We start from the raw sequence: 55,783 nt of genomic DNA on the forward strand, positions 1-55,783 counted from the left end.
GCCGCCGCCTGGCGTGGCGCTTTCGGCTTCGTGCTTGGTCATGACGTCAGGTGCTTTCATGGCCTTGGCGCATTCCTGCTGCAGCCGTGTGATGATCGCCTGCGGGGTGCCGGCGCGGGCGTGGATGCCATACCACTGCTCGGTTTCGAAACCCGGATAGAACTCGCTGACGGAGGGGACATCCGGCAGCACGGAGATGCGCTTGGGCGAGCCCACGCCGATGCAGCGGATCGCGCCGCTCTTGATGTGCGGCAGCAGCGCGGGCGTACCCGCCGAGAAGAAATCAACCCGGCCGGCCAGAAAGTCCGTCAGTGCCGGGCCGGTGCCGCGGTAAGGGATGTGGGTCATGAAGATCCCGGTTTTCAGCTTCAGTGCCTCGACAGCCAGGTGACCTGCACTGGCGTTGCCGGCCGACGCGTAGTTGAGCTGGCCCGGCTTGGATTTGGCGTAGGCCACAAAGGACTTCAGGTCGGTGACCGGCACGTCCTTGTGCACGCAGAACAGGCTGGGGATGCGGTTGAGCAGGGTGACCGGCACGAAGTCCTTGTTCACGTCGTAGCCGGCATCAGGGTAGATCAGCGGGTTGACCGCCATCAGGCCGATATGGCTCATGACGATGGTGTAGCCATCGGCCGGGGCGCGCATGAGTTCCTGCATGGCCGGCACACCGCCGCCGCCGCCCTTGTTGTCGATGACGAAGTTGGCGCCCATCTGCTTGGTGAGTTCCGCAGCGATGCTGCGCGCCACGATGCTGGAGGTGCCGCCGGGTGCGAAGGGCACGATCCAGCGGATGGGCTTGCTGGGCCAGGCGCTCTGGGCATGTGTTGTCACGCCGGTGGCGGCCAGTCCGGTCGCACCCATCAGCTTCAGGTAGTCGCGTCGGCTCAGGCCTGTATCTCGGTTCATGGGTCTCTCTCTTTGATTCGGAAACCTGTTTTATGTCGCAAATCCGCTTGCAGCGCAATCTGTATTAGTACCAATACGCCCGGCGCATGAGGCTTGCAACGAGCCCCCGGAGCCATTCCCCGCGGCACCTGCTGTTTTGACTGATGCCGGTATCACGGACAATGAGAGCTGTGCCCGGCATGCCTGCCGGGCCGGAATGAAGCTGAAAGGGGATGATCATGGCCAAAATTTCGTGGTGTGCGGGCGCGATCTCGCTGCTGTTGCTGACCGGTTGTACGGTGGACTGGCAGAACCGGCACGCCGCACAGGAGGTTGCCCAGCTGTCCGCTGCGCCCGGCTCGGTCTACCTGGGCTGGCGCGTGTTCCAGGACAAATGCGCCGCCTGCCATGGGGCGGCTGCCACCGGCACGGCCAACGCCCCCGATCTCTTGCCCCGCGTACGCGCCATGGGCGAGCGCCAGTTCGTGAGCCTGGTGCTGCAGCGTTATGACCTGAACCAGCCGGCCACGCAGGTCCGCAGCGGGACGGCAGCGGGCGAGGCACAGGTCGAAGTCGTCATGCAGCGCAAGGACGCACCCCTCAGCATGCCGGCCTGGCAGAGCGAGCCGCGTGTGAACGCGCACATCCTGGACCTGCACGCCTACCTGTCGGCACGCGCCCAGGGGCGTCAGGGGGCGGAGCGCCCCACGCCCTGAGTCAGGCCTGTGCCGCCAGGTGCGCGCCCAGCAGCGCGGCGCAATCCTGCGGGTGTGTGCTGATCAGGAAGTGGCTGGCGCCGGCTACCACGGCGGGCTGGACCTGGGGCAACTGCGCCGCCAGCACCTCCGTGGCCGCCACCATGGCCGGGTTGGCGTATTCGCCACGCACCAGCAGCACGGGCAGGTCCAGTCGGGCCAGGTCAGCGCCATGCACGTCGTAGCCGAAGGCCGTGTGCCAGTCCAGCACATTGGCGGGGGCCGTCTGGCGGCAGTAGTCCTGCACCGGTGCGGGCATGGCGGCGAAGGAGCCGGCGCCACCCCAGAAGTCGATGATGCGCGCGGGCGCATCATGCTCGCCCCCGGCCACGGCCTGCTCGAAGGCCTCACTCATGCGACGTGTGGCCTGGTGCAGGTCGACGTGCCCATGGTGGTGCAGCAGGGCCAGGGGATTGGCTTCGAACAGGGCCAGGCTGGCCAACTGGACCCTGCCGCTCAGCGCCGTCGCCAGCGCCACCATGCCGCCGAAAGAGTGGCCGACCAGGTGAATGGGCCCCGGCACGCGCTGTGCCACCGCCTCCAGCACGCGCAGTTCGTGCGCCATGTCCGCATCACCCGCGCGGCGCGTCTCCGCCGTCTGGCCATAACCGCACAGGCTGGTGGCCACGAAGCGCCACTGCGGCGGCAGCAGCCGCTGGATGGGTTTCCACGCGGCCGGCGTGCTGTAGGAGCCGGGCACGAAGAGCACGGTGGGGCCGTGGCCAGATTCGCTGTAGTCGATGCCCGGGGCCGGTGTGCTGCTTGAGGTCATGGCGGCGCTTCCAGAAGGTGACGCAGCCATTGTGCGGGGGCGGGGCCTGGGTGCCAAGTCCTGTGTGGGCTTGTGGGTTCAAGGGGGTTGCTTGCGGCCCTCAGCAGCCAATCGAGCCCGCGCCATGAACGGCCGGAATGCAGCGAATGCGGAAGTTCACGAACGGCCGCTTTGCGGCTCCATCTCTTCAAGGTACAGCTCGCGCCGAGCGAGCTTCTTCATCAACGCGTACTTGGTGCTGGCAAAGCTGCATTGGCCGTGTTGGACCTCGATGCCGCCGCTCTTCTTCAATTATTGTCTATGGTTGCGTGCGGTGTTGCCATCCCGACCCCCGTCACCATCCGTGCCGCACCGCAGTGGTGAACGCACGGCAGCGTTAAGACGAACTGCGGGAGGTTAAGTGGGCATCCAACTCCGGGGGCGGTGCCAAGTCTTGTGCATAGTGCGATCTGCAGATCCAAGTCAAGCCGAAAATCGCTGTCAGACTTGGGCAGGGCATACCAATAAGACAGGGAGAACGTCAGCATGATCAAGACAGAGATGAGGTCGACACTTGGCGAAGGCGCCGTGCGGCCTTCGGACGAGGTGAATCGGCTGACGCGCCAGCGGATCCAGCGCTATCTAGACTCGCGCGACGACCCAAGCCTCTACCAGAGCACGCGCAACATGTCGCAGATCGTCGCGGACGACTATGGCAACCGTTTCCTGGTCGAACTTATCCAGAATGCCCACGACGCGCACGATGCCTCGCGTACGGATGGTGAGATTTCGATCGTGCTGGATGCCAGCGACGGGCTTGGCTGCCTGTATGTCGCCAACCGCGGGGCCGGCTTCATTGGCGAGAACCTCAAGGCGATCACCAGCGTCGCGCTCAGCAGCAAGCCGGTGAACGCCGGCGCCGGCAACAAAGGCCTGGGTTTCAGGAGCGTCCTGCAGATTTGCCACTGGCCAGAGATTTACTCGGTACAGGGCACAGGGAACGGCACGTTCGACGGCTACTGCTTTCGGTTCGCTCAGCTCGACGACCTGCGCGCCGCGCTGCCGGACGAGTCCCCCGAGTTCGTCGAGGAGATGGCGCACAACCTGCCGTTCTGGCACTTGCCGATCCCCGTAGAGCCCAGCGCGCGGGTTCAGGCGTTCGCCGAGCAGGGCTTCGCGACGGTCATCCGGCTGCCCCTCAAGTCGGCCGATGCCCTGGAGGCCGTGCGGACGCAGTTCCAGGCGTTGCGCGACCTTCGCGTGCCGCTGCAGCTGTTCCTGGACCGGGTCGGGTCCATAACCCTGGACGACGGGGTGGCTGAGTGGGTCATCTTGGACCGCGCCGTGCAGGACACCTGGTCGCTGCAGCCGCAAGGGCCCCAGGTCGACGCCCCGATCACGGTCACTAGGCTGCGCCTGGGGACCGAGGAATTCGTGGTCGGCCACTGGGACGTGGACGAGTCGCCGTTCAGGGCCGCGCTGAAAGCCAGCCTCGACAAGAGCGAGGTGCCGGAGAGCTGGGGGGCGTGGCACGGCGCTGCGCGGATCAGCGTGGCGGTGCCGCTGAGTGCACCGCTGGAAGCCGGGCGGCTGTACTGCTTTCTGCCCCTCGGGTCGGACGGCAAGGCGCCGGTCGGCGCCTACATCAACGCCAACTTCTATACCAAGATGGATCGGCGCACAGTCGACGCGTCGATCCGGCTCAACGACTTCTTCATGCGCCGCTCGGTCTGGCTGAGCTGCCAGTTGATCCACTTCCTCGTCGGCAGCGGCTGGCCGCAGGCGCCTGCGGCGGTGGTGAGCCTGCTGTGCTGGGGTGACGGCTATCTAGACACGCTGAAGCAGGCGATGCTCGAAGGGGGCAAGTCGGTCCTGGAGGGCAGCTTCCTGCCGGTGCGAGGACCGGCCGAAACGGTCGGCTGGGCATCGCCGCAGCACACCTACAGTTGGACCGCGTCCGCTGAGGCATGCCTGTCGCCCAAGGCCATTGCCGACGTGGCGGGCGGGCAAGTCCTGGTCGACTCCCTGGCGGCGCATCAGCGCCTGTCGCTGGATGTGCTGTATCAGCGGCTGCGCTTTCGTGATTTCGCGCCGCCGCCCGCAGTGATCGCCGGCTGGGTGGAAAAGGTCGCTGAGCAGCTTCACGCAGTCAGCGCGCCGCCGGAACGGTGGGCGGCGTTCTACGACGAGGTCGCCGCGGCCCTGGCGCGCCATCCGGACACGCTGTTTGGGAAGAAGTTCCTGCTCAGCGTCGGGGGCGAGCTCATCGTCAGCGAGTTGCCCCTGCCCAGCGGCACCAGCGGCCGCGCCCGGCGTGCGGCGGATGTGTACTTCGCACCGGTGCTGGCGGTGGATGCCGAGGTCGATGACGACGACAGCAGGAGGGCGCTGCCGCTGGAGCAGATGCCGGCCGACCTGGCCAAGGGCTTCGCCTTGCTCAGCCGCGACGTGCCCTGGCTCAAAGATGACGGCGGCCACCGGCCGGGGCGCTCGTTCTTGCTCGCCGGCAAGTTGGCGCGGGAATACGACACACGCGACGTGCTGCGAACGCTTGCCGGGGTGACGCGGTCGGCTCAGAACCTGGCGGTGCGCGTGCAGGCCCTGGAGTGGGCGTTTCGGCTGTGGAGCAGCGGTCGATCGCTGTCGCCCAACGAGACCCGCCTGGCCGCGTTTCACGTGCCCACCACCGTCGGGTGGATGGGTGCCGACGCCGCGATGTTCGGTGCGGGTTGGGACACGCCGAACGCTAAGAAGCTGCACGCGCTGCTGCGGACGGGGTCGACAACCTCTGACGACCTGCGGCGTTCGCTGTCGCACTTGTTGCCTGACTTCGCCGAATGGCCGGTGGCCAATGGCATCCAGGCCGACTGGATTGAATTCCTGACCGCGGCCGGTGTGGTGGACTGCTTGCGGCCCCTCATTGACGACGCCCCAGCGGTCGCCAGCGGCTTCAGGGCGGGCATGCCCGCGGCTGTCGCGCAGCTGGTGCCTAAGTTCTCCGAGGGCATGCGCGCGCACTGGCGGGCGTTGCTGACGCAGGACTGCGAGCGCATGTACGTCAGCTATGCCTACCGCGCTGATCTGAAGGCTTGGCGGCTGCCAGGTCAGTTCGATCACGAGCAGTTTCCGGTCGACTTCCGCCGGGACTACGCCGTGCAGGTGGCTTTGGCGATGCGGGCATTGACGGAAGAGCAACTGACGTTCCGCGCTGCGCGCAGCGATGCGCCCGGCAGCACGGATCGGCATGGCCTGTCGACGCCGCTGCTGGCCTTTCTGACCGGAGCGCCGTGGCTGCCCGTCTCAAGACAGCAATCAGTCATGCGGTTCGTGAAGCCTTCCGAGGCGTGGTACTTCCGGCATGAAGAAGAGCGCCCCCCGCGATTCGCGGACTTCCTGATACTGCCAGTGGTCGAGGCGCTGGACCCCACGTCGATCGAGCGGCTGCGGGCGCGTGGCGACCTGGGGCTTTTCAACGATAAGCGCCATGCCGGTCGTGCCCTTGCGTATCTCTGCGAGGCGGCCACATCCGGGCTTTCGGAGATTCGCGACACCCGCAGGTTCTATGACCTGTTTTCGCGCCTTTGGCAGGTCGCGCGGGCGGAAAACACCCTGGTCACGGGATCGGTGGTGCCGGTGATCTCGGGCGGCGTGATCGCCACATTGTCCAGCAAGGATGAGGGTGACGACGAGGGCTTGGGCACTGCTTACTTCGACGACGAGCCAGACGGGCTGAAGAAGCAGCTGCTGAAGGAGGTAGGCAAGCAGGTCTTCGACTTTGTGCGCGGCGACGCGGATGCAGCCTGGGACTGGGTCAACGCCACCGCGCCCGGCCGGTTCAGTCGAATCTCTGACGAGCCGGCCGATGTCTATGTCGACGGCATCCAGTTCGATGACCAGACGCCCAAGCAGTTGTTGACCGAGGCCATTGGTCCGTGGATCGTCGATTTCCTGGTGTGCGTCGCGGAACACAAGGGTGGCGCGTTTTTTCTGACCACGCAGAACACACTGAACGCGGTGCGCCGCGCCGCGAGCACGTTGTCGGTCGTCATCGGCAGGGAGATCCGGATCGCGCACAGTGAGCATCGGATGCCGCTGCCCGCGTCGTTGCAAGGCGCGCTGGTGCTGATGCGGCGCGAGGGGGCGGTACTGATCGTCGAGGCCACAGAGTCGCTCACGCTGGACCTGCTGGCCAAGGGCGCAGGCCAGCTCGCGCTGGCCCTTGGGTCCCGCCCACTGGCCAGCGGCCTGGACGCCGCGCTGCTGCGCCTGGCCGCGACGCTGCGCGCGGGCGATCTACAGACGCCCGACGATGACATCGTGGCTTCGGCGCTGGGCGTGGAGCCAGCGGCCATCGGGCACACCCGGCGGCTGGTCAGTGGCGACCTGATGGGCATGCTCAAGTTCGCAATCCCCTTGTCGGCTTGTTGCGCCTCGGTTGAGACGACAGCGAGCCTGCGGGAGCTGAACTCGGAGGACGAGCCTGCGGATGCTGAACTTCGAGCGGCGCTAGAGGCGCTGGCCACGCGCCTGAATCTCTCCCTGATTCAGCTGGAGGACCAACTGCTCACGGTGCTGGACCTGCCGGACTTGAAAGAAAAGTTTCGCCTGCCAATCCAGCAGCTGAACACTGCGATCGCTGATCTGGGGGAGCCGTACCTGCCGGTGAGCAACGAGTTCAAGCACAGGGCCGCGTGGACACGTTACGTGAACCGGCAACAGCCGGCGATCCTGGCGCGCTTGCGCGCCCGTGCCGTGAGTGTGTTCGACCAGCAGCAGCCGCTGAGCCAATACGTCCAGGCGCGCGACGAGGTGCTGGCGGTCCCGCCGGACGTGGCTTGGTTCACCACGTACGACGAACTGCCCGAGAGCGTGATGGACGCGCAGATCGCGGGTTGGCTTGACGCCTGCATGGCAGACGCGACCAGCGATCTGCCACTGTCGTCGACCTTGGCCGAAACCCGGACGATGAACGGCGAGCGGCTGCGCCTGTTCTGGGACGCATTCTCGCCGCTGATGTCGTCGTGGAGCACGGCGCCAGGCACAGCGACCACGCAGGAAGTGCGTCAATGCTGGATGCGGACGGACGGGGCGCGCGAAGCGCTGCTTGCGCGAGCGCGCAAGGGTGGGTGGCTGGACTTCCGTGCCCTGGACGACGACAGCATCTCGGCTTGGCTAGGCTTGGAAGGGGTCTGGCCGGCCGGGCGGCCCGTGAACCGGGATCCTGCCGCCTGGGGGCTGACCACCACCCACATGACCAGCAACGAGGAGCGAGCCAGGGCAGAGCGCGCGGCGCAGTTGGTTCGTCGCACCCAGGTCGATTTCGCGGGCACAACCATGTCGGCGTTGTCCAATGGGTACGCCGCGATAGCCGCGGCGGTGGCAGGACAGTCCGCTGCCGCGCCAGGACTGGCCAACGCGGCGGCGCATGAGGCGGCGCTGCAGATCGTGGATCCGTCCCGGTCGGGCGGAGGGTCCGGCAGCGGAGGCGGCGGGTTCAACCGCTCCAGCGAGGCGAGCATGTCCGACGAGCAGAAGATGGCCGTGGGGCTCATCGGCGAGCTCTGGGCGCGGGAGTGGCTGCGCCGGCGGCACAAGCTGACCGTCGCGGATGAGAACGTCTGGTTCTCTGGCTACCGTGACACCGTGCTGAACACCGTCGGCGGTTCGGACATCCTGGGCTATGACTTCAAGGTCGAGACCCCAAGCGTCACGTATTACTACGAGGTCAAGGCCAGCCTCGGGGACCCTCGGCGCTTCGAGATGGGCCCGACCGAAATCTTCGCGGCCCAGCGCTACCGCGCCGATGGGGACAACCGCTACCGGATCCTGTACATCGCGCATGCCGGCGATCCGGCCCGCATGACCGCGACGCTGCTGCACAACCCGTATTCCAACAAAGGTTCGGCGAGGTTCCAAACCGTGGGCAGGGGAAGTGTCACTTACGAGTTCAACGTGTCCTGAGATCGTCGGCATGAGCTGCGAAGCCTCCGCCTAATCCGTCGGTGCACGCCGACTCGCGGGCTGTGCTCGCCTCCACGAGCGGGTGAACTCCAACGTTGACGACCGGTTTCTGTCGTCGAGTTCAGCAAAGCGAAGGACCGCAACCAGCCTGAAGCGGAAATCCGGCTAGAAACGCCTAACGGCAACTCCTGGCCGTAAGGAACCGTTCGTTGCGCTATCCCCCCGAAGACGGCGCAGGGGTAGCGTACGAAGTGGCTTTATTCGAGCTGGATGCCCGCGCTCTTGACCACCATGCCCAGGCGCTCGATTTCCGAGGCGATGAACCTGTCGAACTCGGCCGGCGTGGTGGGGGCCGGTGTCACGCCCTGGGCGCCGAGATTCTTGACCACTTCGGGGGAACGCAGGATGCGGCCGACTTCGGCGGAGATCTGCTCCACGACAGGGGTGGGCGTCTTGCCGGGCGCCACCAGGCCGTACCAGTGGTCGTAGACCACGCCGGGCACGAAGTCGGCGATCACCGGCACCTCGGGCATGAGCGGCGCACGTTGTGCCGTGCTCACGGCCAGGGGAACGAGCTTGCCGTCCTTGATGAAGGGCAGGGTCAGGCCCAGCGGTGACCAGTAGTAGGCCGAGCGGCCGGCCGTGGTGTCCACCAGCGCGTCGGTGGTGCCCTTGTAGGGCACGTGCACGATGTCCAGTTTGGCCATGGCCTTGAACATCTCGCCGTTGAAGTGCGTGCCGCTGCCCACACCGGCCGAGGCGAAGTTGAGCTGGCCGGGTTTGGCGCGGACCATGGCCAGCAGCTCGGGCGCGGTCTTCACGCCCAGCGATGGGGCCACCACCAGCACATTGGGCACGCTGGTGCCGAAGCTCACGCCACGGAAATCCTTCAGCGTGTCGTAGGGCAGCTTCTTGTACAGCGTGGGGTTGATGGCGTGCGAGGCCGAGGTGAAGAGCAGGGTGTGGCCGTCAGCGTCGGCCTGGGTGACCAGGCGGCTGCCGATGGTGCCACCCGCGCCCGGGCGGTTGTCGATGATCACGGGCTGGCCCCAGGCCGCCTGCAGGCCGCGGCCGATCTCGCGCGCGACGATGTCCACCTGGCTGCCGCCCACGAAGGGCACGACGATGCGGATGGGTTTGCCGGGGAACTTGTCCTGGGCCTGCGCGGGCAGGCCGGCGGCCAGCAGGGCGAGGGTCAACACTTGCACGATTCGTAGCAGCATCTGAGTCTCCTTGGTATGGTTTTTATCGAGGGGGGAAATGGGTTCAGGGTTCAGGCCAGCGCGGCCAAACCGGCGCGCGCCACCTGGGCGTCCTGACTGGAGAGCACACCCGAGACACCGATGCCGCCGACGATCTGCCCGCCCAGCACCAGGGGGAAGCCGCCTTCGAGCGGGGTGATGCCGGGCACGGCCAGAAAACGCAGGCCTTCGCCGCCGGCGGCGATGCCGTCCTGGAACATCTTGGTGGGGCGGCGGAAGTTCACCGCGGTCAGCGCCTTGCCGGTGGCGATGGACAGGCTGGAGTGCTGGGTCTGGTCGCGCTTGAGCGCGAGCACCACGTCACCACTCGAATCGGCGATGACGATGGCCACGGGCCAGTGGTTGCGTTCCGCCTCGGCTTCGGCGGCCTGCAGGATGGCCTTGGCCTGCTTCAGCGTGAGCGGCGGGCCGTAGGGCAGGGGGGCGTCCAGTGCGGGCTGATCAGCCGGGCTCTGCGGGCCCGTTCCTTGGCTCATGCGGGGTCTCCTTCTTGAGGTGAAGGGCCATGATAGGAACGATGCGCTCTATCGGGTAATACCGATTTGCGAGAGCCGCTATAAGCCTGGCTTATGGGCTGGGCAAGCCATCGCGGCCGTACAGGGCGGCGCTAGAGCCCTCAGCGCTGCGCAGTGGCCTGTGCCAGCACGGCTGCCGCCTGGCTGGTTTCGTGCCCGCGCCAGGCCACGATCTGGTCCGGACGGATCAGCGCCAGCGGTGCTTCATACAGGGCGGCCAGTTCTGCGGCGGCATGTGGCACCACCCGCAGGTCCAGGCCCAGGGTCAACGCGGCCTGCTCGAAGGCGCGGGTGTCCGGCGCATCCTCGCCCAGCACCAGCAGCGTCCATTCGAAGTGGAAGGTGTCGTAGAGCGAGCGCCCGTCCGTCAGCCAGGCATGCGGCGGCCGCCCGCCCGGGCAGGCGCTGGGCACGTAGGTGTTCGGTGCATCGGGTGGCGCAGACGTGCCGTCCGCCACGATGATGGGGCTGCCGTCGTAACGACCGCCGAAGGTCACGCCCGGGATGTTGAACTCGCGGCGCACGTGGCCGTTCAGGTAGTCCGAGGCGGCCGATCGTGCCAACGCGCCTTCGGGACTGGCGTCTTCCAGCTCGGGGGCCGCGTCGAACAGGCCGATCGAGTCGGCGAACTGGCGCGCGTAGCCGGTGTTGCGCACGGCCAGGGGCCGGCGTTCCAGTTCGTAGCTGTCCAGCAAGGCTGCGGGGGCCTGCCGCTTGAGGACGGCGGCCAGTTTCCAGCCCAGGTTGACGGCGTCTTCGACCGCGGTGTTGTAGCCCAGGCCGCCGGTGGGCGTGAACAGGTGCACCGCATCGCCGCCGAGGAAAATGCGGCCACGCTGGAAGGACTCGGCCACCAGGGCATGGCCGGCCAGCCAGGTGGCCATGGACAAAATCTCGATTTCGATGTCCTGCCCGTAGGCCAGCGAGAACAGGCGCCGCGCGTCGGCTTCGGTCAGCGCCTCGGTGGCGGCGTCATCGGCCATCTGGATGTGGAAGGCGAATTCGCTCACACCATCCACCGACATGATGAAGGCGCGCAGCTGCGGGTTGACCACCACGTACATCCAGGCCCGGTCGTTGGCGTTGCGGGCGTAGAAGTCGGGCGCCTTCAGGTACACCGCGAGCATCTTGCCGCCCATGAACTTGCGCTTGAAGCCGGTGTCCCCGCCCCAGGCGATGCCGAGCTGCTTGCGCACGAAGCTGCGCGCGCCGTCGGCGCCCACGAGGTACGTCGCCTGCACGGCGACCGGCTCGCCGTCATCGACGGCCTGCACCACGGCCTCGACGTGAGGTCCGGTGTCGGCGAACGACTTCAGCAAGCAGCCGTAGCGCACGTCCACCGAGGGCAGCCGCTGCACCTGCTCACGCAGCTTCACTTCCACGAATTTCTGCGAGACGCGGTGCGGCAGCTCGGCGGCGCTCCACGAACCGGACATGGCCTTGATGGCCTGCGGCGCAGCCGCTGCGGTGGGCAGCCGCAGGCGGGCCAGCTCGGTGCCGGCAAAACGGGTGAGGTAGGCGATGTCGGTGGGGTGGTCCGGCGGCAGGCCCATGCTGCGGATTTCCTGCGCAAAACCCAGGCGCCGGAAATGTTCCATGGTGCGGGCCTGCGTGGCATTGGCCTGCGGGTTGAAGGCAGTGCCGGGTTTGGGGTCGACCAGCAGGCAGCGGATGTTGCGCCGCCCCAGCTCGTTGGCCAGCATCAGGCCGCAGGGGCCGCCGCCGGCGATGAGCACGTCGGTTTGCAACACGCTGGTCATGCGTTCAATTGACGCCGAAGCGCCCGGTCCATTTCTGCTCGTAGCTCATCTTGATGAAATGCTCGGCCATGAAGTCGATGAAGGTGCGGACCTTGGCCGAGAGGTGCTTGCGGCTGGGATAGGCCAGGTTCACGGTCAGGCGCGGCAGGTCCCACTCGTCCAGCACGGGCACCAGGCGGCCGGCCACCATGTCGTCGTAGACGATGTAGGTGGGCTGCACCAGGATGCCCATGCCGTCGAGCGCGGCGGCGCGCAGGATCTGGCCGTCGTTCGATTCGAGCAGGCCCTTGACGTGCAAGGCCGTGGTCTGGCCATCGCGCGTGAAGCGCAGTTCGCCGGGGTTGTTGGCGTAGGTGTAGATCAGCAGCTTGTGCTGCGCCAGCTCTTCCAGCGTCCTGGGCCGGCCGTGGCGGGCCAGGTAGCGCGGGGCGGCAACCAGGATGCGGCGCGTCTGCGCCAGGCGGCGCACGGTGATGTTGGAGTCGGGTTCGAACTCGCGCGTGCGGATGGCCACGTCGATGTTGTTGTCGATGATGTCCAGGTAGCGGTTGGCGGCCTCCACGTGCACGGTGACGTTGGGGTAGCGCTCGGTGTAGGCGCGCAGCAGCGGCGCGATGTGCTGCATGGAGAAGGACAGCGAGGCGCTGATGCGCAGCATGCCCGTGGGGTTGAGCGTGTGCGCGTTCACCACGTCCTCGGCATCCTTCAGGTCCGCCAGCAGGGTCTTGGCGCGGCTGAAGAACTCCTGGCCGGTATCGGTCAGGAAAAGACGGCGGGTGTTGCGTTCCACCAGGCGCGCGCCCAGCCGGTCTTCCAGCGCCTGCAGGTGGCGGCTGGCGGCGGCGTTCGAGAGGCCCAGCGCCTCGGCGGCACGGCTCAGGCTGCCGGTTTCGGCCACCTGGACGAACAGCTCTATTTCGGCAAAACGGTCCAAACCGGTCTCCAGTTTTTTCGCTGCGCGGAAAAGTCATTTGCGGCAGCGCTCTTTCCCAAATTGTCGCGGACTTTTACATTTGCTCAGCTAGCAAGAACCCGCAGGAGACATCCGGTATGCGCAACCTCAACGAGGACACCATCACCCAGGCCGTGATCGAACGTTTTTCCAGGACGCCCGATCCGCGACTCAAGGAGATCATGACCAGTCTGGTGCAGCACTTGCACGCCTTCGCGCGCGAGGTGCGGCTGACCGAGGAGGAATGGTTCAAGGGCATCCAGTACCTGACCGATACCGGGCACATGTGCAGCGCCACGCGCCAGGAGTTCATCCTCCTGTCCGACACCCTGGGCCTGTCCATGCTGACCGTGGCCATGAACAACGACAAGCCGGCCGGCTGCACCGAGCCCACGGTCTTCGGCCCCTTCTTCCTGGAGCAGGCCCCCGAGTACCAGCTGGGCGATGACGTGGCCAACGGCGCCAAGGGCGAGCCCTGCCTGGTGAGCGGCACGGTCAAGGGCCTGGGCGGCGAGCCGATTCCGAACGCGCTGATCAACGTCTGGCAGGCCGACGCCGACGGCAACTACGACGTGCAGTACGAACACCTGGCGCATCCGCAGGCGCGCGGCATCCTGCATGCCGATGCGCAGGGGCGTTTCCATTTCAAGACCATCCTGGCCGAGGCCTACCCGATTCCCAGCGACGGGCCGGTCGGCGCCATGCTCAAGGCCACCAAGAATCATCCCTGGCGGCCGGCGCACCTGCATTTCATGATCGAGGCGCCGGGCTACGAGCGCCTGATCACCCACGTGTTTCGCGACCATGACCAGTACCTCGACTCCGACGTCGTGTTCGGTGTGCGCTCCACGCTGATCGCGGACTGGGTCAAGGAAGCCGACGGCACCTACAGCCTGAAATACGACTTCGTGCTGAATCCGGAAAAATGAGTTCTGCGAGAGAGAGAAGAACCCGAGAGTGTGAAACCACCCAACCCGAAGGAGACAAGCATGAAGAAGCGATTGATGATCCACGGCGCCTTGTGTGCCACCCTGGCTGCCGCAGTGATGCTGCCGGCCCAGGCCGACCAGACGTTCAAGCTGACGATTGCGTCCAGCCATCCGACGACCCTGCCCTGGGTCGGCTTGATGAGCACATTGTTCGTGCCCGAGGTCAACAAGCGCGTGGCGGCGCTGGGCAAGGGCTACAAGATCGAGTGGCGCGAGGCCTATGGCGGCCAGCTCTACAAGATGAACGCCACGCTCACCAGCGTCGAGCAGGGCGTGGCCGACATCGGCTGGGTTTTCCACAGCCTGGAAGCGGCCAAGATGCCGCTGAGCCAGTTCGGCTCCGTCACACCATTCACTACCGACGATGTCCGCATCATCCTGAATGTGGCCAACGAGATGAACGAAAAAGTCCCGGCGCTGCAGAAGGAGTGGGACAAGAACAACCTGGTGTTCCTTGGCGCCAGCGCGGTCGATACCTACCATCTGTTCACGAAGCACCCGATTGCCACCTATGCCGACCTCAAGGGCAGAAAAATATCAGCCCCCGGTTCCGTGGGCCTGTGGCTCAAGGGGTCGGGCGCGGTGGCCGTGGACGGCTCGCTGACGAGTTACTACACCGACATCCAGAGTGGCGTGAGCGAGGGGACCATTTCGATTTCGACCGGCATCCTGCCCAACAAGATCTACGAGGTGGCGCCCTATATCACCACGGTCAACATCGGTGCCCTGTACAACGGGGGCATGGCGATGAACAAGGACAGCTATGGCAAGCTGCCGCCCGAAGTCCAGAAGATCGTCAAGGAGGTCGGCAAGGAGTATTCCAAGGCCTTGGGTGAGACGCTGATGCAGCGCTACGAAGGGGCGCTCAAGACCATGGTGGAGCGCGGTGCCACACAGAATCCGCCGGTGCGCGTGACCGGTCTGAACGCCGGTGAGCGCGAGAAATGGGTCAAGACCATGCCCAATCTGGCAGCCGAATGGGCCAAGGCCAATGCGTCCAAGGGGCCGGCAGGGGACGTGGTCAAGGCCTATATGGAAGCCTTGCGTAAACAAGGTGTCAAGCCGGTCCGCGACTGGGACAAGGAACTCTGAGCCCTGCCCTTTCTGCCGCTTGTCATATCCGCCACCGCCCGAACCGGGTGGTGGCGTGAAGGAACCATCCCATGAGTTATGAAGCCAACACGGACCTGGAGTCCGGGTCGTCGGCTGGCGCGCCTCACAGCTGGTTCGGCCGGCTGATCGACAGCCTCAATGCCGCCGGCTCGGTGGTGATTGCGGTCGTCATGCTGCTGATGTGCGCCGACGTCCTGCTGCGCAACCTGCTCAATCGACCGCTGGATGGCGTGGCCGAGCTGGTGGCCACCAGCATCATCGTCATCGTGTTCCTGCAATTGCCCTCGACCCTGCGGCACGGCCGCATGTCGCGGGCTGACCTGTTCATCGATCCCTTTGTCCAGACGCGCCCCAGGGCCGGCAAGCGGCTGCGGGCCCTGTTTTCTCTGGCAGGCGTTTTTGCCTGTGCCGTGATCGCGTATGCCAGCTGGCCCATGCTGGCTCGCGCATGGCGTGACAACGAGTTCCTGGGGATTGAAGGCATGTTTTCCTTTCCGATCTGGCCCATGCGGCTGGTGGTCTGCATCGGCGCAGCGCTGGCCGCGATCCAGTACGCGCTGCTGATGTGGCAGGACTTTTCGGAATCGCGGCTTGAGCCGCCGGGCCGCCCCCAGGGCGAACGCCTCGAAGCACAAGGCGGAGGCCCGCATGACTGACCTGCATATCGGCGCGCTGGCCATCGTGCTGATGCTGGCCGGCATCTACTTTGGCATGCACATCGGCGTGGCACTGATCGTCACGTCCTTCCTGAGCGTCTGGCTCGTCAAGAGCCCGGAAGTCGCGGCACGTTTTGTGGCGGCTGCGGCCAACGACGCCATCCGCGACTACCTGTTCGGCGTCATTCCGCTCTTCGTGCTCATGGGCATGCTGGTGAGTGTGAGCGGGGTGGGGCGCGACACCTTCGACGTGTTCCAGTGGCTGACACGGCGCATCCGCGGCGGTTTGGGCCTGGCCACGGTGGGCGCCAATGCGGTGTTCGCCGCCATCACCGGCATTTCCATCGCCTCGGCCTCGGTCTTCACCAAGGTGGCCGTGCCCGAGATGATCCGCCACGGCTACACGCCGCGCTTTGCCGTGGGTGTGGTGGCGGGGTCCTCGGTGCTGGGCATGCTGATCCCGCCCTCGCTGCTGATGATCATCTACGGCGTGCTGGCCGAGGAATCGGTGGGCCGCATGTTCATCGCCGGTGTGATCCCCGGCATCGTGTTGGCCACGGGTTTTGCCATTCTGATCGTCGGCATGGCCTATCTGCGCCCGGCCATGATCCTGGTACCGGGCCAGACCGCGGCCCAGGTGGACGAGCCGCAGGAAACGCCGGGGAGCGCGGCCATCAAGTTCATCCCCATCCTGCTCCTCATCACTCTGGTGCTGGGCGGCCTGTACGGCGGGCTGTTCACCCCCACCGAGGCCGGGGCCATGGGGGCTGCCGGGGCACTGGTGATCGCCCTGGTGCGCCGCCGCCTGGATTGGCCCAAGCTGTGGAAGGTCCTGACCGAGACGGGTTACGTCTCGGTCTCGGTGCTGTTCCTCATCATCGCCGCTTCGCTCTACAGCCGCATGCTGGCGCTGACCGGCATGCCGGCGGCCGTGACCGAGGGCATCACGCACCTGGGGCTGGGGTCCTGGGGCTTTCTGGCGGCCTATGTGGCCATCGTCATCGCGCTGGGCTGCATCATCGACTCGGTCTCCATCATGCTCATCATGCTGCCCATCGTGCTGCCGATCGCGCGCGCCTTCGGCATGGACATCGTCTGGTTCGGTGTGGTCACCGTGGTGGCGGTGGAGATCGGCCTGCTGACGCCGCCCTTCGGCGTCTCGGTCTACACCGTGAAGTCGGCGCTCAACGACTCACGCATCACGATACGCGACATCTTCGCCGGAGCCTTCCCTTTCGTGCTGATGATGGTTGCCGTGCTGGTGCTGCTGGTGGTGTTCCCCAAGCTGTCCACCTGGCTGGCCTATTTGTAAGGAGAGTCTGAAATGCTGTTTGCCTTCATCCTGATCGACAAGCCCGACCACGGCGACATGCGCCAGCGCGTGCGCCCCGTGCACAAGGACTACCTGGCCGCCGTGGCCGACCGTATGGCCTTTGCCGGACCCTTCACGCACGACGACGGCAAGACCATGCTGGGCAGCCTGCTGGTGATCGATTTCCCCAGCCGCGATGCGGCGCACGCCTGGCTGGCCGAGGAGCCTTTCACGAAAGCCGGGCTCTACGCCAGCACCACCATCCACGCCTTCTTGAACCTGTGGCCGCAGAAGGCCGGTTTCCCGCCCGCCGCATGATCGGAGCCGGTTTGTGATCAAGCACATCGTGATGTGGAACGTGCGCGGCGACACGCCGGCCGAGAAGGCGCAAGGCATCGCCCGCCTGCAGCGCAGCTTCGAGAGCCTGCGCGGCCGCATTCCGGGCCTGCTGCACCTGGAGATCGGCGTGGACAGCAGCCGCATCGACTACGCCTGCGACGTGGTGCTGTACTCGGAGTTCGAGAGCCAGGCCGCGCTCGACGCCTATGGCTCACACCCCGAGCATTTGCGTGTGAAGAACGAGGTGGCCGACTTGCGTATCGCGCGCCACCAGGTGGACTACGTCGCGCCCTGAATTTTTTCTTTTTGATTCCCGAGGAACGACCATGAGCAACTCTTTCAACGATGAACTGCTGATCCGCCAGATGGTGGAGCGCTGGGCCGTGTGGCGCGATGCCGGCGACTGGGAGCGCTTCGCCACCGTCTGGCACCCCGAAGGCGTGATGATGGCCACCTGGTTCCAGGGGCCGTTTGCCGAGTTCATCCGCGTCACGAAGGAGGGCTGGGCCAAGGGTGTGAGCATCCTGCACTTCCTGGGCGGTTCGGCCGTCGAGGTCGCAGGGGACCGTGCCATCGCCCAGACCAAGATGACGATCTCGCAGCGCGGCATGGTCGAGGGCGAGAGCGGTCCCGTCCTCTGCGATGTGGTCTGCACCGGCCGCTTCTACGACTTCGTGACGAAGCACAACGGTGCATGGAAGCTGATCCACCGCCAGCCCATCTACGAGAAGGACCGCATCGACCCGGTGGACTCCACGGCCGTGCTCAAGCTGGACCAGCAGGCCCTGGCCGGTTTCCCCGAAGGCTACCGGCACCTGGCCTACATCCAGACCCGCATCGGCTACACCGTCAAGATGGACATGCCCATGCTCAAGGGGCCGGTGGTCGAGGAGCTTTACAAGCGTGGCGCGCGATGGCTGGCGGGCGGCCCCCTCGAACGTTGAACGATTTTCGATCCGTATCACCCCCAACGAGGAGACAGACATGAGCGAGATCCAGCCCCCCATCCACCTGAAGCGCCGCGATATCGTGCGTGCCCTGCCGGCGGCGGCCCTGCTGGGCCTCACGCCCCTGGCCTGGGCGCAGGGCGCCTACCCGAACCGCGCCTTGCGCGTGATCGTGCCGCAGCCGCCGGGCGGCGGTTTCGACTTCGTGGCGCGCCAGCTGGCCGAACGTCTGTCCAAACAGATCGGGCAGGGCGTCGTGGTGGAGAACAAGACGGGCTCGGGTACGCTGGTGGGCACCGAAGCCGCGGCCCAGGCCGCGCCCGACGGCTACACCCTGCTGATGGGTTCGGTCTCCAACATCGCGCTCAATATGGGCCTGTACGAGAAGCTGTCCTACGACAGCCTGCGCGACTTCGAGCCTGTGGGCCTGGCCGTGAGCTACAGCTACACGCTCACCGCACGCCAGGATCTGCCCCTGAATACGCTCAAGGACGTGGTGGCCTATGCCAAGGCCAACCCGGGCAAGCTCACCTATGCCTCGGCCGGCAACGGCTCGGGCCAGCACGTGCTGGCCGCCGCACTCTGGCACCTGGCCGGCGTGAACGTGGTGCACGTCCCTTACCGCGGCGCCCAGGCGGCCTATATGGACATGCTGGGTGGTCGCGTGGACCTGTTCTTTGACCTGTCGTCCACCGCACGCGCGCAGATCGAGGGCGGCAAGATCAAGCCGCTGGCGCTGTCCGGGGCGGAGCGCAACCCCATGCACCCGGACGTGCCCACCATCACCGAGAGCGGCGTGGCCCAGCTCGACCTGGAGTCCTGGTTCGGTTACTTCGTGCCAAGCAAGACACCCGCCGACGTGCAGGAGCGCCTGCGCAGCGAACTCGCCAAGGTGATCGCGCAGCCCGAACTGCAGGAGACCTTCCGCAAGGCCGGTGGCAAGCCGCTGGCCCTGAACACCGAGCAGACGCGTGCGCTGGTGAAGCGCGACGTGGAGCGCTGGACCAGGCTGGTGCGCGAGATCGGCATCAAGGCTGGTTAGGTTTGCACTTGAAAAATGAGTGCAAGCAGGCTCTAAACCCCCAACCCGGCGTCGTTTGCAGCGACGCCGGATAATTCTTTTTTCCGACTGAAACACCCTCACCATGAAAATCGACCAAGCCGCCCTCGACCAGCTCTTCTTCAATGCCCGCACGGCCAACGGCTTTCTCGACAAGCCGGTGCCGCTGGCCCTGCTGCAGGAAGCCTATGACATCGCCAGGATGGCGCCGACCTCCATGAACACCCAGCCCACGCGTTATGTGTTCCTGAACTCGCCCGAAGCCCGCGCACGCCTCAAGCCGGCGCTGAGCCCCGGCAACCTGGACAAGACCATGGCCGCCCCGGTGACCGTGATCGTGGCCACCGACACCAGGTTCTACGAGCACATGCCGCAGGTCTGGCACGGTGCCGGTGCCAAGGAGAACTTCGAGGGCAATGCCACCCTGGCCACCAACACGGCTACCCGCAACGGCACGCTGGGGGGCGCCTACTTCATCATCGCCGCGCGCGCCGTGGGCCTGGACTGCGGTCCCATGAGCGGCTTCGACATCGCCAAGGTGAACGCCGAGTTCTTCCCCGATGGTCGCTACGCCACCAACTTCCTGATCAACCTGGGTTTTGCCGACCACAGCAAGGAATTCAAGCGCAATCCGCGTCTGTCCTTCGAGCAAGCTTGTACCGTGCTCTGAGCACGGTACAAGCCTTAGGGCTGCACTGACGCTCACCCCTCCCCTTCCAGGGGAGGGGGCGGCTACACTTGGGACATGCTGTTTGACCCTCCCTGCCAGGGAGGGTTTTCATTTCTGCTGGCCGCACCGTGAACTTCCTGCCCATCACCGATCCCTACTTCTATCTTGTGTCGGTGCCGGCCGTGCTGCTGCTGGGCGTCAGCAAGAGCGGTTTTGGTGCGGGCTTCGGTTCGCTGGCGGTGCCGCTGATGGCACTGACCGTCACGGTGCCCCAGGCCGCGGCCATCCTGATGCCGGTGCTGCTGCTCATCGATCTCTTCGGGATCACCGCCCTGCGCAAGGACTTCGACAAGGCCCTGCTCAAGTTCATGATTCCCTTCGGCCTGCTGGGCACGCTGATCGGCGCCTTGCTCTTCAAGCTGTTGGCGGCCCCGGTCGTGGCCGGCGTTGTGGGCGTGCTCACGCTGCTATTCCTGGCCCAGCGCCTGCTGTTTCCGCCGCACGCCGACAGCGTGCCGCCGCCGCGCTGGTTGGGTGGCGTGCTGGTCACCGCGGGTGGTTTCACGAGTTTTGTGGCCCATGCGGGCGGCCCGCCCATCACCGCCTACGTGCTGCCGCTCAAACTGAGCCCGCTGGTCTTTGCGGCCACGCTGTCCTGGTTCTTCTTTTTCATCAACCTGGCCAAATGGGCGCCGTATGCCTGGCTGGGCCTGCTGGACTGGCGCAACCTGGCCACCTCCATCATGTTGCTGCCGCTGGCGCCGGTGGGGGTATGGATCGGCGTGCGCATGGCGCGGCGCATCGATCCCAAGCTGTTCTACCGGCTGATCTATCTGGGGCTGCTGCTGACCGGCACCAAGCTGGTCTGGGACGCCTTCCACTGAAGGTCAAGGATTTTTCGCCTCGGCCTGGCTGCGCTCGCGTTCGGCGCGCTCCTGCGCCATCTGCTCTTCCAGCTGCTGCCGCCCCTGCTTCACCACGGCGATCAGCTGCTGGCGGTCCTTGTAATGCGGGTGCATCTTCTCGAACAGCTCCAGGTTGTGCTGGCGGAAGCGCCAGGCGAAGGCGCGCGCCTGCTCGTGGGTATGGCCCAGCAGTTCCAGCACGCTGCGTGCGCTGCGCAGGCTGGACTCGAAGAGTTCGCGCTGCACGAGCTGCACGCCGCGTTCGCGCAGTTCGTGCCAGTGCGTCACGTCGCGCGCACGCGCCACGATCTGCAGGCCGGGGAAATGCTCTCGCACCAGGTCCACGATCTTGAGCGACTGCTCCTTGTCGTCCACCGCCACCACCAGCACCCGGGCGCTGGCGGCGCCGGCGATGCGCAGCAGGTCCAGGCGCGTGGCGTCGCCGTAGTGCACACGGTAGCCGAAGCTGCGCGCTGCCTCGATCATGTCGGCGTCGTGGTCCAGCACCGTGCTGGGGATGCCCTGGGCCAGCATGACACGCGCCACGATCTGGCCGTAACGGCCGAAACCGGCGATCAGCACCGGCGCCTCCTGCGGTTCCGAGATTTCGTCCGGCTTGGCGCCACCGGCCGCGGCCAGGCGCGGCGCCAGCAGCTTGTCCACGGCCACCAGCAAGAGGGGGCTGAGCAGCATGGACAGGGCCACCGCGCCGATCAGCAGCGAGGTCGTCTGCGCGCTCATCACGCCCGCGCCAAAGGCCGTCTGGAACACCACGAAGGCAAACTCGCCACCCTGCGCCAGCAGCAGCGTGATGACCGGGCGCTCCTGCAGCGGCACCTGCATGAAACGCAGCATGGCCAGGATCAGCACGAGCTTGATGACCATGAAACCGGCCAGCAGCGCCAGCATCAGCCCGGGTGAGGCGCGCAGCACCGAGAGGTCGATGCTCATGCCCACGGCGATGAAAAACAGGCCCAGCAGCAGGCCCTTGAAGGGTTCGATGTCGGTTTCCAGCTCGCGCCGGTATTCGCTCTCGGCCAGCAGCACACCGGCCAGGAAGGCGCCCAGGCCCATGGACAGGCCCACCTGCTGCATCAGCCCGGCGATACCCACCACCAGCAGCAGGGCGGCGGCCGTGAAGATCTCGGGCGTGCGGCTGCGCGCGATCCAGCGCAGCAGGGGGCGCAGCAGCAGGCGGCCGCCGAGCACGATGGCCCCGATGACGCCCACGATCTTCAGCAACTCGCCCCAGCGGAAGTCGCCATTGGACTGGCCCGGCTCGGCGCCCAGCAGGGGCAGCAGCGCCAGGATGGGGATGGCCGCCACGTCCTGGAACAGCAGGATGGAAAAACCGGCCTGGCCGCCCGGCGTGGGCAGCAGATTGCGCTCGCCCATGACCTGCAGGGCGATGGCGGTGGAGGACAGTGCCAGGCCCAGGGCGGCCACCAGCGGCGTCTTCCAGCCGCCCAGCTGGGTGGGGAAGAACAGGCCCAGCGCATAGAGCCCCAGGAAGAGGGCGGCGGCGCAGGCCAGCACCTGGGCGCTGCCCCAGCCGAAGATGGGCCGGCGCAGGCTCCAGAGCCGGCGCGGCTCCAGCTCCAGCCCGATCAGGAAGAGCATGAGCACCACGCCGAACTCGGCGAAATGCAGCACGTCCTGCACCTCGCTGACCAGGCCCAGGCCCCAGGGGCCGATGATCAGGCCGGCCCCGAGGTAGCCGATGATGGCGCCCAGACCCAGGTATTTGCTCAAGGGCACAGCGATCACGGCCGCACAGAGGTAGATGAAGGTGTGGCTGAGCCAGCTGGGGGCGTGTTCCATGGTGTGCCTTGGGCCGAAGGAAACAGGGTGGGCAGGCCTTACGCTAGCACAGGGGCAGACGTGTCATCGATTAGCATCAAGAAACCCCAGAGGAGGCAGACATGCGCAACATCAACAAGGACAACATCACCGCATCGGTGACGCAGACTTTCGAGAAAATCGACGATGCGCGCCTGCGTTATCTGATCGAGCGGCTGGTGAGTCATGTGCACGGTTATGCCAGGGAAACCGGGCTGAGCCATGCCGAATGGCAGGCAGCGCTGGCTTTCCTGCTGCGTTCGGGCGAGATCAGCAGCCCCTCGCGCAGCGAGTTCACGCTGCTGTCGGACGTGCTGGGCCTGTCCTCCCTGGTCGACCTGCTGGCCTCCAGGCCCGGGGCGACCGAAGGCAGCGTGCTCGGCCCCTTCCATACCCGTGGTTCACCCTGGATGGAGAGTGGCGCCAACCTGGTCAAGGACAATCCGGGCCGGCCGGTGCTGCTGCGCGGCCGCGTGACCGACACGCAGGGCCAGCCGATTGCCAGTGCGACGGTGGACTTCTGGCAGAACGCCGACAACGGCCTGTACTGGCAGATCGACACCACGCAGCCGCAGGACAACCTGCGCTGCCAGATCAAGGTGCTGGCCGATGGCAGCTTCGAGCTGCTCACCATCCAACCCACGCCCTATAAGGTGCCGACCGATGGACCGGTCGGGGATCTGCTGCGCGTGGCGCATCGCGATGCCTGGCGTCCGGCGCATTTCCATGTCATCGTGGAAGCACCAGGCTACCGCACGCTGGTGACCGAGCTGTTCAACCAGGCCGATCCCTACGTGAGCCAGGATGCCGTGTTCGGCGTGCGCGAGTCGCTGGTGATGGACTTCAAGCCCGAGAGCGACCCCGCCGTGTTGGCGAAGTACCAGCTCTCCGGCAGCTACCAGGTGGTGGACTTCCCGGTGACGCTGGCCGCCACGGCTTAGCGGCCTTCACCCGGGCTCACTCGTCGGCGATCGGGTTCGACAGGATGCCGATGCCCTCGATCTCGATCTCGCAGATATCACCCGGCGCCATCCAGACCGGCGGCGTGCGCGCATAACCCACGCCGGCCGGGGTGCCGGTGATGATCACGTCGCCCGGCTCCAGGGTCATGCACTCGGTGATGATGCACAGCGATTCGACCACGTCCCAGAGGAAATCTTTTGTGTTGGCATCCTGCATGACCTTGCCGTTCAGGCGCGACTGGATGCGCAGGCCGGCGGCGCCGGGCGGCAGCTCATCCGGTGTCACCAGCCAGGGGCCGAAGGGGCCGCTGCCGTCGAAGTTCTTGCCGATGGTCCACTGGTTGGTCTTGCGCTGGTAGTCACGGATGCTGCCGTCGTTGAAGCAGGAATAACCCGCCACACATTCCAGGGCGTTCGCCTTGGTGAGGTGACGTGCCTTCTTGCCGACGACGACGGCGAGTTCGGCTTCGTAGTCCAGCTTGGTGGAAGCCCTGGGCCGGATGATGGGCTCCTGGTGGCCGGTCATGGAGGTGGCTCCGCGCATGAAGAAGCTCGGGTACTCGGGGCGGGCATGCCCGCCTTCCTTGGCGTGGTCGGCGTAGTTGAGCCCGAGGCAGACGATCTTGCCGGGGCGCGGCACCACGGGCAGGAAACGCACGCCGGCCATGGGCCTGACGGCGGCAGCGGGCGCCTGGGCTGCGGCCTGGCGGGCGGCTTCCAGGCCGCCGGGCTGGGCGATCAGGGCGCCCATGTCAGTCGGCAGGCCGGGTGCGGCCACGGACAGGTCGATGAATTCCTGGGCACCGGCGCTTTTGAGCACGCCGATGCGGGCCTGGCCTTGCGCCGCGAAACTGAACAATCTCATGGGGGTCTTCCTCTGGGGATGGAATGAAAATTTCCTGCTGCCGACTTTATTCCACCTTGGCTCCCGTGCTCTTGACCACACCCGCCCATTTGTCGACTTCAGCACGCAGGAAGCTGCCGAACTCGGTCGAGCTGTTGCGGGTCGACTCCATGCCCAGGCTGACGAATTTTTCCTTCGACTCCGGCAGTTCCATGGCCTTGTTGATCTCGGCATTGATGCGGTCCACCAGGGCCTGCGGCGTACCAGCCGGCAGGAAGAAACCGACCCAGGTGTAGTCGTCGAAGTCGGCATAACCGAATTCGGTGACCGAGGGCACATCAGGCAGCAGGGCCGAGCGTTTGGCGCTGGTGACGGCAATGGCGCGCACCTTGCCGGCCTTGATCTGCGGCACGGCCGGCGGCATGGAGGTGGACGACATGGGGGCGTGGCCGGCCACCACGGCGGCGATGGCCTGGGCCGGCTGGTAGGGCACGTGGGTGATGTCCACCTTGGCAGCGGTCTTGAGTCGCTCGATCGAGAGATGGGTGGTGGTGCCGATGCCGGAGGAGGCGTAGCTCAGCTTTTCCCTGCGCGCCAGCTCGATCAACTCCTTCAGGTCCTTCGCCGGCGTGGCGGGGTGGACGGTGATGATGTTGGGCGTGCGCGGGCCGAGCGCCAGCGGCACGAAGTCCTTCAGGGCGTCGTAGCCGGCGTTGGGGTAGAGCGAGGGATTGACGGCATAGGCCACGCTGTGCACCAGGATCGTGTAGCCGTCGGGGGCCGCGCGCTTGACCTGGCCGGTGGCGATGTTGCCGCCAGCCCCGGGCTTGTTTTCCACGGTGAAAGTCCCGCCCGTGGTCTCGCCGAGTTTTTGCGCCACCACGCGCGCAATGACATCGGTGAAGGCGCCAGGCCCGAAGCCGACGGTGATGGTCACGGGCCTGGCCTTGGGCCAGTCGGCCTGGGCGGATGCGGGGCCTGCAGCCAGCAGGCAGAAACTGCCCAGCAGCAAGCCCATGCCTTGCAGCGCATACCTGTACCTGAGTGCCATGGTTTGTCTCCGGTGGGTGGGCGGTCGCCGTGACCTGAATTTCACGCGGACCATCTTATCGGTCGGAGTGGCCCAGCGGATGGATGCCTAGGGTTAGTCCTGAGAGGCAGAGCCTGCCGCAGGCGCCGGCTTCGGGCCCGCTTGCATGGGCTAATATGGCACCGGGTCAGACTACAAGGAGCGCGTGATGCCGGTCGTCGTGGTTGCCAATCCCAAGGGGGGGGTCGGAAAGTCCACCCTCTCCACCAATATTGCGGGTTATTACGCCAGCAAGGGCCACAGCGTGATGCTGGGCGACGCCGATCGCCAGCAGTCCTCGCGGCTGTGGCTGGGCCTGAGGCCGGCCACGGCGCGACCGATCGTGAGCTGGGACGTGGGCGAGGACAAGCTGGCCAAGCTGCCCAAGGGAACCACCCATGTGGTGCTCGATACCCCGGCCGGGCTGGAGGGCGGGCGCATGAAGGACGTGCTGCGCCATGCCGACAAGGTCATCGTGCCGTTGCAGCCCAGCGTGTTCGACATCTTCGCCACCCGTGCCTTCCTGGACCAGATCAAGGCCAACTACCATGCAGGCATGCAGGTCGGCATCGTCGGCATGCGGGTGGACGGGCGCACCATTTCGGCCGACAAGCTGCGCGCCTTCGTTGACGCGCTGGGCGTGCCGGTGCTGGCCTATCTGCGCGACACGCAGAACTACATCCACCTCGCGGCCCATGGCCTGACCCTGTTCGACGTGGCGCCCAGCCGCGTGGAGAAGGACCTGGATCAGTGGCAGGGCCTGTGCCGCTGGCTGGACGCCTGAAATCTCCGGATGGGTCGCCGGCTTGACAGCCGGTCGGCCCGGCAGGCCGCTACATTCGGTGGCATGAAAACCTTCCAGTCCCTCAAGGAGTTTCCCGCGCTGGTGGGCCAGGAGGTCGCAGTCAGCGACTGGCTCACCATCACGCAGGAGCAGGTCAACCAGTTCGCCCAGGCCACGGGCGATCACCAGTGGATCCACGTCGATGTCGAAAAGGCCAAGGCCGGGCCCTTCGGCGGGCCGATCGCGCACGGTTTCCTCACGCTGTCCCTGCTACCGAGGTTCTTCGAAAGCACCATGGAGATCGTCGAGTCGCGCATGGGGGTGAACTACGGCCTCAACCGCGTGCGTTTCATGGCGCCGGTACCCGTGGGCAGCCGCCTGCGCGCGCGCATGAAACTGCTGGCCTGCGAGCCGATCGACAACAACGGCCTGCAGATGAACTGGGAAGTGACCATCGAGCGTGAAGGCGCGGCCAAGCCGGTCTGCGTGGCCGAGTCGATTGCGCGGCGTTATCCCTGAGACGGCTTACTCCGCCGCAAATCCGTTCTGCCGCCAGGCCTCGAAGACGGTTACCGCCACCGCGTTGGAGAGGTTGAGGCTGCGCTGACCCGCCCGCATGGGCAGCCTGAGCTGCTGTGCCGGCGCGAAGGCGGCACGCACACCGTCGGGCAGGCCGCTGGTTTCCGAACCGAAGACCAACCAGTCCCCGGGCTGGAAGGTCACGTCGTGGACAAAGCGCGTGCCACGCGTGGTGAGTGCAAACATCCGATCTGGCCGCGGCTGCTCGTCGGCCAGGAAGGCGTCCCAGCTCGCATGGCGGTGCAGTTCGGCGTATTCGTGATAGTCCAGGCCGGCGCGGCGCATCAGCCGGTCTTCCATGGAAAAGCCCAAGGGCTCGATCAGGTGCAGGGTGCAGCCCGTGTTGGCGCTCAGGCGGATGACGTTGCCTGTGTTGGGCGGGATCTCGGGGTGGACCAGGACGATGTGGAACATCCCTCCATTCTCCCTTGCGTTGGACTGGTAAATCGCTGATGTCTTCCTAGAATGAAGTGTCATCCCACTGGAGACGAGCCATGAAATCCCTGGAACAGCTGCACAAAGACTTCGGCGCTTTTTTTCCGACGGGCCATATGGTGGTGGCGTTTCAGCAGCCGCAGGACGCGCATCAGGTCGTGCACGAGCTGGAAGCGTTGGGCCGGGTGGAGGCCCTGGAGCTGTCGCCGCAGGAGATGGCGGATTTCGCCGAGAAGAATCTGCATGAGGCGGGCTTCATCGCGAACCTGGGGAGCAGCCTGACGACCGTGCAGTCCTTTCTGGATGCCGCCCGGGCCGGGGCGACGTTCCTGATCCTGCCGACGCCGGACAGCCAGACGGCCGAACATGTGTCCCAGGCCATTCACCACGTGCCGTTTGTCCTGGCCGAGCGCTACCACCGCCTGGTCATCGAAACCGTGCACTAGGGCCTGCTCACTCGGTTCTGGCCAGCACGAGGCCCGTGATGTGCGCCGCTCCGGCGGCCCGCAGGGCCTGTGCGGCCGTATGGAGCGAGGCTCCGCTGGTCATCACGTCGTCGATCAGCAGGATGCGTCGTTCCCGCAGCCGCGCTGCCTGACCGGCGGCCACCCCGAAAGCACCCTGCACATTGCGCAGACGGGCGGCGCGCGGCAGGGTGCTTTGCGCCGGTGTGTCATGCAACCGCAGCAGTACATCGGTTCGGGTCTTGTCTGGCGCCAGATGGCGGGCCAGTTCCAGCGCCTGGTTGAAACCTCGCTGGCGCAGCCGTTCGGACGACAGCGGCATGGGCAGCACCAGATCCGCGGCGTCCAACGCCGGTTCGGCCCAGGGTGTGCTGCGCATCAGCAGGGCCAGTGCCTGCGACCAGCCCGGGCTGGCGCCGAACTTGTAGCGGGCGATCAGGCCGCTCCAGGGGTATTCATAAGCCACAGCGGCCAAACAGAGGTCCAGGGGCGGGGTTTGCTTGATGCATGCGCCGCAGCGTTCCACGCCGTGCGGCACCGGCAGGGCGCAGCTGCGGCAGCGCGGACGGGGCTGGGCAAAGCGCGCCACGCAGGCTTCGCACAGGGCTTGTGCCGGCCAGGCGTGGCAGACCGCGCACTGGCTGGGCAGGGCGGTGGTCAGCCGGTCGAGCAGGGCGTGGAACAGGGGCACTTGCGGGCGGGGCCAATGCAGGCGAGGGGAATCAATATACTCGCCAGCTTCGCTCATGACCGACCACCGTCCCCCCACCATCGATCCGGCCGCCGCCGCACGCTGGGCACAGCGGCCGCAAACCGCTTCCGCCTGGCTGCACGAGGAGGTGGCGCGTCGCATGGAGCAGCGGCTGGACTGGATCGTGCGCCAGCCGCAGCGCTGGCTGCACTGGGAGCCGGTGCGCGGCGGCTTGCAGGCGCAGGCCCTGTTGGCGCGTCGTTATACCGGCGCACAGGCGCTGGTCAGCGCAGCCCTTGCGCAGGAAAAATCGTTGGCCCTGCGCGTGGCGGCCCGGCCCTGGTGGCACCCGGCGCGCTGGCGTGAGGCGCTTGGCCCGGCGCCCGCAGCGGCGCCGGCCGAACTGCTCTGGGCCAATATGTCGCTGCACATGGCGGCCGATCCGCAGGCCCTGATCCAGCACTGGCACGAGGCGCTGGCGGTCGATGGCTTCCTGATGTTTTCCTGCTTCGGCCCCGACACCCTGCGCGAGTTGCGCACGCTGTACCAGTCGCTGGGCTGGCCGGCGCCGGCGCATGAGTTCACCGACATGCATGACTGGGGCGACATGCTGGTGGCGGCGGGTTTTGCCGAGCCGGTGATGGACATGGAGCGTATCGAACTGACCTTCGAGACGCCGCAGCGCCTGCTGCAGGAGTTGCGCGAGCTCGGCCGCAACCTTCACCCGGCACGGCCGGCTGGCTTGCGCGGGCGTGCCTGGCGTGATCAATTGCATGCGGCCTTGCGCCAGCTGGCCGATCCAGTGCACGAGGGGCGGCTCAAGCTGACGTTCGAGATCATCTATGGCCACGCCTTCAGGCCGCAGCGGCGTCTGGCGGTGGCCGCCGAGACCACGCTCAGCCTGGACGAGATGCGCGCCACGCTGCGTCGCCAACGCCCTTGAGAGTGGCGTCAATCCTAGGGTCAACCCGTATATCAGCCGGGCAGAGGCCCAAAAGTGCTGGGCTACAATAAGCGCTTGCTGAATTTCGAAATTCAACGGCGGCTTGCTGCCTGCCACCCTGAGCGGGGCTGGCGCATCGGTCACAAGCCGCATGTGGGCGAGTCTGGGCAGTCCTAGATTAATTTAAGACATTGAAGAAGTGAACATGATGAAGAGCATTTCTAATAAATTGGCTTCACTGCTGCTCATGGCTGGCGCTTGGGCCGGTTCGGTGGCCTTCACCGCAGCCCGGGCTGTCAATGACCTGCCCGGTGGCCCGGCGGTCAACCAGCTCAACCTGCATCCCCCCGTGACCCAGATTGCCCGGGACGTGCACTGGCTGCACTGGTTCATGCTGATCCTCTGCGTGGTCATCTTCGTGGCGGTGTTCGGCGTGATGTTCTATTCGATCTTCAAGCACCGCAAGTCGGTCGGGCACAAACCCGCCGCCTTCCATGAGTCGGTGGCCGTGGAAATCGCCTGGACCGTGGTCCCCTTCATCATCGTGATCCTGATGGCCCTGCCGGCCACCAAGACCGTGGTGGCCATGAAGGACACCAGCAATGCCGAACTGACCATCAAGGCCACCGGCTACCAGTGGAAGTGGGGCTACGACTACCTCAAGGGCGAAGGCGAGGGCATCGGCTTCCTCTCCACCCTGGACAGTTCGCACCGCGCCATGTCCGAGTCCGGCAAGCCGACGCCCACCGATGACTATCTGCTCAAGGTCGACAATCCCCTGGTCGTGCCGGTGGACAAGAAGGTCCGCATCATCACCACGGCCAACGACGTGATCCATGCCTGGATGGTGCCGGCTTTCGGCGTCAAGCAGGACGCCATCCCCGGCTTCGTGCGTGACACCTGGTTCCGCGCCGAGAAGATCGGTGACTACTACGGCCAGTGCGCCGAGCTGTGCGGCAAGGAGCACGCCTACATGCCGATCCACGTGAAGGTGGTGTCCGCCGAGGACTACACCAAGTGGGTCGAAGGCCAGAAGAAGGCCATGGCCGCCAAGGCCGATGATCCGGCCAAGGTCTGGGCGCTGGGTGAACTGGTCCAGCGCGGCGAGAAGGTCTATGCCGCCAACTGCGCCGTGTGCCACCAGGCCAATGGCAAGGGCGCCGGCCCGTTCAAGCCGCTGGATGGCGCCGCCGTTGTGCTGGACGCCGACAAGGGCAAGCAGATTTCCGTGCTGCTGAACGGCCAGAACAAGGGTGCCATGCCGGCCTGGAAACAGCTGAGCGACACCGAAATCGCCGCCGTCATCACCTACACCAAGAACAGCTGGTCCAACAAGACCGGCCAACTGGTGCAGCCGGCTGATATCAAGACGGCCCGCAAATAAACAGTCGTCAAACGCATAGAAGTATTGAGAAGGAAATCAGGATGAGTGCCGTTCTAGACCATCACGATCACGCCCATGACGACCACCACGCCCCCTCCGGCTGGCGGCGCTGGGTCTTTGCGACCAACCACAAGGACATCGGTACCCTGTACCTGCTGTTCGCGTTCACGATGCTGATGCTCGGCGGCGTGCTCGCCCTGCTGATCCGCGCTGAACTCTTCCAGCCCGGCCTGCAACTGGTGAATCCCGAGCTGTTCAACCAGCTGACCACCATGCACGGTGTGATCATGGTCTTCGGTGCCATCATGCCGGCCTTCGTGGGTTTCGCGAACTGGATGATCCCGCTGCAGATCGGCGCGGCCGACATGGCCTTTGCCCGCATGAACAACTTCAGCTTCTGGCTGCTGATCCCCGCGGGCCTGCTGGTGGTGATGTCCTTCTTCATGCCCGGTGGCGCCCCCGCTGCCGGCTGGACCTTCTATGCCCCGCTGACGCTGCAGATGGGTCCCTCGATGGACGCCGGCATTTTTGCCCTGCACATGATGGGCGCCTCGTCCATCATGGGCTCGATCAACATCATCGTGACCATCCTGAACATGCGCGCTCCCGGCATGACGCTGATGAAGATGCCCATGTTCTCCTGGACCTGGCTGATCACGGCCTATCTGCTGATCGCCGTCATGCCCGTGCTGGCCGGCGCCATCACCATGACGCTGACCGACCGTCACTTCGGCACGTCCTTCTTCAACCCCGCCGGCGGCGGTGACCCGGTGATGTTCCAGCACATCTTCTGGTTCTTCGGCCACCCCGAGGTGTACATCATGATCTTGCCGGCCTTCGGCATCATCAGCCAGGTCGTGCCGGCCTTTGCCCGCAAGAAGCTGTTCGGCTACGCCTCCATGGTGTACGCCACGGCCTCCATCGCCATCCTGTCCTTCATCGTTTGGGCGCACCACATGTTCACCACCGGCATGCCGGTGACGGGCCAGCTGTACTTCATGTACGCCACCATGCTGATCGCCGTGCCCACCGCCGTGAAGATCTTCAACTGGATCGCCACCATGTGGCGCGGTGCGATGACCTTCGAGACCCCCATGCTGTGGTCCATCGGCTTCATCTTCGTGTTCACCATGGGCGGCTTCACCGGCCTGATCCCGGCCGTGGCACCCATCGACATCCAGATCCAGGACACCTATTACATCGTGGCCCACTTCCACTACGTGCTGGTGGCGGGTTCGCTGTTCGCCATGTTCGCGGGCCTGTACTACTGGCTGCCCAAGTGGACCGGTGTGATGTACAGCGAAACCCGTGGCAAGCTGCACTTCTGGTGGTCGATGATTGCGTTCAACATCACCTTCTTCCCGATGCACTTCCTGGGTCTGGCCGGCATGCCGCGTCGCTACGCCGACTACCCCATGCAGTTCGCGGACTTCAATGCGATTGCCTCCGTGGGCGCCTTCGCCTTCGGTCTGGCCCAGGTCTACTTCTTCTTCGCTGTCGTGCTGCCCGCCATGCGCGGCCAGGGCGAGAAGGCGCCGCAGAAACCCTGGGATGGCGCGGAAGGCCTGGAGTGGGAACTGGCCTCGCCGGTCCCCTACCATTCCTTCGCACATCCCCCGAAGCTGGACGCCACGGCGACCAAGATCATCGGCTGAGCAACGCCCGGAAAGCCTGAGCCATGACGACACCCGAGCAAAAGAAAGCCAACTTCCGCATGGGGCTGGTCCTGGCCACCATCGCGCTGGTTTTCTTCTTCGGCGTGATTGCCAAGTACTTCCTGTTGGGCAAGTAACGAAGCGACCATGAATCTGCGACGCGAAAACGTCAAGATGGTGAGCAAGCTGGCGATCGTGGTCGTCGGCATGTTCGGCTTCGGCTATGCCCTGGTGCCCATCTACAAGCACATCTGCGAAGCCCTGGGCATCAACATCCTGGCGGTGGGCGAGCAGCGCGACGGCCGTTTCGGCAGCGCGCCGGGCAACACGCAGGTGGACATGAGCCGCACCATCACGGTGGAGTTCGATGCCAACGTGCGCGGTCCCTGGAGCTTCCGGCCGGCGGCGCGTTCGCTGCAGGTGCATCCGGGCGAGATGGCCACCGTCATGTACGAATTCGAGAACGTGCAGGACCGTCGCATGGCGGCGCAGGCCATCCCGAGTTATGCCCCGCGCCAGGCGGCAGCGCACTTCAACAAGCTGGAGTGCTTCTGCTTCAACGAGTACACGCTGGAGCCGGGCGAGAAGAAGCAATGGCCGGTGGTGTTCGTGATCGATCCCAAGCTGTCGAAGGACGTCACGACCATCACGCTGTCCTACACCTTCTTCGAGGTGGGCAGCAAGACGCCGCCGGCACCGACGGCCCGTCTCGCAGCCCCGGCAGGAGCAGGCGCATGAACGCACCCCTCGACACCAGGCCGGCCAAAGCGTCGATCGGGCAGACCATCAAGGCGGTGGCCTGGTCGTTTCTGGGCATCCGTCGGAGCAGTGAATTTCAGGCCGATGTCGGCCGGCTCAACCCCCTGCACATCATCCTGGTGGGTGTTGTTGGCGCTGTCATATTTATTTTGAGTTTGATCGCACTGGTGAACTGGGTGGTCGCCAAATAAGGCGAGCCCCGGCACACTGAAAAAATTGAAGAGAACCGGAAGGAATGGAGCAAACATGAGTTCGACTACACACGGCGGCACCCCGTACTACTTCGTGCCCGGACCGTCCCGCCATCCCGTGATGGCAGCAATCGGCCTGTTCTTGGTCTTCTTTGGCGCTGCCGAGTGGATGAACGGCGCCGGCTGGGGCAAGTACAGCCTGATCGCCGGCTTGGTCTGGTGGCTGTTTGTGCTGTCCCAGTGGTTCCGTGACGCCATCGCCGAAAGCGAAGGCGGCCAGTACGGCCACAAGATCGACATCTCCTACCGCTGGAGCATGACCTGGTTCATCTTCTCTGAAGTGATGTTCTTCGGCGCCTTCTTCACAGCCCTGTGGTGGGCCCGCGCCCACTCGGTGCCGGCGCTGGGCAGCTTGGACAACGCGCTGCTGTGGCCTGACTTCAAGGCCGTGTGGCCCAGCGTCGTGGCTGGTGCCACCGCCTCGCCGGCCGGCATTGTCGAGCCCTTCCAGACCATGGGCCCGTTCTGGCTGCCCACGATCAACACCGCCCTGCTGCTGAGCTCCGGCGTCACGCTGACCATTGCCCACCACGCCCTGCGTGACGGCAACCGCGGCAAGACCATCGCTTTCATGTGGATCACCGTGCTGCTGGGCCTGACCTTCCTGTTCGTACAGGGTTACGAATATGCCCACGCCTACAGCGACCTGAACCTCAAGCTCACGTCCGGCGTCTATGGCTCCACCTTCTTCATGCTGACCGGCTTCCACGGCTTCCACGTGTTCGTCGGCATGCTGATGCTGCTCTTCATCACCCTGCGCCTGCAGAAGGGCCACTTCACGGCCGAGCGTCACTTTGGTTTCGAAGGCGCCGCCTGGTACTGGCACTTCGTGGACGTGGTGTGGCTGGGTCTCTACATCCTCGTCTACTGGATGTAATCGGGGCGGCTACTGCGCGGGCTTGATCCGTCGTTGCGCGGGGCCCGTCGGAAGATCCTCACGTACCTCAAGGTACGCTCCGGTCTTCCGCCACCCGCGCCTAGGCTGAAGCCCGCTCGCTACGCCGCCAGGCGTGGGCGAGCCGATAAAAACAAAAGCCGCTCGCAGCGGCTTTTGTTTTTGTTAGAGGTGAACTCTTTTTACTTGCCGGCCTGGATGCCGGTGGGCTGGATGTAGCCCAGCTTCCAGGCGATCAGGATGCAGACGAAGACCAGGATGGAGAAGCCCACGCGCAAGGCGAGGGCGCGTGCCATGTTGCTGGTCTTGGGCTTGCCGTTGCGGCCGTCGTTCATCATGAAGAACAGGGCCGAGCCGAGGCTGGCGAGGATGGCGAGGAAGGCAAGGGCGACAAGGTATTTCATGAACGGGATTATCGCGTGAGTGCAGGTTTCCGCTTCTGGCTGGTGACGCTGGCCGCGCTGCTGGCGCTGGTCGCCACGGCCGCGCTGGGGCGCTGGCAGCTCGGGCGTGCCGCGCAGAAAGAGGCGCTACAGGCAGCGATCGAGGCGCGTGGCAGCCTGCCGGCGATCGACGCCATGAGCCTGGCGGCAGCCGTGGACACCGAAACCCTGCTGCACCGGCGCATCGAAGCCGTGGGCCACTGGGTGGGCGAGCGCACGGTGTTCCTGGACAACCGGCCGCTGAACGGGCGGGCCGGTTTCTACGTCGTCACGCCGCTGCGCCTGCAGGGCAGCGATACCGTGCTGCTGGTGCAGCGCGGCTGGGTGCCGCGCAACTTCGAGGATCGCGCGCGGGTGCCGACGATCGCCACGCCGGCGGGTCTGGTGCAGGTGCACGGGCGCATAGCCCCTGCGCCCTCCAAGCTCTATGAGATGGGGGCTCCGGAGACGGGGCCGATCCGGCAAAATCTCGACTTGACGCAGTTTCGTGCCGAGACGGGACTGGCCCTGGCGCCGGTATCACTCCAGCAGACCGCTGGCGCTGGCGATGGACTCGCGCGCGACTGGCCGAAGATCGGCAGCGGCGTCGAGAAGCACTATGGCTACGCCTTTCAATGGTTCGGGCTCAGCGCCCTGATAACAGTTCTTTATGTCTGGTTCCAAATTGTCAGAAGATTCAAACGCCCGTCGCGCTGAAGGCGCGACCGATCATGCCCTGGGGCTGACGGTGCACAGCCTGCCCGAACCGGGCCAGGCCCTGGCCGAAGACGCGCGGCGCACCCGCGCCGGCCGCTGGAAGCTGCTGGCGCTGTTCCTCGTCACTGCCGCGCCGGTGGTCGCCTCCTATTTCACCTATTACGTCATCCGCCCCGAAGGGCGGCGCAACTTCGGCGAGCTCGTCGAGCCCCAGCGTCCGCTGCCCGAGGTGCTGGGCCTGGACCTCGATGGCAGGACCCACAAGCTCCCGGAGCTCAAGGGACAGTGGCTGCTGGTCAGCGTGGGTAGCGGCCATTGCGGCGAGGCCTGCGTGCAGCAGCTCTACTTCCAGCGCCAGCTGCGCGAAAGCCTGGGCAAGGAAAAGGAGCGTCTGGACCGCGTCTGGCTGATCAGCGACACGCTGCCCGTGGCTGCGCCACTGCTGCCCGGCCTGCAGGAGGCGACGGTGCTGCGTGTGCCGGCGGACGAACTGGCACGCTGGCTGGCACCGGCCAGTGGCCATGACATCGGCGAGCACCTGTACCTGGTGGATCCTCTGGGCAACTGGATGATGCGCTTCCCGGCCAACATGGACATCGCGGGAGCGGCCAAGGCCAAGCGCGACCTGGAGCGCCTGCTGCGTGCATCCAGTTCCTGGGACAAGGCGGGGCGCTAAAGCCATGGATGCCCCCGCACTCTACGATCTCGCGCCCGCCCTGCGCCTCATGCTCATGGGCCTGGTGCTGGCCGGCGGACCTCTGGCCTGGATCTGGCTGCGCCAGCGCCAGGCTTCGACCATGCGCCGGCTGCAGGCCCTGACCGTGCTCACGCTCTTCCTCACCTTCGACCTGGTGCTGTTCGGCTCCTTCACCCGCCTCACCGACTCGGGGCTGGGTTGCCCGGACTGGCCCGGCTGCTACGGCAATGCCAGCCCGGTCGGTGCGCATGTTGAAATCTCTGCCGCGCAGCAGGCCATGCCCACCGGTCCGGTCACGCATGGCAAGGCCTGGGTCGAGATGATCCACCGTTACCTCGCCACCGGCGTCGGCGTGCTCATCCTGGTGCTGGCCGCCGTCAGCTGGCGCGAGCATGTGCGCCGCCAGCGTGGCGCTGCCGATGCACTGAGCCCCTGGTGGGCCACGCTCACCCTGGTCTGGGTCTGCGTGCAGGGGGCCTTCGGTGCACTGACCGTCACCATGAAACTGTTTCCGGCCATCGTCACGCTGCACCTGCTGGGCGGTCTGCTGCTGCTGGCCCTGCTGTGCCTGCAGGCCGTGCGCTACGCGCAGATGCATGACACCGCCGCTACCCTTGCGTTGCCGTCGGGGCTGCGCGCCCTGCTGTGGTGGGGCCTGGGCCTGCTGACGCTGCAGATCGCGCTGGGCGGCTGGGTCAGTACCAACTACGCCGTGCTGGCCTGTACCGAGTTCCCGGCTTGCCAGGGCAGCTGGTGGCCCGGGATGGATTTCGTCCAGGGCTTCGAGCTCTGGCGCGAACTGGGTCTGACGGGCGACGGCCAGCACATCAGCTTTGCCGCGCTCACCGCCATCCATTACGTGCATCGCCTGGCCGCGTATGTGGTGATGGCCGCGCTCGCCCTGCTGGCCTGGCGCCTGCGTGGCCTGCCGCAGTGGCGTAGTCCGGCACGCTGGCTGGCGGCACTGCTGGTCCTGCAATTCCTCACCGGCCTGAGCAACGTCGTGCTCGACTGGCCGCTGCTGGCGGCTGTGCTGCACACAGGAGGCGCCGCCGGCCTGGTCGTGCTGCTGACCTGGAGCCTGGCCAGCAGCCGGCGCAGGGACCCGCAGTCCGGCACCTCTTCTGTTCCCGTTTCGAGTCCTGCCGCATGAGTGCCCCCACCCTCGTTTCCACGCTCTCCGTGTTCAGCCAGTTCTATGCGCTGACCAAGCCGCGTGTCGTCCAGCTCATCGTCTTCTGCGCCCTCATCGGCATGGTGCTGGCCGTGCCCGGCCTGCCGCGCTGGCCGGAATTGCGCCTGATGCTCATCGCCTGCATCGGCATCTGGCTGGTGGCGGGTGCGGCTGCGGCCTTCAACTGCATCGTCGAGAAGGGCATCGACGCCAAGATGAAACGCACGGCCTGGCGTCCTACGGCCAAGGGCGAACTCAGTGATGTGCAGACCCTGCTGTTCTCGGCCGTGCTCTGCGCTGCTGGCTCTGTGCTGCTGTACGTCTGGGTCAACCCGCTGACCATGTGGCTGACCTTCGCCACCTTCGTCGGGTATGCCGTGGTCTACACCGTCATCCTCAAGCCGCTGACGCCACAGAACATCGTGATCGGCGGCGCCTCTGGCGCCATGCCGCCGGTGCTGGGCTGGGCGGCCATGACCAACGACGTCGGCCCCGAGGCCCTGATCCTCTTCCTCATCATCTTCCTGTGGACACCGCCGCACTTCTGGGCGCTGGCGCTGTACCGCGTGGAGGACTACCGCAAGTCCGGCCTGCCCATGCTGCCGGTCACGCACGGCAACGAGTTCACGCGCCTGCAGATCCTGCTCTACACCCTGGTCCTGTTCGCAGCCTGCCTGATGCCCGTGGTCTACGGCATGAGTTCCTGGCTCTACCTGGCGGTGGCCGTGGTCCTGAGCATCGGCTTCTTCCTTTATGCCTTCAAGCTCTGGCGCAACTACTCGGACGAGCTGGCGCGCAAGACCTTTCGTTTCTCGCTGATCCACCTCAGCGTGCTCTTCGCAGCCCTGCTGCTCGACCATTACCTGCTGTGAGCCCTTCATGAAGACACGCAACGCACTCCATTCCATCGCGGCCGGCCTTCTCGCCGCTGCGGCCCTGCTGCTCGGCGGCTGTTCCGACAACAGCAAACCCGGCTTCAGCGCGATCGACTTGACCGGAGCTGATTACGCCAAGGATTTCGCGCTGACCGACCACAACGGACGGGCGCGCACGCTCAAGGATTTCCAGGGCAAGATCGTGGTGGTGTTCTTCGGCTACACGCAGTGCCCCGATGTCTGCCCCACTTCCCTGACCGAACTGGTCGCGGTGAAGAAGCTGCTGGGGGCGGATGGCGACAAGCTCCAGGGCCTGTTCGTCACCATTGATCCCGCGCGCGATACCCCGGAGGTGATGAAGAGCTATATGGCCAACTTCGACCCGACCTTCCTCGCCCTGTACGCCGATTCCGCCGAGAAGCTGGCCGCGCTGGCCAAGGACTACAAGGTCTATTACAAGAAGGTCGATGGCAAGACCCCTACCAGCTACACCATGGACCACTCGGCTGGCATGTACATCTACGACACGCAGGGCCGGCTGCGTTTGTATTCGCGCTACGGCAGCGGAGCCGGGGCGCTGGCTGCGGACGTCAAGCTGCTGCTGTCCAGATAAGACGCGCCGATCGCGTGGAGAGCCCGCCGCGTGCGGGCTTTTTTCATGGCCCGTACGCCAGGCATGCTGCTGGCTCAGGGCAGAGCCAGCAGACTCGCCACCAGCAGGGCGGCGAGCAGGTTGTGCGCCAGGGCCGCAGCCAAGGGCAGGCCAGCCACCACCAGCAGGACACCGAGCCCCAGCTGCAGGGCGATCAGGACCAGCAGAACGATGCCGGTGCGTCGCTGGCGGCTGTCGAGCAGCCGCCAGGCCGTGACCGTGACCAGTACCACGGTGATCAGGCCCATCAACCGGTGCAGCAGGTGCACGAGAGCGCCTTGCGGGTTGACGGGCCAGGCCGACGGGTCGGCGAGGGGGACATGCCAGGGATTCAGGGCGTTCCAGGAGAAGGGCGTGGGAAGAGCGCAGGCGAACAGGTCCGGGCAGCTGAGTCCGGCCAGCCCGCTGCTGACCAGGCCGCCCAGCACCACCTGGACCACGACGGCGGCGCTGGCCGCATGGCGCCAGCGACGGCCCCCGGCCGGCGGGCTGCCGGTGCCTTGACGAACGCCGGAAAAAGCCATGCGCGCGCACAAGGCGAAAAGCAGGAACCCGCCCATCAGATTGCCCAGCGCAATGGCCGGGATCTTGGCGCCGGCCGTCCAGCGCCCCAGGACCGCGAGAAACAGGGTCACGACCAGGGCACAGACCGCTGTCCAGCGCTGCTCCCAGGGGTCGGGCTTGCGTGTGAAACCACCCATGAGCAAGAGCAGCAGCAAAGGCAGGAGCGCAACGGCCAGCAGGCGATGCAGCAGGCGCAGGACGTCGATGGTTGCCGATGGCGTGGCCGGCAGAGCCTGTCCGTAGCACTGGGGCCAGGGCGCGCAGCCGAGCCCGGCCGCCGACAGGCGGATGTAGGCACTGATGCCGACGATGGAAAAAACGAGCAGGGCACAGATCAATGCTGTGCGCTGCAGCAAAACAGTCCGGGGGTGGTCTGGGTTCATGGTGCGATCGATGGAGTGTTGTATATAAGATATATATAAGATACAGATTAATAAATCTTTCCAGTCAAATTGTCTCTGGGATGGCTTAAAAGATGTATTTGATTTGCGGTATATCAAGAAAAAATTGAGGACTCAACAACATACTGAAATTGTCGGACATCAAGTCTGGCTTGCCTACACCGTGAGTCACTCAGTGAAAGGGTTTGCGATGAACGAGACACACGACGAGAACGAACGCGTTCCCCTGATGCAGCAGCTGCTGGACAACCCGTTCCTGCTGCTGTTCCTTGGCGTCATGGTTCCGATGGTGGTCTACACCTTGTGGGGTGTGATTGACATTCTGACCGTGCCGCTTGCCAAGTAAGGCCGAAGCAAAACAAGAAAACTGGCCCCCCGGGGCCCAACCTGAAAAGGAGCTCAACATGAGCGCTATCCTGCCCCCGGCAGAGCGACTGTGGTGGAAGCATCCACTCGATCGCGTTGAAGGAACCTGGATTGTCATTGCACTGATCTGGTGTCTCATCATGTTTGCCATGATGGTGGGATGGCACATCTGGGGCAAACAGAACCTGTCCACTGAGACCTACAAAACCACGCCGGATCTGTTCATGCAGAAAACCCAGGCGGTGGTCGACAAGTACACGGTTCGCACGGAGACTGCAGACAAGATCCCGGTCGTTGCACCGCCTCCCGGCAGCGACGTCTACCTGATCGCCCGGCTCTGGAGCTTCTGGCCCATCATTGAGCTCGAGAAGGACAAGACCTACCGTCTGCACCTGACCTCGCTGGACTACAACCACGGCTTTTCACTGCAACCGGCCAACATCAACATCCAGGTGGTGCCCGGTTATGAGCACGTCGTGACCGTGACGCCCAACCAGTCCGGGACCTACTCCGTCGTCTGCAATGAGTACTGCGGCATCGGCCATCACCAGATGGTCGGGCGCATCTATGTGAAATAGAGGAGCCATAACATGTCCAACGCAACGACGTATCGCACCTGCCCGCGCTCCGGTCTGCAGTTCGAGGCGCAAGCCGAAAAACTGATGATTGCCAATGCCTTTATCGCCGTCGTCTTCCTGCTGATCGGCGGCATCTTGGCCATTGGCGTGGTGCTCACCCGCTGGCCGGCCGTGCACTGGCTGGAGGCCGACACCTTCTACCAGGTCCTCACCGCCCACGGCATCGACATGCTGATCTTCTGGATCATCTTCTTCGAAGTGGCGGTCCTGTATTTCTGCTCATCCACGCTCTTGCGCTGTCGGATCGCTACACCCCGATGGGCCTGGGCGGCGTTTGTGCTCATGCTGGTGGGTGCGATCATGAACAACGTGGCCGTGTTCCAGGGCGGCTCCAGCGTCATGATGACGTCCTATGTACCGATGATGGCGGCCCCGTCCTTCTACCTGGGCCTGATCCTGTTCGCGGTGGGCGCCCTGATTGCCTGCTTCGTGTTCCTGGGCACCCTGGTGATCGCCAAGCGCGAGAAGACCTACCAGGGCTCGGTGCCTCTGGTCACCTTCGGCGCCATCACGGCCTGCATCATCGCTGTGTTCACCATCACCTCCGGTGCCATCATCCTGATCCCGACCTTCCTGATGTCGGTGGGGCTGATCAGCAACGTCGATCCCCTGGTCTACCGGACCATCTGGTGGGCCTTCGGCCACTCCTCGCAGCAGATCAACGTGGCGGCACACATCTCCATCTGGTATGCGGTGGCGGCCATTGCCTTCGGCGCCAAGCCCATGTCGGAGCGGGTGAGCCGCGGTGCCTTCCTGCTTTACATCCTTTTCCTCCAGCTGGCCAGTGCGCACCACCTGTTGGCCGACCCCGGCGTCAGCACGGCCTGGAAAGTGGTCAACACCAGCTACTTCATGTACTTCGCGGTGCTGGCCTCCATGATCCACGGCCTGACGATCCCCGGTGCCATCGAGGTCGCGCAGCGCGAGAAGGGTTACAACAAGGGCCTGTTCGAGTGGTTGCGCAAGGCACCCTGGGGCAATCCGGTGTTCTCGGGGGTGTTCATCTCCTTGATCGGCTTCGGCTTCCTCGGTGGCATCTCGGGCGTGATGATGGGCACCGAGCAGCTCAACATGATCATCCACAACACCATCTACGTGCCGGGACACTTCCACGCCACGGTGGTGGTGGGTACGACGCTGTCCTTCATGGCCCTGACCTATTTCCTGATCCCCGTGCTGTTCAGGCGCGAGATGATCAACCCGGGCCTGGCCAAACTGCAGCCCTATCTGTTCGGCCTGTCCATGTACTTCTTCTGCCTGGTGATGATGGGCGCGGGTACCCTGGGCGTGTCGCGCCGTCACTGGGACATGGCCTTCCAGGGCGCCGCACTGGCCTATGAGTGGCCGGGGGCTGCCTACCTGATGATGGGCCTGGTCGGCATTGCCGGTGTGGCTGCCATCGTCGGCGGGGCTCTCTACATCTACATCACGGTGGGTTCCCTGCTGTGGGGCAAGCGGCTGGATTCGGGACGGCAAAGCGCCCAGACCACGCCCGTGCCTCCCACGCCGGTGGGCAAGGTGGTGCAGACCTACGGCTCGGCCGGCTTCGCCGCACCCGGCACCTTCGTGCTGGCCATGGTGTTCCTGGTGGCCTTCGTGCTGTACTACTTCATCAACTGGAAGTACCTCTCGCAGGTCTGGGGTTTGAGCTGAGGAGCTTGCCATGGGCACCGCTGCTGCAACGATCCATCCCTCAGCTTCCAGCCGCGTGCGGCTGGTGCTGGGTGTCTTCAAGCTGCGTATCGGAGTGATGATCATGATCACCGCGCTGGCGGGCCTGGCCGTCACGCCGGGTCCGTCGCTCAGCGCCGTCCAGTGGCTGGTGCTGGCGTTCTCCGTGCTGCTGTCCTCGGCCAGTGCCGGCGCCTTCAACCAGTACTACGAGTACGAAAGCGACCGGCGCATGGCGCGCACGCGCAACCGCGCCTTCGCCACCGGCGCCTTGCAGCCCACGCCGGCCTGGCTGGGGGTGATCGGCGCCTTGCTGGCCGGCTCGGTCGTGGCGACGTGGACCGTGGTCAACGGCGTCTCGGCGCTGTTCGTGTTCCTGGGTGCCTTCTTCTATGCCGTGGTCTACACGGTCTGGCTCAAGCGGCGCAGCTGGCTCAACATCGTGATCGGCGGCCTGGCCGGCAGCTTTGCCGTGCTTGCGGGGGCCGCCGCGGTGGACCCGTCCATCGGGCCGCTGGGCCTGCTGCTGGCGCTGGTGCTCTTCCTGTGGACGCCGCCGCACTTCTGGAGCCTGGCCATCGCCAATCAGAAGGACTATGCGGACGCCGGCGTGCCGATGCTGCCGGTCGTGGTCGGGCCCGAGCGCGCGGCCCGTGTGGTGTTTGCCAGCACGGTGCTCCTGGTGGTGGCCTCGCTGCTGCCGGCCTGGTTTGGTGCGGGTCCGGTCTACCTGGCCGGGGCCGTGGTCGGCGGCGCTTTTTTCATCGTCAAGGCCCGGCGCTTGGCCAGCCATCCGAGCCGCGCCACGGCCATGGGCTCGTTCTTCGGTTCGCTGGTCCAGCTGGGTTTGCTGCTCCTGGCAGCGGGGATCGATGGTCTGATCAGGTAGGGGGCGAGCATGCGGGTGCTGTCTACCGTGCGCGCGGGTCTGCTGCTGACGTTCATAGTCGGCACGCTGGGGATGCCCGCGGCGGCGGCGTCCACGCCGGCCGAAAGCGTGCTGGACCGCGCCGAGGCCATCCGCATCAGCCAGGCCGTCATCGGCCAGCAGCCGGCCAACTTCACCTTGCTGGACCGGCGCGGCAAGCCGGTGCGCCTGAGCGACTACCGGGGCAAGCCCCTGCTGGTGAGCTTCATCTATACCGGCTGCTTCCAGGTCTGTCCCACCACGACCCGCATGCTGCACGAGGCGGTCCAGGACCTGGGCCGGCTGGTCGGTTTTGACAAGTTCAATGTTGTGAGCATCGGCTTCAACCAGCCCTTCGATGCACCCGAGGCCATGCGCGCTTTTGCGACGCAGAACGGCATCGCTGCCTCGAACTGGGAGTTTCTCAGCCCGCACCGTTCCATCGTCGAGCCGCTGACGCGCGACTTCGGCTTCAGCTACGTGGCCAATGCGGCCGGCTTCGACCATGTTCTCTCGGTCACGCTGCTCGACGGGGAAGGGCGGATCTACAGCCAGATCTACGGCGACAGCCTGACGCCCAACCAGCTGGGCGAACCCATGCGCGAGCTCATGCGCGGCGCGCCCCTGCCGCCCACGCTGAACCTGGACGACCTGATCGAGCGGGTCAAGATCCTGTGCACCGTCTACGACCCCAAGACCGGCCAGTACCGCTACGACTATGGCCTGTTCATGGAACTCGCCGGCGGAACGATGTTCTTCCTCTTCATGTTCGGGTACCTGGGGCGTGAATGGCTGCAGCAGCGGCGCAGCAGGCGACTATGACTGCCGCAGTCGTCTCCGATGGCTACGGCCGTCGCACGTTTCAGCGCCTGGAGCACTGGTTCGACCGCCCCCTGGGCGCCGATCTCAATCCCTTGCGTCACCTGGGCTCGCTGGGCTTCCTGTTCTTCTGGCTGATCGCCGCCAGCGGCATCTACCTCTATGCCGTGCTGGACACCTCGGCCACCGGGGCCTACCCGTCCATCGACCAGCTCTCGCGCGAGCAGTGGTACCTGGGCGGGGTGCTGCGCAGCCTGCACCGATATGCCTGCGACGGCTTCATCCTCGTGATGGTGGCGCACCTGTTGCGCGAGTGGATGTTCGGTCGCTACGGCGGCTTCCGGCGCTACTCCTGGCTGACGGGTGTGCCACTGCTGCCTTTTGTCTTTGCCTGCGCCATCGGTGGCTTCTGGCTGAACTGGGATGCGCTGGGGCAGTTCTCGGCCCAGGCCACGGCCGAATGGCTGGACGGCCTGCCGGTCTTCGCCTCGCCGCTGACGCGCAACTTCCTCAGCGCCGCCACGGTGAGCGACCGCCTGTTCTCGCTTTTCGTCTTCATCCACCTGGGCCTGCCCCTGCTGCTGCTATTTGCGCTCTGGTTCCACATCCAGCGCATCAGCCTGGCCGAAGTGTTCCCGCCGCGCGCGCTGGCCTGGGGCACGGTCGCCACCCTGCTGGTGCTGTCGCTACTCAAGCCGGTGCTCAGCCATGCGCCGGCCGACCTTGCGATGGCACCGACGCAGCTCGCGCTGGACTGGATCGTGCTCTTCGTGCATCCGCTGATGTACCTCACCTCGGCCGGCTTCGTCTGGGGTCTGGTCGCCGCGCTGCTGCTGCTGCTGACGCTGCTGCCCTGGCTGTTACGCCAGGCGCGTGCACCCGTGGCCGTTGTCGCGCCGGATTACTGCAACGGCTGCCGACGCTGCCTGGCCGACTGCCCCTATGCCGCCATCACCATGGCGCCGCACCCCCTGCGCCATCAGGCCGGGCGTGAGATCGCGGTGGTCGACGCCGACCTGTGCGCCGCCTGCGGCATCTGCGTCGGTTCCTGCCCTTCCTCCACCCCGTTTCGCAGCATCGCGGAATTGACGACCGGCATCGACCTGCCCCAGTCGCCCATCAGCGAGCTGCGCCGACAACTCCACAGCGGCCTGGCGGCTCTGCAGACACCGCACAAACTCGTGGTGTTCGGCTGCGACCACGGGGCCGACGTCCAGGCGCTGCGGGCCCCCGGCGTGCTGGCCTTCAGCATGGTCTGCACCGGCGTGCTGCCGCCTTCTTTCGTGGAGTACGCACTGCGCGATGGCGCCACGGGGGTGCTGGTGACGGGCTGCCACGCCGGCAGCTGCGAATTCAGGCTAGGGCAGTTATGGACCGCAGAGCGACTCCAGGGTTTGCGTGAACCGCATCTGCGCGCTTCCGTGCCACGGGAGTGCATCGCCACCACCTGGGCCGACCGGGGCGAAGAAGTCCTGCTGGCGCAGGCCCTGGACACACTGCGACAACAACCCACCCGGCCCGATGAGCCCGCACCACTACGCTGAGCCGATCCACATGGACACCGACAAGACAACGCTGAACCTCGGTCGACTGCTGGTACAAGCCATCTTCTTCGGGCTGTTCGGCCTGGTGATCGGGGTCTTTTCCCATTGGCCCGTCTACCAGGTCCTGGCGCCCGGGCGCGCCGTCGTCAAGTTGAGCTTCACCCACCATGGCAAACCGGTGTCCGAGTGCCGGCAGGTCAGCGTGGCCGAGCTGGCCAAGCTGCCGCCCAATATGCGGGCGCCGGTGCAGTGCCCGCGCGAGCGTTCACCCGTCAGGGTGGAGGTCGATGTGGACGGGCAGACGGTGTACCAGCACGTGGCCAGACCTTCGGGTCTGTCCAAGGACGGCGCCTCGTCGGTGTACCAGCGCATCGAACTGGCCGCCGGCCCGCATGAGATCGCCGTGCGCATGAACGACGACGCACGCCAGACGGGCTACACCCACACGCGTACCGGTTCCGTCGCACTCAGGCCGGCGCAGATACTGGTCATCGATTTTGATCCCGAGGCCGGGGGAGTCACCTTCAAATGAACACGACCACACAAGACAGCGTGCATCGCAAGCCGGCCATCGCCACGCCGGCAACGGTCAGGGGTTTCGATTACGTCCTGCCGGTCCCCACCGATGAACGCCAGCGCCTGGCCCGGGGCTGGCTGTGGCTGGGCCTGCTGGCCCTGATCGGCTCGGGGGTGTTCTCCATCCTGCTGGTCCTGGCGCGCACCCCCGGCGTGAACCGCCTGCTGCCGGGCGTCGATTTCTTCCGCATCGCGCTGGTCGTGCACGTCGATCTCTCGGTCCTCGTCTGGTTCGTGGCAGTGGCCGGCCTGCTGTGGAGCATCAATGGCGCACGCGCGGGCCTGCGCTGGGGCTGGGGCGCCCTGGCGCTGGCCGGTGCCGGCACCACCTTGATGAGCCTGGCGGCCTTCATCGCGCCGGGTGTAGCCATCATGGCCAACTACATCCCCATGCTCGACAGCCCGCTGTTCATCACCGGCACGCTGGTGCTGGGCTCGGGCGTGCTGCTGCTGGTGCTGCGCGCCATGCTGGGCGCGCCCAAGGTCGGGCTGCAGATCGACGGCGCCGGCGCCTTGCACTTCGGCATCAACGCCGCCGCGGTCGCCACCGCCGTGGCCCTGATGGCCTTCGTGTGGTCTTACGTCGTGCTGCCGCAGGACCTGGTGGGCAAGGCGTATTACGAGATCCTGTTCTGGGGCGGCGGCCACGCCCTGCAGTTCACCTGGACCTTGCTGATGCTGGTCGGCTGGCTGTGGCTCGCCAGCATCTGCGGCGCCCGTCTGCCCATCTCGCCCCGGCTCACGGTGCTGATGTTCGTGCTGGCACTGGCCAGCGTCTTCGTCACGCCCTACGCCTACCTGGCCCATGACGTGGCCACCGTCGAGCATCGCAACCTGCACACCTGGGCCATGCGCCTGGGCGGCGGCATCGCCATCGCACCGATCGCGCTGGCCGTCATCACGGGTCTGTGGTCCGCCCGCGGGGGCGACGCCAGCACCCGGCCGTTGCGGGCTGCGCTCGTCAGTTCAATGGCGCTGTTCGCCGCCGGCGGCTTGATCGGCGCCATGATCAACGGCAGCAACGTCAAGATTCCGGCGCACTACCACGGCTGCATCGTCGGCGTGACGCTGGCCTTCATGGGCCTGGTCTACCACCTGCTGCCGCGGCTGGGCTACGGCGCGGTGCGCGGCCGGATGGCGACGCTGCAGCCTTATCTCTACGGCGCCGGGCAATTGCTGCACATCATCGGCCTGGTCTGGTCCGGTGGGTATGGCGTGCAGCGCAAGGTGGCCGGCAGCGAGCAGGTGCTGCGCAGCACGGCCGAGGTCTTCGGCATGGGGCTCATGGGGCTGGGGGGGCTGGTGGCCATCATCGGCGGCCTGCTGTTCGTGCTCGTGGTCATCCGGGCCATGCGGCAGCCGGCCGGGGCCACCGGTAGCGGGACGGTCACGCCATGATCCGTCTGCTCCAGGCTGCGCTGCAATGGCTGTTTCTGCGGCTGGAGGCGCTGTTCAATGCGGCCTTCGGCGTGGCGCTCAATCCGCTCTACCACCTCGGGGCCATCAGCTTCTTCCTGTTCTGGGTCATCGCCGCCACCGGCCTCTACCTCTACGCCTTCTTCGAGACCGGCGTGGCCGGTGCCTACGCCTCGGTCGAGTCCATCACGCACGGGCAGTGGTACCTTGGAGGCATCCTGCGCAGCACGCACCGTTACGCTTCCGACGCCTTCGTGGTGACTATGCTGCTGCACATGGTGCGCTACTTCGCGTTCAACCGTTACCGCAGCTTTCGCTGGTTCTCCTGGGTGACCGGGGTGGCGCTGATCTGGCTGGTCTATGTCTCGGGCATCAATGGTTACATGCTGCCCTGGGACAAGCTGGCGCAGTTTGTCATCGTGGCCACCTTCGAGTGGCTGGACTGGCTGCCCAGCTTCGGCGGCACCCTGATGCGCAACTTCATCTACCCCAGCAGCGTCAACGACCGCTTCTTCTCGCTGCTGGCCTTCATGCACATCGGCATACCGCTGCTGGTGCTGCTGCTGATGTGGATCCACGTGCAGCGCGTGCCCAAGGCCGCCACGACGCCGCCGCGACCCATGGTCATCGGCATCCTGCTGACCCTGCTGGTGATGTCACTGATCGTCCCGGTGCTCAGCCAGGGCGGTGCGACGGATCTGAGTGTTGCCGTGACGACGCTGAAGCTGGACTGGTTCTACCTGCCGCTGTTTCCCCTGCTGAACGAGCAGAACCTGGGCTGGATCTGGGGCGGGGTGCTGGGCTTCACGGGCTTGATCACGGTGCTGCCCTGGCTGCCACCGTGGCGCCAGCGCAAGGCGGTGGGCGAATTCCACCTGACGATTGCCGGCGAGCCCAAGGTGGTCAATGTGCGCGCCGGCGAAACCCTGCTGGACGCCGGCCTGCGCGACGGCCTGTCACTGCCCTATGAGTGCCGCAACGGCGGCTGTGGCGTGTGCCTGTGCACGGTGGTGCACGGCAGTGTCGACCACGGCCTGTACCAGCGCGCGGCGCTGAGCGACGAGATGCGCGACCAGGGCAAGACCCTGATGTGCTGCGCCACGCCCTTGTCCGATCTGGAAATTGAAGTGGAGCAGATCGCGGCCCGTTCGGTGAGCGAAGCGCGTGAGTACCTGGGACGCGTGGAAACGATCGAGCGGCTCAGCCCGCAGGTGATCCTGCTGCGCCTGTCCTTGCCCGCGGGCGAGTCCATCGCCTTCACGGCGGGCCAGTACATCAACTTCGTGCTGGACGACGGCCAGCGCCGCGCGTTCTCGTTTGCCAATCCGCCGCAGACGCAGGCCTTGATCGAGCTGCATGTGCGGCTGATTCCCGGTGGCCGTTTCACGAGCCATGTGTTTCATGCGCTCAAGGTCGGCGACAGCCTGCGCTTCGAAGGACCCCACGGCCACTTCGTGCTGCAACCCGGCACCGCACCCATCATTTTCGTGGCGGGGGCCACGGGTTTCGCGCCCATCAAGAGCATCGTCGAGGATGCGTTCCTGCGCGGCATTGAGCGCCCGATGTGGCTGTACTGGGGCGTGCGCGAGCCGGCGGATCTGTACATGAAGGAACTGGCCGAGGCCTGGCAGCGCGCGCATCCGGACTTCCATTTCGTGCCGGTGCTGTCCGAGGCCTCACCGGGGGATGCCTGGTCCGGCCGGCGCGGCCTGGTGCACGAGGCCATCCTGCAGGATTTCCCCGATCTGGCCGGCCATGAGGTCTATGTCTGCGGCTCGGCCAGGATGGTCGAATCAGCGATCCCGGCTTTCCTCGCCCAGGGGCTGAGCGACGACGCCTGTTTCTCGGACGCCTTCCTGCCCGCGCGCTGAATCAGGCCCCATCTACTTCTGCAGTGCGTCCGGCGCGGGCCCGTCCAGTGCAAACACGACCTCGACCTGCGCCAGCGCCACACGCCGCAGTTCACGCAGCGTGCGGGTGTCCAGCAGGCGGATTTCTGTTTGCGTGGCCAGCACCGCCTGCCGCCCGCCCGCCGCGAAGCTGACCGGCAGCCAGCGCCGGTCGGGCTCGCGCAGCGTCGCGATGACCCGCCAGTCGTCCTTGTCCACCAGCACCAGCGTATCCGACGGCGTGGCCTCGGTGGCGTGCAACCAGAGCTGTGGGGTGGCCGGGTGGCTGCGCACGGCGTCAACCCCGCGCAGCGCCACCAGGGTTTCGGGGTGCAGCGTCCAGCCCCTGGTCTCGATCAGCACGACCCGGCCTTCGGGACCGGTGGGCAAGGCCAGCCAGGGCCGGGTGCCCGAGGTGAAGACCACGCCGGCCCCGGCCATTGGATATCCCGTCAGCGTGCGGGTGGTGATGCGCCGGCGTATGTCCAGGTTGATGATCTCCAGCTCCGTGCCGGAACGCGCATCCTGTCCTGGCGGACCCGGCGCCGCGATGGCCAGCAGGTGGCGCAGGGGGGCATCGGTCAGTACCACGCGCAAAGGCTGTGACAGTGGGGTACGACGCACACCTAGAAAGCCTGCCGTGGCGATGGCCTCGCCCATGCGGTAGTCATGCACCAGCCCGTCATGGATCGGCTCGGCCGCAGGGTCGTAGGACAGTTCCCACAGTTCGGGCAGCGTGTCGAAAGCCACCACGAAGCTCCTGCGCGCCTGTGCAAGCCAGACGCCCGAGACCGCGGAATCGGCGCCGCCCGTGAGGGCCGAGGTCCGGTAGCTGCGCACGACGTTCAGCTGGGCGTCCAGCAACACCAGGCTGTGGGGCTGCGCGTGGCCGGCCAGCAGCCAGCGCCCGTCGGCCGACAGGACCAGGCCGCTCAAGGCCAGGCCGGTGCGTGTACCGAGCGCCTGGCCGAAATGTTGCAGGTCCAGCCGCAGCACCCAGCCGCCGGCTGCGGCGGCATAGACGTAACGCCCCTGCGGGGACCGCACCGGCGTGCCTTCCAGCGCGTGCGGCAGCTGGCAGCGCCCCAGGACGGCAAGTGTGCTGCCATCCAGCAGCAGCAACTCGCGTCCGGCGTCTCGCACGGCCAGGACCAGGTCGGTCGTGGCCAGGCCGGTTGTGCGGTTGTCGCTGGCCGTACAAGCCGGTACCTCCAGGCGCGGGGGTTGCTTATCGGTTTCGCGCCCTGCGTCCTGGGCGCTGGTGCCCCAAGGCGACAACAGCAGGACGAAAAACAAAAATGGGGCCCACCGCAGGGGGCCCCATCGTCGTTCTGCAAGGTGGCGGCAGTCCGCCGGATCGGTCACGACTTCAGGATGAACGCGATCGCTGCCGTCAGGTCAGCGTCGTTGATCTTGTCGGGGCCATTCGGTGCCATGGGGATGGGGCCAAAGTTTCCGGAGCCGCCCTTGCGGACCTTCTCCATCAGCTTGGTCGTGACGTCCTGGCCCTTGTACTTGGCGGCGATGTCCTTGAAGGACGGGCCGATCATTTTCTTGTCCTTGGCATGGCAGGCCATGCAGCCCGCCTTGTTCATGGCTTCTTCGGGGGGAGCCGCCTGCGCGCTGAAAGCAAGCGCGAGAGCCGGCAGGATAAAGAGGCATTTCATGTGCGTGACTCCTGAAACAGTGGTCTTCGACGCGTGCAGATGCCGCCCGCTGCGGGCGGCATCTGCCGGGTGCCGTCAATAGATGTCGTGCTGGGTGTTGTACACGTTGAAGTGACCCGTGGGCGTGATCAGGCGGGGGTCCTTGATCACGGCCTTGAGCTTCAGCGTCTTGTCGTCCACCACGACCAGGGCGCTTTGCTTGTTCTTGGCCGACCAGACCGCGAACCAGACTTCATCACCCGCCTTGTTGTACTCGGGCTGCACGACGCGCTTGGCTCCGTCATCCTTCAGGTCGGCCCACTCGGCGATCGGCAGCACCTTGTAGCCCTTGTCGAGGTTGTTGATGTCGTACACCACGATCGATTGCGAGACCTTGGGGTCCGGGTTCAGCGGCGCATCCGACCAGAGGTTCTTGGACCTCGGGTGGCTCTTGATGAAGAGCGCACCGCCACCGGGACCGGTCAGCTTGGCCACTTCCTTGAAGGCGTACTGCTTGTGCTTCACCGGGTCGGTGCCGATCAGGGAGATGGTTTCATCACCCAGGTGACCGGTCGCCCAGACGGGGCCGAATTTCGGATGCACGAAGTTTGCGCCACGACCGGGGTGGGGGATCTTGCCCACGTCGATCAGTGCCTGCAGCTTGCCCTCTTTCATGTCCACCGCGGCAATCTTGTTGCTCTGGTTGGCGGCCACCATGAAGTAGCGCTTGGAAGCATCAAAACCACCGTCGTGCAGGAAGCGTGCCGCACCGATCTCGGTGATTTTGAGCGCATCGATGTTGCGGTAATCCACCAGCAGGATCTTGCCGGTCTCCTTGACGTTTACCACGAACTCGGGCTTGAAGTGCGAGGCCACGATGGCGGCCACGCGCGGCTCGGGGTGGTACTCCTGCTTGTCCACGGTCATGCCGCGGGTGCTCACGATCTTCAGCGGCTCCAGCGTGTCGCCCTTCATGATGGTGAACTGGGGCGGCCAGTAGGAACCGGCGATCGCCAGCTTGTCCTCGAAGCCCTTGTACTTGGACGTGTCCACCGAGCGTGCTTCCAGGCCGACGCGGATTTCGGCCACGTTGTCGGGTTTCTCCATCCACAGGTCGATCATGTTGATCTTGGCGTCACGACCGATCACGAACAGATAACGGCCCGAAGCCGACAGGCGCGAAATATGCACCGCATAACCGGTCTTGATGACGTTGATGATCTGCTTGGTGTCGCCGTCGATCAGCGCCACTTCGCCGGTGTCACGCAAGGTGGTGGAGAAGATGTTGTCGATGTTGTACTTGTTCATCTTCTTCGTCGGGCGCTGGGCCGGCGGGATGATGACCTTCCAGCTCTGCTTCATCTGCTCCATGCCCCATTCCGGGGGCTGCGGCGGTTCGTGCTGAATGTAGCGGGCCATCATGTCCACTTCTTTTTCAGTCATTTCGCCGGAAGTCTGCCAGTTGGGCATGCCTGCGGGGGAGCCGTAGGCGATGAAGATCTTGAGGTAGTCCGTGCCCTTGGAAACGGTCACGTCAGGGGTCAGGGGCTTGCCCGTGGCGCCCTTGCGCAGCACGCCGTGGCAGCCCGCGCAACGCTCGAAGTAGACCTTGCGCGCCACGTCGAACTCCGCCTGCGTCATCGGCGGCGCCTTGGGATTGGTGCTTTGCACCATGGGCTCGTTCACCAGTGGCGAGGTGCCCGCCTGGTAATTCATCTCGGGCGCGGTGACGCCCTTCTTGTCTTGTGCGAACGCAGAAACCGCCAGCGCGGCCAAGGCCAGCGCCGCCACCTGCGTGTACTTCTTGATTTTCATGGATGTACTCCTAGTCTTCTGCGGCGTCGATGGTCCGGGGTCCTTGCTCATGGCCCCCGCCCGCCACATGCCACAGAACTGCTCATGCAACGGGTAGACAGGGGCATCGTGCGCCAAGCCGATGGGGGCGACTTTGACTTATGACAAAGATGCACGACAAAGTAATCTTCATGATGCGTGGGGCCCGATGTCTTGATGTTGGTCAAACCCGGGCCGCAACTGCCCCCATAGACTGCCCAGCATCCCCCGTGGGACCTGCCTGCAACTTTGTAGTGATATCCCTTTCATATCAGCCCGATGCCCCATGAAAAGAGCCTTCATGCCCGCTGTCTTCACGTCTGATGCCGGAGGATTCATCTGCAAGGGGGTGCTCGCGACCATGGGGATGGTGGTGATGGTGCCAGCACAGGCACAACAGGACGGCGTCGTAGCCACCCTGAAGGAGATTGTGGTGAGCGGCTCGCGTGGTGAGCAGGCGCGTGAGGAGTTGGCGCTGGTCACGGACGTGGTTGACGCGCCGGCCCTTGAAGCGAGGCAGATCAACGACATCAAGGACCTCGCGGCCGACATGCCCAATGTCTCGGTCCGCCATGCGCCGGCCCGCTTTTCCGTGACCGGTGCGGGCAATCCGATCGGGCGTGATGGAAACGTGGGCTTCACCATCCGCGGCCTGGGCGGCAACCGGGTGCTCATGCTGGTCGACGGCATCCGTCTGCCCCGCAGCTACGTCAATGGCAGCAATGCTTTCGGTCGCGACGCGCTGGCGCTGGACCTGATCAAGCGGGTGGAACTGGTGCGGGGACCGAGTTCGGTGCTGTACGGATCGGACGGCCTGGCCGGCCTGGTCAACTTCATCACCCACGAACCCTCGGATTTTCTGCTCGCCGCGAATGGCGAACCCAGGAACCTGGGGGGGCGCGTGGCGCTGGGCTGGAGTGGCGACGACGACACCTACAAGGCCACGGCGACGCTGGCCGGCCGGGCCAGCGACACCTTGCAGTGGATGTTCACCGGCACCAGCTACACGGGCGAGGGCTTGAACAATATGGGTAGCAATGATGCGGCCAGCACCGACCGCACGCGTCCCAACCCGCAGAACACCAGCGGGGACTCCGTATTGATGAAGCTGGTGGCCAGGCCTGACGGGCGCCAGAAGCACGTCCTCACGGCCGAGCACGTGGGCAAGCAGTCCGATGTCGAGCTGCTGTCCAGCCGGGCCAAGCCGCCCCTGGTGGCGTCTTCGGTCGTGGGTGAGAATGCGCGCCAGAATTTTTCGCGTGACCGCTTCACCTGGGACGCGCGCTACAACCTGAGCGAGGCCTGGGCCGATCTGCTGCAGACGGTGCTGAGCTTCCAGAATGCCGACGCACAGGACAACGGGCGCACCGTGCGCAACGACGGCGGTGTGCGCCGGCGTGACACGCGCTACAGCGAGCGCACCTGGCAGCTGGGTGTGCAGGCCGGCAAGACCACGCCCGTGTCGTCCGATTGGACGCAGCGGCTCACCTATGGCGTGGACTACGTCAGCAGCGACGTGACCAGCTGGTTCGGCGGTTATGACCCGGCGCCCCTGACCGCCTACGTGCCGAAGAAGTATTTTCCCGACACACGCGACACCAGCGTCGGTGTGTATGCGCAGAGTGAACTCGCCAGCGAGCGCTGGCGTGTCACACCCGGTCTGCGCTTTGAAAGTTTTGCGCTGGACGTGATTAGCCAGGCTGGTTATGCCCCGCCGGCCAGTGCGCCGGGCATCTCCCTCTCGGGAACGCATACCTCGCCCAAGCTCGGGGCCTTGTACCGCGTCGACGGCCAATGGTCGGTCTTTGGCAACTACGCCACCGGCTTCAAGGCGCCCAATGCCTGGCAGCTCAACGGCTATTTCGATCCGCAGCCCGGCATCAATGCGCGTTTGCTGCCCAACCCCAACCTCAAGCCCGAGACCAGCCAGCACTACGAGCTGGGCGTGCGCACGAGTTCCGAGCGCCTGACCACGGAGTTCGCCGTCTTCACCGGCAATTACAACCAGCTCATCGTGGACAAGAAGCTGCTCTCAGGCAGCGGCACCGCACTCGATCCCTATGTCTACCAGACGGTCAACATCGACAACGCCATCATCTGGGGCTTCGAGTTCCGCGGGCGCATGGACTGGGGACGGGTGGGGCCAGGGCGCGTGTCGACGCCCTTTGCGCTGGCCCATGCACGCGGGCAGGACACCGGTACCGGACGTCCGCTGAACTCCATCGACCCTGCCATGTTCACCGCGGGCATGCACTACGACACGGCCCCGTGGACCGTTCGGCTGGACATGCAATACCGCTCCGCCAAGACGGCCGGCGACATCGATCCCACGGCGGGGGTCCGGGTCGGCGGCACCCAGGTCACCGACGTGCCCGCGGTCGCCACCTTTGATCTTTCCGGTCAGTGGCGTATCCGCAAGGACCTGCGTCTCAATGCCGGCATCTACAACCTGACCGATCGCAAATACTGGCTCTGGTCCGATCTGCAGGGCCTCACCACCACCAGCGCCACCACGCAGCTCGATGCCTACACCCAGCCCGGCCGCTACGCCAAGCTGTCGGTGGTGATGGACTTCTAGGCCGGCGCCTTG

The 55,783-nt window shown here is 65.6% G+C and carries 55 protein-coding genes (1 of these 55 cut by a window edge); 38 read left to right on the plus strand and 17 right to left on the minus strand.

Translation table 11 applies throughout. The annotated features are described in order from the left end of the window. A protein-coding gene (locus AO057_RS06465; RefSeq protein WP_057674855.1) for a Bug family tripartite tricarboxylate transporter substrate binding protein crosses the window boundary here: on the minus strand, positions 1-906 show its 5' portion. Its footprint begins 87 nt before the window's first position; the window shows 906 of its 993 coding nt (coding positions 1-906); it begins with the start codon at positions 904-906; the stop codon falls past the left edge of the window. A 218-nt stretch (positions 907-1,124) separates the two neighbouring features. On the opposite strand from AO057_RS06465, the gene AO057_RS06470 reads away from it, so the two are divergent. Beyond that, positions 1,125-1,601, plus strand: coding sequence for a c-type cytochrome (locus tag AO057_RS06470; protein WP_168163353.1), 477 nt, complete (start codon positions 1,125-1,127; stop codon positions 1,599-1,601). A 1-nt stretch (position 1,602) separates the two neighbouring features. On the opposite strand, the gene AO057_RS06475 is transcribed toward AO057_RS06470, so the two are convergent. Both AO057_RS06475 and AO057_RS18415 read right to left on the minus strand, forming a co-directional pair. Then, entirely contained in the window at positions 1,603-2,412 is an 810-nt protein-coding gene (locus AO057_RS06475) for an alpha/beta fold hydrolase (protein WP_057674857.1), read from the minus strand. 156 nt (positions 2,413-2,568) lie between these two features. Beyond that, on the minus strand, positions 2,569-2,703 hold the full coding sequence (locus AO057_RS18415; RefSeq protein WP_256380087.1) for a hypothetical protein: 135 nt from the start codon (positions 2,701-2,703) through the stop codon (positions 2,569-2,571). Between the two features lie 234 nt (positions 2,704-2,937). Between AO057_RS18415 and AO057_RS06480 the strand changes: the two genes are divergently transcribed. Then, on the plus strand, positions 2,938-8,352 hold the full coding sequence (locus AO057_RS06480) for a sacsin N-terminal ATP-binding-like domain-containing protein (protein WP_057674858.1): 5,415 nt from the start codon (positions 2,938-2,940) through the stop codon (positions 8,350-8,352). 257 nt (positions 8,353-8,609) lie between these two features. Here AO057_RS06480 and AO057_RS06485 read toward each other — a convergent pair whose 3' ends face one another. The 4 genes from AO057_RS06485 to AO057_RS06500 all read right to left on the minus strand — a co-directional run bounded on the left by AO057_RS06485 (position 8,610) and on the right by AO057_RS06500 (position 12,823). Next, a complete protein-coding gene (locus AO057_RS06485; protein ID WP_057674859.1) occupies positions 8,610-9,575 on the minus strand; it encodes a tripartite tricarboxylate transporter substrate binding protein in 966 nt (321 codons plus the stop codon). 50 nt (positions 9,576-9,625) lie between these two features. Continuing rightward, a complete protein-coding gene (locus tag AO057_RS06490; protein ID WP_057674860.1) occupies positions 9,626-10,090 on the minus strand; it encodes a GlcG/HbpS family heme-binding protein in 465 nt (154 codons plus the stop codon). Positions 10,091-10,230: 140 nt separating this feature from the next. Then, a complete protein-coding gene (locus AO057_RS06495) occupies positions 10,231-11,880 on the minus strand; it encodes an FAD-dependent oxidoreductase (RefSeq protein WP_240480741.1) in 1,650 nt (549 codons plus the stop codon). Between the two features lie 13 nt (positions 11,881-11,893). Then, on the minus strand, positions 11,894-12,823 hold the full coding sequence (locus AO057_RS06500; protein ID WP_057674862.1) for a LysR family transcriptional regulator: 930 nt from the start codon (positions 12,821-12,823) through the stop codon (positions 11,894-11,896). Between the two features lie 116 nt (positions 12,824-12,939). Here AO057_RS06500 and AO057_RS06505 point away from each other — a divergent pair, with 116 nt between their 5' ends. The 10 genes from AO057_RS06505 to AO057_RS06550 all read left to right on the plus strand — a co-directional run bounded on the left by AO057_RS06505 (position 12,940) and on the right by AO057_RS06550 (position 20,811). Further along, positions 12,940-13,770 carry an intradiol ring-cleavage dioxygenase gene (locus tag AO057_RS06505; protein WP_057674863.1) on the plus strand — a complete coding sequence of 277 codons (831 nt, stop codon included), beginning with the start codon at positions 12,940-12,942 and terminating at the stop codon, positions 13,768-13,770. Between the two features lie 60 nt (positions 13,771-13,830). After that, positions 13,831-14,922 (plus strand): C4-dicarboxylate TRAP transporter substrate-binding protein, encoded by a 1,092-nt coding sequence (locus tag AO057_RS06510; RefSeq protein ID WP_057674864.1) that lies wholly within the window; start codon positions 13,831-13,833, stop codon positions 14,920-14,922. 71 nt (positions 14,923-14,993) lie between these two features. Next, on the plus strand, positions 14,994-15,599 hold the full coding sequence (locus AO057_RS06515) for a TRAP transporter small permease subunit (protein WP_057674865.1): 606 nt from the start codon (positions 14,994-14,996) through the stop codon (positions 15,597-15,599). Then, complete coding sequence (locus AO057_RS06520; RefSeq protein ID WP_057674866.1) at positions 15,592-16,911, plus strand: TRAP transporter large permease; 1,320 nt, start codon at positions 15,592-15,594, stop codon at positions 16,909-16,911. The genes AO057_RS06515 and AO057_RS06520 overlap by 8 nt, the downstream gene beginning before the upstream one ends. A gap of 12 nt (positions 16,912-16,923) precedes the next feature. Then, positions 16,924-17,229, plus strand: coding sequence for a YciI family protein (locus AO057_RS06525; RefSeq protein ID WP_057674867.1), 306 nt, complete (start codon positions 16,924-16,926; stop codon positions 17,227-17,229). 13 nt (positions 17,230-17,242) lie between these two features. Further along, positions 17,243-17,545, plus strand: a complete 303-nt coding sequence (locus AO057_RS06530) for a Dabb family protein (protein WP_240480742.1) — start codon at positions 17,243-17,245, stop codon at positions 17,543-17,545. Positions 17,546-17,576: 31 nt separating this feature from the next. Next, positions 17,577-18,194 carry a nuclear transport factor 2 family protein gene (locus AO057_RS06535; protein WP_057674868.1) on the plus strand — a complete coding sequence of 206 codons (618 nt, stop codon included), beginning with the start codon at positions 17,577-17,579 and terminating at the stop codon, positions 18,192-18,194. A gap of 40 nt (positions 18,195-18,234) precedes the next feature. Further along, the gene (locus AO057_RS06540) at positions 18,235-19,239 is read left to right on the plus strand and encodes a Bug family tripartite tricarboxylate transporter substrate binding protein (protein ID WP_057674869.1); all 1,005 of its coding nucleotides are present in this window, start codon (positions 18,235-18,237) and stop codon (positions 19,237-19,239) included. A 103-nt stretch (positions 19,240-19,342) separates the two neighbouring features. Further along, the gene (locus tag AO057_RS06545) at positions 19,343-19,927 is read left to right on the plus strand and encodes a malonic semialdehyde reductase (protein WP_057674870.1); all 585 of its coding nucleotides are present in this window, start codon (positions 19,343-19,345) and stop codon (positions 19,925-19,927) included. 128 nt (positions 19,928-20,055) lie between these two features. Continuing rightward, entirely contained in the window at positions 20,056-20,811 is a 756-nt protein-coding gene (locus AO057_RS06550; RefSeq protein WP_057674871.1) for a sulfite exporter TauE/SafE family protein, read from the plus strand. Positions 20,812-20,814: 3 nt separating this feature from the next. Here AO057_RS06550 and kefC read toward each other — a convergent pair whose 3' ends face one another. Beyond that, positions 20,815-22,653 (minus strand): glutathione-regulated potassium-efflux system protein KefC, encoded by a 1,839-nt coding sequence (gene kefC, locus AO057_RS06555; protein WP_057674872.1) that lies wholly within the window; start codon positions 22,651-22,653, stop codon positions 20,815-20,817. Positions 22,654-22,754: 101 nt separating this feature from the next. On the opposite strand from kefC, the gene AO057_RS06560 reads away from it, so the two are divergent. After that, complete coding sequence (locus AO057_RS06560; RefSeq protein ID WP_057674873.1) at positions 22,755-23,612, plus strand: dioxygenase family protein; 858 nt, start codon at positions 22,755-22,757, stop codon at positions 23,610-23,612. A gap of 16 nt (positions 23,613-23,628) precedes the next feature. On the opposite strand, the gene AO057_RS06565 is transcribed toward AO057_RS06560, so the two are convergent. Both AO057_RS06565 and AO057_RS06570 read right to left on the minus strand, forming a co-directional pair. Further along, a complete protein-coding gene (locus AO057_RS06565) occupies positions 23,629-24,498 on the minus strand; it encodes a fumarylacetoacetate hydrolase family protein (protein WP_057674874.1) in 870 nt (289 codons plus the stop codon). Positions 24,499-24,544: 46 nt separating this feature from the next. Continuing rightward, positions 24,545-25,528, minus strand: a complete 984-nt coding sequence (locus AO057_RS06570; protein ID WP_057674875.1) for a Bug family tripartite tricarboxylate transporter substrate binding protein — start codon at positions 25,526-25,528, stop codon at positions 24,545-24,547. 187 nt (positions 25,529-25,715) lie between these two features. On the opposite strand from AO057_RS06570, the gene AO057_RS06575 reads away from it, so the two are divergent. Then, entirely contained in the window at positions 25,716-26,330 is a 615-nt protein-coding gene (locus AO057_RS06575; RefSeq protein ID WP_057674876.1) for a ParA family protein, read from the plus strand. Between the two features lie 63 nt (positions 26,331-26,393). Further along, positions 26,394-26,849, plus strand: a complete 456-nt coding sequence (locus AO057_RS06580; RefSeq protein WP_057674877.1) for a MaoC family dehydratase — start codon at positions 26,394-26,396, stop codon at positions 26,847-26,849. 6 nt (positions 26,850-26,855) lie between these two features. Here the strand turns inward: AO057_RS06580 and trmL are convergent, their stop codons facing one another. Beyond that, positions 26,856-27,323 carry a tRNA (uridine(34)/cytosine(34)/5-carboxymethylaminomethyluridine(34)-2'-O)-methyltransferase TrmL gene (trmL, locus tag AO057_RS06585; RefSeq protein ID WP_057674878.1) on the minus strand — a complete coding sequence of 156 codons (468 nt, stop codon included), beginning with the start codon at positions 27,321-27,323 and terminating at the stop codon, positions 26,856-26,858. An 80-nt stretch (positions 27,324-27,403) separates the two neighbouring features. Here trmL and AO057_RS06590 point away from each other — a divergent pair, with 80 nt between their 5' ends. Continuing rightward, complete coding sequence (locus tag AO057_RS06590; protein WP_057674879.1) at positions 27,404-27,790, plus strand: hypothetical protein; 387 nt, start codon at positions 27,404-27,406, stop codon at positions 27,788-27,790. A 7-nt stretch (positions 27,791-27,797) separates the two neighbouring features. Here AO057_RS06590 and AO057_RS06595 read toward each other — a convergent pair whose 3' ends face one another. Beyond that, complete coding sequence (locus tag AO057_RS06595; protein WP_371258280.1) at positions 27,798-28,493, minus strand: ComF family protein; 696 nt, start codon at positions 28,491-28,493, stop codon at positions 27,798-27,800. Between the two features lie 61 nt (positions 28,494-28,554). Here AO057_RS06595 and AO057_RS06600 point away from each other — a divergent pair, with 61 nt between their 5' ends. The 7 genes from AO057_RS06600 (at position 28,555) to AO057_RS06625 (ending at position 34,368) form a co-directional block, all read left to right on the plus strand. Continuing rightward, positions 28,555-29,442 carry a class I SAM-dependent methyltransferase gene (locus AO057_RS06600; protein WP_057674881.1) on the plus strand — a complete coding sequence of 296 codons (888 nt, stop codon included), beginning with the start codon at positions 28,555-28,557 and terminating at the stop codon, positions 29,440-29,442. A gap of 208 nt (positions 29,443-29,650) precedes the next feature. After that, on the plus strand, positions 29,651-30,826 hold the full coding sequence (gene coxB / locus AO057_RS06605) for a cytochrome c oxidase subunit II (RefSeq protein WP_057677196.1): 1,176 nt from the start codon (positions 29,651-29,653) through the stop codon (positions 30,824-30,826). Positions 30,827-30,867: 41 nt separating this feature from the next. Then, positions 30,868-32,481 carry a cytochrome c oxidase subunit I gene (gene ctaD / locus AO057_RS06610; RefSeq protein ID WP_057674882.1) on the plus strand — a complete coding sequence of 538 codons (1,614 nt, stop codon included), beginning with the start codon at positions 30,868-30,870 and terminating at the stop codon, positions 32,479-32,481. A gap of 23 nt (positions 32,482-32,504) precedes the next feature. Beyond that, positions 32,505-32,618 carry a cytochrome oxidase small assembly protein gene (locus tag AO057_RS18205; protein ID WP_240480743.1) on the plus strand — a complete coding sequence of 38 codons (114 nt, stop codon included), beginning with the start codon at positions 32,505-32,507 and terminating at the stop codon, positions 32,616-32,618. A 10-nt stretch (positions 32,619-32,628) separates the two neighbouring features. Beyond that, a complete protein-coding gene (locus AO057_RS06615) occupies positions 32,629-33,219 on the plus strand; it encodes a cytochrome c oxidase assembly protein (protein WP_057674883.1) in 591 nt (196 codons plus the stop codon). After that, the gene (locus AO057_RS06620; protein WP_057674884.1) at positions 33,216-33,431 is read left to right on the plus strand and encodes a DUF2970 domain-containing protein; all 216 of its coding nucleotides are present in this window, start codon (positions 33,216-33,218) and stop codon (positions 33,429-33,431) included. Before AO057_RS06615 ends, AO057_RS06620 begins: the two co-directional genes overlap by 4 nt. A 55-nt stretch (positions 33,432-33,486) precedes the next feature. Further along, positions 33,487-34,368: a cytochrome c oxidase subunit 3 gene (locus AO057_RS06625; RefSeq protein WP_057674885.1), complete on the plus strand. Its 882-nt coding sequence runs from the start codon at positions 33,487-33,489 to the stop codon at positions 34,366-34,368. Between the two features lie 200 nt (positions 34,369-34,568). Here AO057_RS06625 and AO057_RS06630 read toward each other — a convergent pair whose 3' ends face one another. Next, complete coding sequence (locus AO057_RS06630) at positions 34,569-34,790, minus strand: twin transmembrane helix small protein (RefSeq protein ID WP_057674886.1); 222 nt, start codon at positions 34,788-34,790, stop codon at positions 34,569-34,571. A gap of 15 nt (positions 34,791-34,805) precedes the next feature. On the opposite strand from AO057_RS06630, the gene AO057_RS06635 reads away from it, so the two are divergent. Genes AO057_RS06635 through AO057_RS06655 form a run of 5 tightly spaced genes read left to right on the plus strand, consistent with a single transcriptional unit; the run spans position 34,806 to position 38,884 of the window. Further along, on the plus strand, positions 34,806-35,525 hold the full coding sequence (locus tag AO057_RS06635) for an SURF1 family protein (RefSeq protein WP_057674887.1): 720 nt from the start codon (positions 34,806-34,808) through the stop codon (positions 35,523-35,525). Then, complete coding sequence (locus AO057_RS06640) at positions 35,479-36,201, plus strand: SCO family protein (RefSeq protein ID WP_057674888.1); 723 nt, start codon at positions 35,479-35,481, stop codon at positions 36,199-36,201. Before AO057_RS06635 ends, AO057_RS06640 begins: the two co-directional genes overlap by 47 nt. A gap of 4 nt (positions 36,202-36,205) precedes the next feature. Continuing rightward, complete coding sequence (locus AO057_RS06645; protein ID WP_057674889.1) at positions 36,206-37,375, plus strand: COX15/CtaA family protein; 1,170 nt, start codon at positions 36,206-36,208, stop codon at positions 37,373-37,375. Continuing rightward, positions 37,372-38,268, plus strand: coding sequence for a heme o synthase (gene cyoE / locus AO057_RS06650; RefSeq protein ID WP_057674890.1), 897 nt, complete (start codon positions 37,372-37,374; stop codon positions 38,266-38,268). The genes AO057_RS06645 and cyoE (AO057_RS06650) overlap by 4 nt, the downstream gene beginning before the upstream one ends. A gap of 7 nt (positions 38,269-38,275) precedes the next feature. Then, on the plus strand, positions 38,276-38,884 hold the full coding sequence (locus AO057_RS06655; protein ID WP_057674891.1) for an SCO family protein: 609 nt from the start codon (positions 38,276-38,278) through the stop codon (positions 38,882-38,884). Positions 38,885-38,958: 74 nt separating this feature from the next. Here AO057_RS06655 and AO057_RS06660 read toward each other — a convergent pair whose 3' ends face one another. Then, entirely contained in the window at positions 38,959-39,870 is a 912-nt protein-coding gene (locus AO057_RS06660) for a COX15/CtaA family protein (protein ID WP_082605438.1), read from the minus strand. 208 nt (positions 39,871-40,078) lie between these two features. On the opposite strand from AO057_RS06660, the gene AO057_RS18005 reads away from it, so the two are divergent. From AO057_RS18005 to AO057_RS06700, 9 genes are read left to right on the plus strand one after another with little or no spacing between them, the layout of a single operon-like run. Further along, the gene (locus AO057_RS18005) at positions 40,079-40,234 is read left to right on the plus strand and encodes a hypothetical protein (RefSeq protein ID WP_168163354.1); all 156 of its coding nucleotides are present in this window, start codon (positions 40,079-40,081) and stop codon (positions 40,232-40,234) included. 58 nt (positions 40,235-40,292) lie between these two features. Beyond that, positions 40,293-40,832, plus strand: a complete 540-nt coding sequence (locus tag AO057_RS06665) for a cupredoxin domain-containing protein (RefSeq protein WP_057674893.1) — start codon at positions 40,293-40,295, stop codon at positions 40,830-40,832. Positions 40,833-40,844: 12 nt separating this feature from the next. Then, positions 40,845-42,545, plus strand: coding sequence for a cbb3-type cytochrome c oxidase subunit I (locus AO057_RS06670; RefSeq protein ID WP_057674894.1), 1,701 nt, complete (start codon positions 40,845-40,847; stop codon positions 42,543-42,545). 10 nt (positions 42,546-42,555) lie between these two features. Further along, positions 42,556-43,452, plus strand: coding sequence for a heme o synthase (gene cyoE / locus AO057_RS06675; protein ID WP_057674895.1), 897 nt, complete (start codon positions 42,556-42,558; stop codon positions 43,450-43,452). A gap of 9 nt (positions 43,453-43,461) precedes the next feature. Then, positions 43,462-44,292 (plus strand): SCO family protein, encoded by an 831-nt coding sequence (locus AO057_RS06680; protein ID WP_057674896.1) that lies wholly within the window; start codon positions 43,462-43,464, stop codon positions 44,290-44,292. Further along, a complete protein-coding gene (locus AO057_RS06685) occupies positions 44,289-45,833 on the plus strand; it encodes a hydrogenase iron-sulfur subunit (RefSeq protein WP_057674897.1) in 1,545 nt (514 codons plus the stop codon). The genes AO057_RS06680 and AO057_RS06685 overlap by 4 nt, the downstream gene beginning before the upstream one ends. After that, positions 45,811-46,365, plus strand: coding sequence for a hypothetical protein (locus tag AO057_RS06690; RefSeq protein ID WP_240480744.1), 555 nt, complete (start codon positions 45,811-45,813; stop codon positions 46,363-46,365). Before AO057_RS06685 ends, AO057_RS06690 begins: the two co-directional genes overlap by 23 nt. Further along, a complete protein-coding gene (locus AO057_RS06695) occupies positions 46,362-47,807 on the plus strand; it encodes a cbb3-type cytochrome c oxidase subunit I (RefSeq protein WP_057674899.1) in 1,446 nt (481 codons plus the stop codon). The genes AO057_RS06690 and AO057_RS06695 overlap by 4 nt, the downstream gene beginning before the upstream one ends. Further along, the gene (locus tag AO057_RS06700; protein ID WP_057674900.1) at positions 47,804-49,696 is read left to right on the plus strand and encodes a 2Fe-2S iron-sulfur cluster-binding protein; all 1,893 of its coding nucleotides are present in this window, start codon (positions 47,804-47,806) and stop codon (positions 49,694-49,696) included. Before AO057_RS06695 ends, AO057_RS06700 begins: the two co-directional genes overlap by 4 nt. Positions 49,697-49,708: 12 nt before the next feature. Here the strand turns inward: AO057_RS06700 and AO057_RS06705 are convergent, their stop codons facing one another. From AO057_RS06705 to AO057_RS06715, 3 genes are all read right to left on the minus strand, one after another. Continuing rightward, positions 49,709-51,010 (minus strand): cytochrome D1 domain-containing protein, encoded by a 1,302-nt coding sequence (locus tag AO057_RS06705; protein WP_057674901.1) that lies wholly within the window; start codon positions 51,008-51,010, stop codon positions 49,709-49,711. A 65-nt stretch (positions 51,011-51,075) separates the two neighbouring features. Beyond that, positions 51,076-51,381: a c-type cytochrome gene (locus AO057_RS06710; RefSeq protein ID WP_057674902.1), complete on the minus strand. Its 306-nt coding sequence runs from the start codon at positions 51,379-51,381 to the stop codon at positions 51,076-51,078. A gap of 75 nt (positions 51,382-51,456) precedes the next feature. Continuing rightward, complete coding sequence (locus tag AO057_RS06715; RefSeq protein ID WP_057674903.1) at positions 51,457-53,175, minus strand: nitrite reductase; 1,719 nt, start codon at positions 53,173-53,175, stop codon at positions 51,457-51,459. Between the two features lie 319 nt (positions 53,176-53,494). Between AO057_RS06715 and AO057_RS06720 the strand changes: the two genes are divergently transcribed. Then, positions 53,495-55,771, plus strand: coding sequence for a TonB-dependent hemoglobin/transferrin/lactoferrin family receptor (locus tag AO057_RS06720; protein ID WP_168163355.1), 2,277 nt, complete (start codon positions 53,495-53,497; stop codon positions 55,769-55,771). Positions 55,772-55,783 lie beyond the last annotated feature (12 nt).

The organism is Curvibacter sp. PAE-UM (assembly GCF_001432305.1).
GTDB lineage: Bacteria > Pseudomonadota > Gammaproteobacteria > Burkholderiales > Burkholderiaceae_C > Hylemonella.

Excerpts from the sequence above, each read along its gene's own strand:
- AO057_RS06535 (WP_057674868.1), top strand. The coding sequence starts at position 17,577 with ATGAGCAACTCTTTCAACGATGAACTGCTGATCCGCCAGATGGTGGAG.
- AO057_RS06480 (WP_057674858.1), top strand. The coding sequence starts at position 2,938 with ATGATCAAGACAGAGATGAGGTCGACACTTGGCGAAGGCGCCGTGCGG.
- AO057_RS06645 (WP_057674889.1), top strand. The coding sequence starts at position 36,206 with ATGGATGCCCCCGCACTCTACGATCTCGCGCCCGCCCTGCGCCTCATG.
- AO057_RS06600 (WP_057674881.1), top strand. The coding sequence starts at position 28,555 with ATGACCGACCACCGTCCCCCCACCATCGATCCGGCCGCCGCCGCACGC.
- AO057_RS06695 (WP_057674899.1), top strand. The coding sequence starts at position 46,362 with ATGAACACGACCACACAAGACAGCGTGCATCGCAAGCCGGCCATCGCC.
- AO057_RS06490 (WP_057674860.1), bottom strand. The coding sequence starts at position 10,090 with ATGAGCCAAGGAACGGGCCCGCAGAGCCCGGCTGATCAGCCCGCACTG.
- AO057_RS06505 (WP_057674863.1), top strand. The coding sequence starts at position 12,940 with ATGCGCAACCTCAACGAGGACACCATCACCCAGGCCGTGATCGAACGT.
- AO057_RS06560 (WP_057674873.1), top strand. The coding sequence starts at position 22,755 with ATGCGCAACATCAACAAGGACAACATCACCGCATCGGTGACGCAGACT.
- AO057_RS06640 (WP_057674888.1), top strand. The coding sequence starts at position 35,479 with ATGTCTGGTTCCAAATTGTCAGAAGATTCAAACGCCCGTCGCGCTGAA.
- AO057_RS06515 (WP_057674865.1), top strand. The coding sequence starts at position 14,994 with ATGAGTTATGAAGCCAACACGGACCTGGAGTCCGGGTCGTCGGCTGGC.
- AO057_RS06575 (WP_057674876.1), top strand. The coding sequence starts at position 25,716 with ATGCCGGTCGTCGTGGTTGCCAATCCCAAGGGGGGGGTCGGAAAGTCC.
- AO057_RS06670 (WP_057674894.1), top strand. The coding sequence starts at position 40,845 with ATGTCCAACGCAACGACGTATCGCACCTGCCCGCGCTCCGGTCTGCAG.
- AO057_RS06525 (WP_057674867.1), top strand. The coding sequence starts at position 16,924 with ATGCTGTTTGCCTTCATCCTGATCGACAAGCCCGACCACGGCGACATG.
- AO057_RS06520 (WP_057674866.1), top strand. The coding sequence starts at position 15,592 with ATGACTGACCTGCATATCGGCGCGCTGGCCATCGTGCTGATGCTGGCC.
- AO057_RS06630 (WP_057674886.1), bottom strand. The coding sequence starts at position 34,790 with ATGAAATACCTTGTCGCCCTTGCCTTCCTCGCCATCCTCGCCAGCCTC.
- AO057_RS06615 (WP_057674883.1), top strand. The coding sequence starts at position 32,629 with ATGAATCTGCGACGCGAAAACGTCAAGATGGTGAGCAAGCTGGCGATC.
- ctaD (WP_057674882.1), top strand. The coding sequence starts at position 30,868 with ATGAGTGCCGTTCTAGACCATCACGATCACGCCCATGACGACCACCAC.
- AO057_RS18205 (WP_240480743.1), top strand. The coding sequence starts at position 32,505 with ATGACGACACCCGAGCAAAAGAAAGCCAACTTCCGCATGGGGCTGGTC.
- cyoE (WP_057674895.1), top strand. The coding sequence starts at position 42,556 with ATGGGCACCGCTGCTGCAACGATCCATCCCTCAGCTTCCAGCCGCGTG.
- AO057_RS06685 (WP_057674897.1), top strand. The coding sequence starts at position 44,289 with ATGACTGCCGCAGTCGTCTCCGATGGCTACGGCCGTCGCACGTTTCAG.
- AO057_RS06570 (WP_057674875.1), bottom strand. The coding sequence starts at position 25,528 with ATGGCACTCAGGTACAGGTATGCGCTGCAAGGCATGGGCTTGCTGCTG.
- AO057_RS06715 (WP_057674903.1), bottom strand. The coding sequence starts at position 53,175 with ATGAAAATCAAGAAGTACACGCAGGTGGCGGCGCTGGCCTTGGCCGCG.
- AO057_RS06580 (WP_057674877.1), top strand. The coding sequence starts at position 26,394 with ATGAAAACCTTCCAGTCCCTCAAGGAGTTTCCCGCGCTGGTGGGCCAG.
- AO057_RS06660 (WP_082605438.1), bottom strand. The coding sequence starts at position 39,870 with ATGAACCCAGACCACCCCCGGACTGTTTTGCTGCAGCGCACAGCATTG.
- AO057_RS06475 (WP_057674857.1), bottom strand. The coding sequence starts at position 2,412 with ATGACCTCAAGCAGCACACCGGCCCCGGGCATCGACTACAGCGAATCT.
- AO057_RS06680 (WP_057674896.1), top strand. The coding sequence starts at position 43,462 with ATGCGGGTGCTGTCTACCGTGCGCGCGGGTCTGCTGCTGACGTTCATA.
- AO057_RS06545 (WP_057674870.1), top strand. The coding sequence starts at position 19,343 with ATGAAAATCGACCAAGCCGCCCTCGACCAGCTCTTCTTCAATGCCCGC.
- kefC (WP_057674872.1), bottom strand. The coding sequence starts at position 22,653 with ATGGAACACGCCCCCAGCTGGCTCAGCCACACCTTCATCTACCTCTGT.
- AO057_RS06720 (WP_168163355.1), top strand. The coding sequence starts at position 53,495 with ATGCCCGCTGTCTTCACGTCTGATGCCGGAGGATTCATCTGCAAGGGG.
- AO057_RS06700 (WP_057674900.1), top strand. The coding sequence starts at position 47,804 with ATGATCCGTCTGCTCCAGGCTGCGCTGCAATGGCTGTTTCTGCGGCTG.
- AO057_RS06565 (WP_057674874.1), bottom strand. The coding sequence starts at position 24,498 with ATGAGATTGTTCAGTTTCGCGGCGCAAGGCCAGGCCCGCATCGGCGTG.
- AO057_RS06625 (WP_057674885.1), top strand. The coding sequence starts at position 33,487 with ATGAGTTCGACTACACACGGCGGCACCCCGTACTACTTCGTGCCCGGA.
- AO057_RS06665 (WP_057674893.1), top strand. The coding sequence starts at position 40,293 with ATGAGCGCTATCCTGCCCCCGGCAGAGCGACTGTGGTGGAAGCATCCA.
- AO057_RS06710 (WP_057674902.1), bottom strand. The coding sequence starts at position 51,381 with ATGAAATGCCTCTTTATCCTGCCGGCTCTCGCGCTTGCTTTCAGCGCG.
- AO057_RS06510 (WP_057674864.1), top strand. The coding sequence starts at position 13,831 with ATGAAGAAGCGATTGATGATCCACGGCGCCTTGTGTGCCACCCTGGCT.
- AO057_RS06655 (WP_057674891.1), top strand. The coding sequence starts at position 38,276 with ATGAAGACACGCAACGCACTCCATTCCATCGCGGCCGGCCTTCTCGCC.
- AO057_RS06470 (WP_168163353.1), top strand. The coding sequence starts at position 1,125 with ATGGCCAAAATTTCGTGGTGTGCGGGCGCGATCTCGCTGCTGTTGCTG.
- coxB (WP_057677196.1), top strand. The coding sequence starts at position 29,651 with ATGAAGAGCATTTCTAATAAATTGGCTTCACTGCTGCTCATGGCTGGC.
- trmL (WP_057674878.1), bottom strand. The coding sequence starts at position 27,323 with ATGTTCCACATCGTCCTGGTCCACCCCGAGATCCCGCCCAACACAGGC.
- AO057_RS18005 (WP_168163354.1), top strand. The coding sequence starts at position 40,079 with ATGAACGAGACACACGACGAGAACGAACGCGTTCCCCTGATGCAGCAG.
- AO057_RS06485 (WP_057674859.1), bottom strand. The coding sequence starts at position 9,575 with ATGCTGCTACGAATCGTGCAAGTGTTGACCCTCGCCCTGCTGGCCGCC.
- AO057_RS06620 (WP_057674884.1), top strand. The coding sequence starts at position 33,216 with ATGAACGCACCCCTCGACACCAGGCCGGCCAAAGCGTCGATCGGGCAG.
- cyoE (WP_057674890.1), top strand. The coding sequence starts at position 37,372 with ATGAGTGCCCCCACCCTCGTTTCCACGCTCTCCGTGTTCAGCCAGTTC.
- AO057_RS06590 (WP_057674879.1), top strand. The coding sequence starts at position 27,404 with ATGAAATCCCTGGAACAGCTGCACAAAGACTTCGGCGCTTTTTTTCCG.
- AO057_RS06690 (WP_240480744.1), top strand. The coding sequence starts at position 45,811 with ATGAGCCCGCACCACTACGCTGAGCCGATCCACATGGACACCGACAAG.
- AO057_RS06540 (WP_057674869.1), top strand. The coding sequence starts at position 18,235 with ATGAGCGAGATCCAGCCCCCCATCCACCTGAAGCGCCGCGATATCGTG.